The sequence below is a fragment of the Gilliamella sp. Choc6-1 genome, assembly GCF_001690385.1.
Classification (GTDB): Bacteria; Pseudomonadota; Gammaproteobacteria; order Enterobacterales; family Orbaceae; genus Gilliamella; species Gilliamella apicola_A.
In genome coordinates, this window is record NZ_LZHI01000013.1 from 1 (window position 1) to 56160 (window position 56160).

Below are 56160 nucleotides of genomic sequence, written 5' to 3' on the forward strand. Positions count from 1 at the left end.
AGCTCAGTTCGGCAAACATCTGCTTAAGCTTGCGATTTTCAGCCTCCAGCTCCTTTAAGCGTTTGATATCCGAAGTTTCCATTCCGCCGTATTTTTCTCGCCATTTATAGAAAGTTGAATTACCCATGCCATATTTACGGCACAGTTCTTTAACCGGAATACCCGCTTCAGCTTCTTTTAAAATAGCGACGATTTGATGTTCAGTCATTTTTTTCATAATTAAATCCCCTTTTACTTTTATCATAGAGAATTTTCTACTTTTTTGCTGTACTATTTTAGGGGGGTAGTTACAATAATAAGTTATAATATTGATATGTTTGCAAAAAAATAAATGAAATTTAATTCACAAAAAGTGAATAAAAATTCATTTTATGCTTGTAATAGCCTTATAAATAACCTACTATATGCACATTATTGCATAAAAAATAGATAAGGGTAGGGTATGTTAAAAGCAATTATTGTTGGTGCAAGTGGTTATGCTGGGGCAAAATTAGCTTATTATTTATACAAGCATTCGCATATACAACTTATTGCTTTAACTGTGTCTGAAAACAGCCAAGACGGTGGTAAGCTTATTTCTGATTATGATTTACACCCTCAGTTAAAAGGTGTTGTTGACTTACCACTTATTGCCACTGCTGATTATTCTTCCTATATCAATGATCTTGATATTGTTTTTTTAGCTACTGAACATGCTATCAGCCATAATATAGCTCCTTATTTTTTAGAACATGGTTGTACAGTTTTTGATTTGTCGGGTGCGTTTAGAGTTAATTCGGCTAGTTTTTATACCGACTATTATGGTTTTACCCATCAGTATCCAAAATGGTTAGATAAAGCAGTTTATGGTTTAGCAGAGTGGAATAGTGAACAAATTAAAAAGGCACAACTTATTGCTGTACCAGGATGTTACCCTACAGCATCACAATTACCACTAAAACCATTAATTGAGGAGGTGCTACTAGATAATTCACAATGGCCTGTTATTAATGCTGTAAGTGGGGTGAGTGGATCAGGTCGAAAACCTTCGTATAATAATATATTTTGTGAAGTAAGTTTACATGCTTATGGACTTTTTACGCATCGACACCAACCAGAAATTGCAACACATTTAGGTCAAGAAGTGATCTTTACACCTCATTTAGGCAGTTTTAAACAAGGTATCCACGCCACAATTACTTGTCGAGTAAAAGAAGGTGTAACATCACAAGATATCCTCAAAGCTTTAAATAAATATTACCAAAATAAACCTTTGATTAGAATTTATCAAAAAAATTGGCCAGCGTTAAAATCTGTCATTGGTCTGCCTTATTGTGATATTGGATTTGTATTGAAAGATCGTCATTTAATATTAATTTCTGTTGAAGATAATTTATTAAAAGGCGCAGCAGCACAAGCTGTGCAGTGTATGAACATTCGATATAATTTTGATGAAACCACATCACTATTATAAAAATGAGTAAATTATTTCTAAACTCTGTACAAAAATTTTTAATGAATTAAAAGTAGGTTAAATTAATAGGAAACTAAAATGAAACCATTAATTATAAAGCTTGGTGGTGTATTACTTGATAACAAAGATGCCTTAAGTAAATTATTTGACGTTATTAGTGAGTACAAAAAAAATTTTCAACGATCATTAATTATTGTTCATGGTGGTGGTACGGTAGTTGATTCGTTAATGGATAGGCTTTCTTTACCCGTAGTCCGTCGCAATGGATTACGTGTAACTCCTGCAGATCAAATTGACGTTATTGTTGGTAGCCTTGCTGGCAGTGCCAATACTACTTTATTGTCAGAAGCAAAAAAACAGCAAATAGCAAGTGTAGGACTCTGTTTAGCTGATGGTAATAGTGTAGAAGTTAAACAAATTTCAGAAGATTTAGGCTATGTTGGTGAAGCTAAAGCTGGCGATCCTACATTAATCAATCTACTTATTAATTCGGGTTACCTTCCCATTATTAGCTCGATTGGTATTACCCATGCGGGACAAATGATGAATGTTAATGCCGATCACGCAGCGGTAGCGCTAGCTAAGACCTTAAATGCTGATTTAATATTATTGTCTGATGTAGTTGGCGTACTTGACGAAAACAAACAACGCATTGAATCATTAACGCAATCGCAAGCGGATCAACTGATTGCTAAAGGTGTTATTACAGACGGTATGGTCGTTAAAGTGAATTCAGCTTTCGAAGCCGCCAAGGCCTTAGGGCGACCAATTGATATTGCTAGTTGGAAAGAATCCCACCAACTCATCGAATTATTTAACGGGCAATCAGGCTCTACAGGCACAAGAATCATTGCTTAGATATTGATCAGCTAGTATATTAAGCTAGTTATCTATATTTAATGATTAATAAAAAAGTTTTTAACTCATTTTTATCGTCAGTTAATTTAGAAAGGGTATAACATGAAAAAAAGTGGAACAAAAAAGGTTGTATTGGCTTATTCAGGTGGTTTGGATACATCAGCAATTATTCCTTGGTTGAAAGAAAATTATGGTGGATGTGAAGTTTATGCCTTTGTTGCTAATGTAGGTCAAGATCCAAAAGAACTAAAAGATGTAGAAAAAAAGGCTAAAGCATCGGGTGCAATTGCTTGTAAAGTTGTTGATTTAAGAGAAGAATTTGTTAAAGATTACGTATATCCGGTCTTAAAAACAGGGGCCTTATACGAAGGAACTTATTATCTTGGTACCTCCATGGCTCGTCCAATTATTGCAAAAGCGCAAGTTGAATATGCGTTAGAAGTCGGGGCTGATACACTCTGTCACGGAGCGACTGGTAAAGGCAATGACCAAGTGCGTTTTGAAACAACCTATACTGCACTTGCACCACAACTTAAAGTGATTGCTCCTTGGCGTGAATGGGATCTGCGTTCACGCGAAGCATTAATTGATTATTTAAAAGTTCGTAAAATTCCAACAACTGCAACCGTTGAAAAAATTTACAGCCGTGACGAAAACGCATGGCATATCTCCACTGAAGGTGGTGTGTTAGAAAGCACATGGAACCAAGCTAATACAGATTGCTGGGCTTGGACTGTTTCGCCAGAAGATGCTCCAAACCAACCAGAATTAGTAACCATTGGTATTGAAAAAGGTGAAGTGGTTTCAGTAAATGGGAAAAAATTATCACCATATAACTGTGTTGCAACATTAAATAAAATTGGTGCAAAACATGGTGTTGGTCGAGTTGATATTATTGAAAATCGCTTAGTCGGTATCAAATCGCGTGGTTGTTATGAAACGCCTGGCGGCACAATAATGATGACAGCATTACGTGGTTTAGAACAATTAATATTAGACCGTGACAGCTTTAAATGGCGTGAACAACTAGGTATTGAAATGGCTTATGTTGTTTATGATGGACGCTGGTTTGCACCATATCGTCGATCAATTCAAGCTGCGGCTGAAGTTTTGGCACAAGACATGACGGGGGAAGTAGTGGTTAAACTTTATAAAGGTAATGCAACTGCCGTGCAAAAGAAATCACCAAATAGTTTATATAATGAAGAATTTGCTACATTTGGTGAAGATGAAGTTTATGATCATAGTCATGCAGGTGGATTTATTCGTCTATTTTCATTGTCATCACGCATACGTGCTTTAAATGAGAAACAGCAAAAACAAACTGCTAAAAAAGCGAAAAACTAAACGCCAATTTGCAAATAAAATAGCGTTAATAATAAATATATACAGGCAACGTCCTGTATATATTATTTTTATTCTTGATTAAATTTAATTTTATTATAAAAATAAATATATAAAACAAAATTGAAATTGTATAGTTAATCATTAAGATAACATTCATTTAAGATAATATTGAGGTAATTATGGCATTATGGGGTGGGCGTTTTAGCCAAAAAGCAGATCAACGATTTAAGCATTTTAATGATTCATTGCGCTTTGATTATCGTCTTGCAGAGCAAGATATCATTGGCTCAATTGCTTGGTCAAAAGCATTGGTGACGGTTAACGTTATATCTTATGATGAACAAAAAAAATTAGAAAAAGCCTTAAATGAATTGTTGTTATTGGTTAAACAAGATCCTAACCAAATTTTACAAAGTGATGCCGAAGACATACACAGTTGGGTTGAACAAAAACTGATTGAAAAAATTGGCGACTTAGGTAAAAAATTACACACAGGACGAAGCCGTAATGACCAATCAACAACCGACTTAAAATTATGGTGTAAAGACCAAATTCCTCATTTAATTAATGCGATAAATCATTTACGCCAATTACTAGTTACAACCGCTGAACAGTACCAAAAAGCCATTATGCCTGGTTACACCCACTTGCAACGAGCACAACCAATTACATTTGCGCATTGGTGCTTGGCTTATTTTGAAATGTTAAGTCGTGATGTCAGCCGCTTAGAAGATACATTACAACGTTTAGATGTTAGTCCGTTAGGCTCTGGTGCCTTAGCTGGAACTGCCTATCCAATGGATCGTGAGCAATTGGCTCATTGGTTAGGGTTTGCTCAAGCAACGAATAATAGTCTGGATTCGGTGTCTGATCGTGATCACATCCTTGAACTATTAAATAATGCCTCAATAGGTATGGTACACCTATCGCGTTTTGCTGAAGATCTTATTATTTTCAATAGTGGTGAAGCCAATTTTGTTGAACTATCAGATCGAGTGACTTCAGGATCTTCACTCATGCCACAAAAAAAGAATCCAGATGCATTAGAACTGATTCGTGGCAAAATAGGGCGGGTTGCGGGTGCATTAACAGGAGCCTTAATGACCTTCAAAGGTTTACCGCTTGCTTATAATAAAGATTTACAAGAAGACAAAGAGCACCTATTTGACGCACTTGATACTTGGCAAGAATGCTTAGATATGGCCACACTAGTACTCGAGGATATTAAGATTAACTACACAAATTGCCAAGAAGCTGCCAAACAAGGTTATTCTAATGCAACTGAACTGGCTGATTATTTAGTTGCCAAAGGCATACCGTTTCGTGAGGCTCACCACATTGTTGGTGAAGCAATTGTTGAGGCTATTGCAAAGCAAAAAGCGCTCGAAGAACTTTCGCTTGAAGAACTACAAAAATTTAGCCCAGTTATTGATAATGATGTTTATCCAATATTATCGTTAGAATCATGCCTAGCTAAACGCTGTGCCAAAGGTGGGGTTTCACCACAACAGGTAAAATCAGCGATTGAAGTTGCCAAGCAACAACTTTCATAAATAGCTATATTATTCTAATAACAACTATACCGGCATTAGCCGGTATTTTTATACTGAAACACATAGTTACCTGAAACTTTTTAACAAAAAATATGATTGTATATCTATTCATACAGTGTAAAAATAGAGTTCTTTTTGAATGGATCAAAGTGAATTGCAATGAATAAAAGTTATAATTTTAGTGCCGGCCCAGCAAAATTGCCTGCAGATGTATTAAAACAAGTTCAAACTGAATTATTAAATTGGCATAATACAGGCGCTTCAGTCATGGAATTAAGCCATAGAGGTAAAGATTTTGACGCCTGTGCTATTGAAGCTACCAACGACCTACGAGAAATCTTAAACCTTCCTAACAATTACAAAATTCTCTATTGCCAAGGTGGTGCCAGAGCACAATTTGCTGCTGTTCCATTAAATATTTTAGGGAATAAAACCAGTGCCGACTATATTAATAGTGGTTATTGGAGCCAATGCGCAATCAAAGAAGCCAGCAAATATTGTCAAGTGAATGAACAAAATGTTGTTATCAAACAAAACGGACTAACGTTGGTTAAATCTATGTCAGAGTGGCAATTAAATGATGACACAGCTTATGTACACTATTGTCCAAATGAAACCATCGACGGTGTTCAGATTTTTGAAGAGCCTAATTTTGATAACAAAACTGTTGTTGCCGACTTATCTTCATGCATTTTATCACAACCTATTGACATAAGCAGATACGGTATCATTTATGCTGGCGCACAAAAAAACATTGGTCCATCAGGTATCACTATAGTTATTGTGCGTGAAGATCTAATTGGCTATGCACAAAAAATCTTACCATCAGTATTAGACTACAAAATTTTATTAGACAATGACTCTATGTTTAATACACCGCCTACATTTGCATGGTACATGTCTGGTTTGGTGTTTAAATGGATCAAAAAACTTGGTGGGCTAAAAGCAATGCAACAACGAAACCAAGCTAAAGCACAATTACTATATCAATTCATCGACCAATCTGATTTTTATCGAAATAATGTTGCAGCAGTTAATCGGTCAATTATGAATGTTACCTTCTTATCACCAAATGAAGAGTTGGATAAAAAATTTGTAAGCGAAGCAACTCAAGCTAACATTATCGGCATCAAAGGTCACAGAATTGCAGGTGGAATGCGTGCATCTATTTATAATGCGATGGATCAAGAAGGCGTCAATTATTTAATTGATTTTATGCAGCAATTTGAAAAACAACATGGTTAATTTAAGATCATACTAAGAATTATAAATAATAAAACAGGAGGTCAAACCTCCTGTTTTTTTGTTTAGTTACACATCATTTACAACGATAAACCTCACCAACCATAATTGCATCTGTTGGCGCAATATCTGAAATATACTTCATAGACGCATCTTGAGCATTATAAATTACATTGCCCCCCATAGCAGCTGCATTATTCATTAGTTCTGTTGCTGCATCGCGAATAAGTTCACTATGTGTTTTAAGACCAGAAAAGAAGCTACTACGGCGTCCTTCGGCTTTACCCAATAATTGACAAGAAGCAGCAGGTTTAGTATCGATGAATTGAACATGACTACCGGCAGAAGTAAGTTGATGATTAGAGTTGCTACAAGCACTTAAAAGCAAAGTTGTTGATATTGTAACACCAATAACTAGCGATTTTTTAATAAACATAAAATTTCCTCATCCAATATAACAAATAGCTTAACTTATTGTATCAGTTTAGTTAAACAAAGAATATCAGTAATTAAGTTTGCACAAAATCCAATAAAATGAAGGTTAATAAATAATCAAACCAACCTATTTTATTAATTAACTATAGCAAATTCGATTTAACTCTATTATAATCGCAAACCTACTAATTCAGTAGCACATCAAAATGGCCCCTTAGCTCAGTTGGTCAGAGCAGTCGACTCATAATCGATTGGTCACTGGTTCAAGTCCAGTAGGGGCCACCATTCTAAATTAATATAATCAAAAGTTTACATTTAAAAATCACATTATGAAAATCAGTCAACTTTACTAAGTGGCGGTAAAATGGCGGTTAGTTTTTATGTTAGTTACAGAAAATTGATTGGGTCGTATTTTATAATACAACCCATTTAAGCTTTATCTTGTATGTAGTTGGTAGTGGTTTTTTGGTGAAATAGGTATCTTTACTGCTGGATCAGGGCAAGCGCTGGGCACTATCGTTTCTGAGACAGATTGCAATACCGTAAATGAGTGACAGCAGTAAACATTTGTGCATTGTCGATATTGCTTGCGAGTTAGTTCGCTGAGTTCTTGGCTAGTTCGGATTACGGTTTTGGCTTTACAGTGTGGGCATTTCATCGATACTTTACCTCTTCTTTAATTTTTAGTTAATTTTATATTAACTTTTAATTAAATCCAGCATTATTCATTTTCTTCTTTGGGTTTTTCTTCATCTTCTAATTTAATTTCGAGTTCAACATAAGTGGTATAACCACTGTTTGTGTCTAAGCTGTGTGTGCAACGGGTTATTGTCCATAGTGTTGAGTCGATCTCCTTTTTGAATCCTTCGACTGAGGCGGGCATTTCTGGGTAAATGTCAGGGCGTCCTTCGGCAAGGTTGATGCTAAATTGTGATGCGCCGCGTTGTAATTTGTACCATTCATTACGAGCCGCTCGGTAAGCGCTTTGTTTGGATGCGTATGTGTGCCGTAATATTTTTACGTTTTCATCGGCGCCGACTAGCACGCCACTTTCATCTTTGCTTGTTTGGTTGTTTTTCGTTTTTCGAGTTGCTTTGGTTTGCTGCTTTTTCTGTTGGCGGTAGTCAATCCAATAAGCTTTTACGCCAGTGTAAGCATTTCTATCGGCAATAGCAAAGCGGTGCTGATCGCCAAGCTTCCGGGTGATTGTTGTTGTCGGGATGCCTTGACCATTTACTGTTTTTGCCAATCCTTTTTTGAAAATAATCAGCATGCCATTTTTTAATGTTACAGCGGCATTAAAATCGTTGTATAGGCGTGTTAAAAACGAGGCATCCGATTCATTGGTCTGGTCTATATGAGCAATGTGTTCATGCTCTATACTTTTATCTATTCTGAACAGCAGATCGTGCCGTTTTGCAATTTCTTCGGTTATTGCCCCAAGTGTTGTATCGGAGTAGCTTTTTTCACGTTTTTCGTTTAGTGAGTCACGCAAATTGGCGCTTTTGCCACGAATTGATAGTACGTCTGGTGTTCCGGAGTGCTCGCATTCGTCAATAGTGAATATGTTTTGTAATATAACATTATCATTAATCCAGCCTAGTGATACGCTAATTTGAACTCCTCGCTTTGGCAGTTCAAGTTTGCCGTCGCTATCATCTAGTTCAATCGATATGGTGTCAGCATCTAACCCTCGATTATCAGTAATCTGCATCGAGATAAGACGTTTATCAAAATTAGATGTAATATTTTTATCATCAATTGTGATTGTGTAGGTTGGTTGTTTCATATCATCCCTATAATATCAGCGAAAGGCAGTCGGTCTGCCGGGTCAGCTTTTGTTAGTGATATAGTGAATTCAATCTTGCGGGGTGCCCCATCTTTAAAAAATTCCGTTTTTGTTTTTTTTAAGTTGGTCATAACGAAGAAGCCAAGATGCATACCTGTACCTTCGATTAATGGCCATGAGTAACCAAGATCGGCCATTCTTTCTAAAACAGCCAAACTTAATCGACCGCCAGTTAATTCTGGATACAATACGCCAGACAATATTATTGTTTCGTTATCACGACCAATAAATTGTAATGCTGAACGTTGATTTACCCGTGAATTAGCTGGGAAACGCCAATCTTTATTTTCTTCGACAGTCTGATAGGGTATTGTTTTTAAACCAAAAACAAATAAGCCGTAACACATCATCATCATATTAATCGATATCCCTTAAACTTGAACGGTAGTGTGCTGATTGATTACGTTCACGTCGTTCTATCTCTTTAGCTACACAACGTGCCAATTCTTTTTCATTCATGCCAGGTGCGGCATTTATTGTTATGTAATATTGTGATATACCTGAGGTACCCCTAATAGGGCGGCGATTATCTACGACAACACCACTTGAAAGTTGTGATCCTGTGGTTATTATGTTGTTTGCAAGTTGGCCAACACTTTGTATTGCGTCATTTTGATTTCGTTCAATACCGTTAACATACCCATCAACCGCGTGTCCGCCAAATTTTGTAAATAAACGAGAAGGTGAGTAAATATCTAATGTATTTTTAAATCGGTTGCCAATGTTTTTTCCAAGTTGGCACATTGAGCGGAATGCATCACTTTGGTTATGTTCAATGCCATGTATATAACCATCAATTGTATAACCGCCGAATTTAGCAAAAACTCTGGATGGTGAGTGAATATCTAAAGTGCTTTTAAACCAGTTGCTAATATTTGTACCAAGATTTGATACTGCTTTCTTTGTTTCATCTTGTTTATTGATGATTCCTGTGATGATTCCATCAGAAATATAAGATCCTATTTTTGTAAATTTATCAAAGATGATTCCTTCTCCAGAAAGTATTCCTTCAATTTTTTGAAATGTTGCGTCTAAAAAGTCATTAAATTCTTTAAATTTTAAGTATAGTTTGTTTAACATACTTAAAGGCCATCGAATTGCCTCGCCGACACTTCTCCCAAAAGATTTGCCTGATTCTTTTGCGTTTTTGAATTCTTCTTTTGTTAACTTTACTGGTTCAAACAGTTCACAAAACCAATTTATTAAGCTACTTATTTTTTCTCCAAGCCATTTAAATCCATCACCGATTGTTGTAACAAACGGTTCAAGATATGAAAATTCTTCAGCTACGGGCGATAATGATTCTTTTAATCCTTCCCAAAAACCAATAAAAAAGGCGCTAACGGGTTGCCAGTATTTATAAAGCAAACTAGCTGCAGTAATAATCCAACCGATTGGGCCAAGAACAAAGCTAACTCCTCTGAGTGCAAAACCAAAAAATTGTAATATACGGGGAATTAATGTTGATTTGCCAAATAATGAGCTTATTCTTTTAAATGGTAATCCGGTAAATCCAATTCCTCCAAGTAGAAGTTTTTTAGGTGATTTACCAATAGCTAGTATTGATTTACCGATTGATTTTAATATTGAGCCAGTTTTTTTACCTGGCACAATAAATGATAATAATGTTTTGCTAAACGACGAAAACCCTTTTTTTGCAACATTCGTTTTTATAGATAAACCACCAAATGATAAACCAATTCTTGATAATATAAATCGGGTCATTAACATTGGACCAAAAACACTCATTAGCATTATTGCAAATGCACCAAATGCAGTAGTAATTGTTGCTAGCCCCGCACCAATAACAACCAATGCTTTACTTACCGCTGGATGTTTTTTGAGAAACTCACCAAAACCATGTAATAAATTAGTTAAACCTTGAACAGCTTTACGTAGCCAGTCATTATTTTTTTCGAATAGTTCAACGCTGATGTTTTCAAATGCAGCATGTAGCATTGTCATATCACCGGCTAAGTTGTCGAGTTTTATTTTTGCTACTTTTGCGGCTTCGCCTTTTGAATTATATAATTCTCGACGCATGGCTTGGAATTCCCCTGTTTCAACGGTTGCCATTAATTCGTTAAATCCAGTAACTCCGATTTGTCCTGCAATATCTTTATATATCGCCGCTCGTTGCACGTTGCCCATGTGAGATGTGGCTTTTTGTATTTCTTCAAATATATCTCCAAGATCTCTCATGTTGCCGTTTTTATCTGCAGTTTTTATTCCCAGTTTTTTAACCGTGTTACTATTACCAATTCTAATTAGAACTTGTCGAAGAGATGTACCTGCTTGGCTACCTTGAATACCAGCGTTACCTAGTAGCGCAGTAGCGGTAGTTAGTGTTTCCAAACTTTGACCGTATTGCTGAGAAATACCAGCAGTATACTTAAGGGATTCCCCCAACATTCGAATGTCAACATTATTGCGTGTGAATGCGGCAGTTAAGACATCAGATACTTTCCCCATTTCTTCTGCTGGAATGCGCATTGCTTTTTGTATGTTTGAAGATATATCGGCGGTAGTTGCTAAATCAAGATCACCAGCGGCGGCAAGGTTCAACACATGAGGCATTGCTTTTAATATTTGATCTGGATTATATCCCGTTCTGCCTAAAAAATATTGTCCTTGAGCTACCTCGCTATCAGTAAATTTAGAGACTAATGGCAATTCTCGTGCTTGTTTTCGTAGTGCTAACATACGAGGATCGTTTTTATCGTCAATTCTGGTTACCGCTTGCGTTGCGCTCATGCTGGCATCAAATTCGTAACCAGTATATAGCAAGTTTTTCATACCTCTGGCTACTGTTTTCCCAGTCGATAGGGCACCATAGCCGACTCCACCGAGCACCGCCATGCGTTGCATGCCGGTATCGTATTTTGCACGGATATTATTCAACTTTTGTAAATGAGCGTTGCGTTGACTCAATTTTGCATTTTGTTGTGCAAGTGCTTGTGTCGTTTCTAAAATTTTTGTTTTTAAGGTTTCTTGATGATTTACTATATTTTTAGTACTAATTCCTGCCCTTATGAATTCGGTATATTGCCGCCTTTGTTTGGAAGCCAATGAAATAAATGAATCTTTTAATTTATTAGCTTCTTTTTTTGCTTTTTCTAACTCTCGTCTCATTTTTTTTGTTGATGACGATGTATTAGTAAATTGTTCAGAAAGTAATTTTACTTTATCCCGAGCATCATTAAATGCTTTTCGTGAATCTTTAACTTGTTGCTTTAATTTGGCAAAACCATCAAGATTTTTTTGAAGATCATTTAGTTGTGATAGTTTTTCTTTTGTTTCTTTAATTTGTTGAGCAAGTCCTTTTGCACCGCCTTTTATATTGCGAAGCGGTCGGCTTGTTTTATCTATGCCGTTTAACGTAATTTTTAATTGTAAATCATTCATCAGTTGAACCGCTTCTTAGGCGGGCTTGTTCCCGCCATTCCATTAGTTCGGATAATGTAAACTCATACATAGCTGATGGTTGCCAATGAAATATTGAAGCAATATCCGCTATAGCATCTTCTACTCGGTTTGGGATCCCGTTGTTGCATTGTTCGATTTCTCTGACAAAAAACCAGCAATTACTTTTGTTATTTCGGAAAGGTCAATTAAATCTAAATTGAAAACTTCATGTTCAGCAATTGCTGGAGTTGCAATGCGTGGTAGTACTTTTGCTAGTGAATCAATATCTAGCTCGATAAAATCGACCAATTTTACTCCACGAAGATCACCCGTTAAAGGTTTGCGTATTGTTAATTCAGTAATAGTTGTTTTACCTGATTGTAAGCCTGATTTTAATTTAACTTGTTGTGTGTTTTGCATAACTTTTACCCTCATAATAATTTTATTGATAATTGTGATAGCCCTTGCGGGCTATGTTTTACGGTTTATTAGATACCAATTGCTTGGCGTGCTTGTGTTAATCGGTCTGTGCCACCAATTTTGTCAATCATATTAATAAAATCAATTTCGGCGCTTTCTTCGTTGTCGATAATTTCTTTATAGTAGGTGCAGTGTGTGGTAATCTTCGTTGAATTACTCTCACCTTGTTTGAGTTCACCGCGATCTTGTTCTTTGTGGCGACCTGTCATAATAATTTCGACTTTAGTATAGTCTTCACTATCATCTTTTTGATAAGCACCCGCAAAGCGCAATGTCACACCATTTAATAATCCGCCGTGTTGTTTTAATACTTCGTATGCAAGGCCGCCAATTGACCAGTCCACAACTAAAGCGTCATCGTCATAGCCAAGGTCAATAGGGGCAGAACCAGGCATACCACCACCGCGGAAATTTTCAAGTTTTCGGGTTAGCTTTGGCGGCGTGAATGATTCAACCTGACCGATGTAAGAAGTACCGTTAACATAAACGTTAAAGTATTTGAGTTTTTTAGGTAAAGCCATTTAGTTGATCTCCGCTTAATTAGCTGCTACTGAATTAGCCAGATCGACCAAATACTTGTCAGTAATGCGCTGGCGTAACATAAGGTTTTCTAATGGTGGTACCGGGGTGTAGTCATAATCGACATATAACTTTCCAGCTTTTAGAATGTCTGGCGTGTTCGCTTCTGGATCGAACCATGCTTTACCGTCGATGATGTAGCCATTCGATTTTAATTCACGGAATTTATTGTTAATTGATTCGATCAAATCTTTGATTAATGAGGCGTGCATTGGTAGATCAACCAAGGCAAATTGAGCTTCGGCAATGGTGTCTGCTAATACTTGTGCCGTGCGTGTGTAGTTTTCAAACGCAAATAAGCTATCTGCTGAGCAAGTGCGAGATCCCCAGAAGCGGTAACCTTGATTACAAATCAGTGTAGTGACTTCATTTTCGTTTAAGTAGTTGGAATCAGAGCTTTCTTCTTGCAAGTCCCAAAAAACATCATGAGAAATTCCCGTCACACCATTAATGGCCACATTTGATAATGTTTTATGCCAGCCGACCTGTTGGTCGATTTTGGCACGTAAGCCAATAGCCCGAGCTGTTGCGGCCAATGTGACGTTTTGTTTTTGTGTTGTATCAAACCCAATAAAGTTCGGCCAAATTACCATAGCTTCACGGGCGCCAAGTTGATTGCGGTAAAGTACTGCATCTTCTTTGGTTTTTGCTCCGTAAGCTGATAAGTAGCAAAATGCACGCAATTTTTGTGCTATTGATATTAATGCGGTTGCAACTGGTAACGAATCGTAACCCGGTACAGCCAAAATACGTGGCTTAACTTTAAGTTGGGTTTGTGCTGAAAGCAGGGCTTTCATGCCAGTATATTTGCCGTCGTTTGTTGTTGTACCAATGATATTTGCCGTTGTGTCGGCTTCTGTTGCACCAGTTTCAACACGGACAGCAACAATAACGGGTGAACACTGATCCGCAATGGCTTCAAGCGTTGGTTTTAGTGTGCCTTGTGAACCCGCTTTACCAATTACAGAGTTAACATTGGTAATTAAAATCGGTGTGTTAAGTGGAAAATGATTAGCGTCCGCATCATCGCTGGTACACACAATGCCAATGACAGCCGTTGATACTGTTCTGATTGCTCGTGCACCTTCATTAATTTCGATAACTCGGACGCCGTGATGGTAATCGTTGGCCATAAGATCTCCGTAGCAGTTTACATATGTAAGGTTGCAAAATAAATGTACGGAGATAGTTGCACATTAAAAAAATGGTGTTAGTTGTTCAGGTTGTAGATTTTGTTTTTACAAGTCGAACAGCTAACACCAATATCTTAAATATTGCGTGGTTGTTCTGGCCAATTGATATCAGACTGGTTAATATCGACACGCATTAACAATATTCGATATTTTTTCCATTGTTTAAGTTGCTCTTCTTCGTTTGCTTCTTGCATATCAAGATCGATAATATCTTGCAAAATAGCTATTTTTTCATTAGCTTCATTGATTAATTTTTGTTTTTTAGTGCTGTTTAGCTCTTTTTTATCATCAGATGTAATAATTGGCTCAATAGCTATTGGTTGTCCTCTTTTGTCTGATGTTATCACCAACCCGTTAGTTTGATTTTGTAATAATTTTGCGTGTAGCTCAGCACTGATTTCTATCGACCCCAACGGAACAGCGTTAATATCTGAATCGTAAAATGCGTTTTTTTTTGAATTGTAATAAATTGTCATAGTGTTTATCCTGTTTAATTGCCGATAGCGATAACCGAAAATCGCCCAGAAGCTCCGCCAACACCTCCACCGTTCAAAATAACTCGGGATGCGATAGCGATAGTTGAACGTGTTGAATGCTGCGCCGCATAACCATATGAGTACGCAGAGCGCAAATCCCATCCTGCAGAGTTTGCTTCTGTTATAATTACGTTAAACAAGTTGTTGGGAAACTCAATCGGCAACGTTAACAATAATGTACCTGCCGAGTTTGTCTGGGCTGAGCACCACTGGATAATCAAACCCGACGGTAATTTTTGATAGCCATTTGCGCCGATGCTGGCATCGAAATCGCTGAACGCAGCTATACCAACGCCATTGAACAGGGGGCGTTTTTTAAAACGGGTGTCAACGCTGACATCATAAATATTCACGTTTTTAACGGCTGGTAAAGAATTAATATCGTCAGCAATCAAGACGATGTCGTTATCGAGTTTTTTATTGTTAACCGATCGAGACATTGGAACGCAGTTACCTATCTGGTCATCAATATATTCACGCGTAGCCAACACGACAGACGGATCTATTTTTAATGCTACTGAATCAACATTATCAACAACAATAATCATTCTGATAACTTGAGTGCGCCCACTACCTTCAGCAAGTTTCGGTTTATAGGTTGATGGGCAGTTACCTACAGCTATTAAATGGCCGTTATCATCATACAGGCCGATTTCATGAATAAACCAACCGCCCTCATTTTCGGGTATCACTTGTTCAGCAATAATTTGATTAGGGTTGTTTTTATCCACTGATAGAGAATTTAAAGGCGCTCGGCGGACTTCGTTAACGAGTGCGATTTGTGTAGCGATAGGCTTTGGTATTGAACCATTACCATCGCCAACTGCCATGCTGGTTAATTTTAGCGGAACACCTAATGCGGTAGCATTAGCTAATAGTTCTGCGCCTAATTTGGTTAATATTGTGTAGTAAGTTTGACTCATGGTTGTATGCTCATTGTATCGATTAAGTTAATAATTGCGCCAATCAGACCTTTTGATGATGTTGTAATGGTTTTCGTAATATACGGGTAGATGTTTAATGTGTTTCCATCATAACAACTGGCTCCTGCTGTTGTGCTACCGCTTGTTACGAGTTGCAGTGATAAACCTGATAGATGCCTTGAAACGGGTTTAACATCATCAATGATACGGCTTAACTCTTGGTAAGATTCATCGGTAATACCCTTATCTGATATGCCAATTTCAATCGCAAATGTGCCGGGTGTTTTGTTGTTTTGCCACCATTCGATAACATTTATCAAATAACCAAATGGTTCAACTGCACGGCGAATGGCCTCCTTGGTACCTTTTAGTTTGTGAATTTCAAATGCCTCAGCAATAACTTTACGTTTTGTTTGTTCTGGCCATTTTTCGTCCCAACGATCAACGCTATATTGCCAAGCTAAATAAGGTAATAGCTCAAATGGGCATGTTTTTGGATCCCAAAGTGAACGTAAATGAATAGGTAGATCACAAATCATAGCTTGTGATAAATTTTTCTCAAATTGAGTGGCAGAGGGGGGTAATAGCGTCCTATTCGTCATAACCGGCAACCTCAACTTGATAATTTGTGCAATAACTGGCTTGTTCTCGATTGATTAATATATCTTGTGCAGGTTGTAGTAATTCGACACGTTGAACACCAGCAACATGTAATGCTGAAATAATGGCACTGCGATTAATTCTGCGCCCAATACGGTGCTTTTCGGTTATATATGCTTGTAAATTAGCAATTGCCGCTTTTTTGATGGGTTCTGATTCAGGACCTGAATATAAATAAAGTTTTGCGTTTATTTTATATTCAATCAATGTGACAGATTTCACAGTAACACGATCGGCAATGGGGCGGCGCCGATCTTGATTGACAGCGTCAGCAACAATGCTAATCAGATTATTACTGGCAATACCGTTATTTTCACGAGACAAAATGGCTAGCGTTACGCAAGCAGGTGCAGGACTTTCAGCGGCGGCATCTAGTACTCGACCATCCGCACTGCGGGCATAAAATTCATACGCGGCACGAGGACCCGCGACAGATAAGCCCTCAAATGCCGCTTGAATTCGTAGCCTAAAATCACTATCTGATTCTTTAATTTCAGGGATTGCAGGCGTGACAGTGTTATCTTCGTATTGAATGATTAAACGATAAACATGAAAGTTAGCCCCCAGATTGTCCAAGTCATTGCCTTTAGCGTGGGCAATCATTAATGCGTGCGATGCTTCGTTTATACGTTGGCGTATAATTAACTCATAATAAGTACTTTCTTGTAGTAGTTTAACGATTGGCTCACTTTCATATTGCAATGTTTTAGCGACTTCGCTTTGCTGTTCTGCTGGATATAGCGATATAAACTTTTCTTTACGTTGAGCAAATAAAGCTTCAAAGTTTAGTGATTCGATAATATCTGGTGCAGGTAATTTTGATAAATCAGTTAACGTGGCCATGTTGCAATCTCTATATCACTGGTAAAGGTTTGATTGGGCTTATCTGTGCGTGATCCGGTTAATTGCATGGTTAGCTTTTCGTTATCGGCAAAAATATCAACTGCATCCAGTTTTATGCGTGGCTCCCATTGATTTAGTGCCATTACTGTTGCTGAAATGATACGCAACCTTGTAGCTTCAGTATTTGGATTATCTAACAGCAAAAATAAAAAAGAACCATAATCGCGTCGTTCTATGCGTGAACCTATCGGGGTGGTTAAAATATCTTTAACGGATTGGTTAATGTGATCCATATCTGTGATGGTTCGGCCATTGCGGCTGTTCATTCCGATATAACTCATTTAGGACCTCCTGTATTCTCATCACCTGCGTGAACATCAGTGTGAACGTGCGAATCCAGAACAACGCCGTTCGACGATAAAATCCCATCAATATGAATCAAATTACCAGTTATGATGCTAGTGCTATCTGATGAACCGCTAGCACCGGAAGGCGAGCCGGTTGCACTAAATGTTCTAAACATTACGTGATCTGCACAATTAACCAGCGGAGCATCCAAATTAATTGTATTTGAGCTGTACGTAATAGTTGTTGTCATGAAGTTAATTCGTGTATCAGCTGAATATTCGAAAAATTGTGATTGAGCAGAAACTGTATTAGTCGCATGTATTGCCATTTTATCATCTGACTGCATTGTGATTTTTTTACCAGCATGTATCGCAATTTCTGTGCCAGCGTGCATTGTGATTTTTTTTCCAGAATTTAATGTTATTTCGTCACCGGCATCAATAAAAGCGGTTTTAATGCCGTTTATTGTCAAAGAACTATCTGCTGGCTCATATTTAAAAGTTGCACCGTCAGGAAACTCAACAAAACAACCGTGCTCAGAATCAGAAGGGGGAGCGTTATCATTACAATACAGGCTTGGTAATACGCAACCAAGTTCAAGGTTACCGTTAGGGCTTAAAATAAATACTTGTTCACCAATAGAAGGGCGCCACCAAGATCGGCTTTTGCCAGCACGATGAGTAAACCATGGCAACCAAGCAGTAACTAATTTTCCAGAACGGACTTTTACCCGATCGCCTTTGGTTTGATAAACAACGCCTTGGCGGATCAGGTTTTCAATTTTTCGTAATATATCGACTAGGTCGGCAGGGTGATAATTTTGCATAGCGTTATCATTATTATTTATAGGTAAACAATAAAGCTTATCGACTTGTAAAATTGATTTTTACAACTTACTAGCCAAGTGGGCGATAGTGATTTGCTCAATTATGTTATAGTCGTGTTGATTGAAGCCAAGCAACTTTCTGGACGGATATTTAATGGTCCAATCATCTTTTTTATTTACTCGTGCACGTAATCCGTAATGATGAATGTGTGTTATACGAGATACCGAATTAATAAATTTTACGGTAGCGCAGTTGCTGTTTGCTGATATGCGTAGATATTTAGTTGTTCGTAGCTTGGTAAACATTTTACGGCGAATCTTTCCCGTTTTTTTTCGAAACGCCTGTGGTCTTCTAGGTTCAAAAGAGGTGCCGTTTGGTTGTTTCTGGGCTGTAATACGTTTACGGTTACTTTCCCGTAGTTTTTTAGCAATTTCACGTGCTAATTTGGTGCGATTACTGTTATTTAGTTGAGTGAGTATGCCGTTTGCATACTCATGTAATTTATTTAATTCGTCGGCCATATTTCATTAACCCAATCAGGACGCATATCTATGGGTGGTTCGTCGGTAATGTGTTTGTATTCCAATCCGTTGCTTCCTTTTTTTACAATAACACGCTCTGTCAATTTCAGTTCAATACTGACATCGGTTGTATTATTGTTTAATTGCTCAATTTCAAATTTAATGGCACCTTTTCTTAGTTCAGGGTTTGCCATAAATTCTTGCTGATTGATATACATCCAACTCATTATTGGTACAATCAAATAATCAATGGGTTGTTCATAGTCAGTAATGATTAAATTAACTTTGTACTCATACTCAAAACTTAATGATTTGGCAGCCGTTGCTGTTATGTCACCGTCATCCACAAATATATGTAATTTATCGGGATTGTTTTTGATAAATAAATTATTGTCTTCAAGTACTTTTCGAAGTTGATTAATTTTTTTCATGCTGCTCCTGTTGGCATTGATAAATCATTTCGATTTGAACTGCACATTGATGCCATGCCGTTAAGATGGCTTGATTGTCGTCAATTAATGAGCGGTTCTGCTTTAAATTATTCATGGGAAGATAACAAGGCGTTACGGTTGGACATCCAGTTTTGATAATCTTCACTTCCTTTGATTTCTGGCCGTGTGTACAGCCGTTTAATAACATCAGGCAAATTAGTATCAGACCACATGCGTAATTGTTTATTTTCATTGATAAGTTGCTCCAATTGTTGTTGATATTGACGATTTAACGTATCAACTACTTGCAGTTGATTTTTTTGTTCTATTAGTTTTTGCTCGTTTGCTTGATACTGATCACTAAGGTCAAGCAATTCCTTGTTTTTATAATCAATGATTTCGATCAATTCTTGCTTGTCGTCTTGAAGTTGTAGATTGCTTGCCTGTAATTGTTTATTTTTGGTACTTAATAGCTGTTCTCGTAAATAGCTAAACGATAAGCAAAGCAGTAATAGCAACCAAGGTAACCATCTATTTTTTAGTAGATTTTGCATAGCTTTCGTACGCCTCTTTGAGTTTTGTGTCATAACTGTTTTTTTTGTAAGTTGGACCATTGTAGAGCTTGGCAAATGTTGAAAAATCGTTATTTTTCATAGCTTGTAATAGCTTGCAATTCGATCTATGAGAAATAAAGCGGTAAAATGCCTCTAACTGCATGGCCTCGCTTTCTGTCATATGTTGTTCAAATTGCTGAGCTGATTCATAGCCAAGTAGTTGCCAATGGAGCCCCATAATCTGAAATAAGCCCCAGCTAGCACTTTCAATTGCCGAATCCATATCAATTTGTTTGGCCAGAGTTAGCCGGTAGTTTTCACGAGCACCACCCAAGTAACCGCCAGCCTTGGGATTGATTAAATCTGGATAAGTGTGTGACAATTTTTCTACGTCAAAGCCATATTTTTTAAGTTGGCGATAAAAAACATGCCGCTCAAATAGAATTACGGGTAAGCCGTTTTTTATGCCTGATGAACGAGCTTCAACTTTGGTTACTGCTTGTACCATGGCTAATTCAATGCCAAGCTTATCGGCAACATTTTGTAATTGTTCTGTTGTTATCATTGTTTTACCTTGTTGTGTTGAGTCTTGTTAAAAAAATAGCAAAGTGCGGCAATGTTTCCCTTATTGATTAAAAAACAGAGAAGCAGTGCGGTATTCATAACAACTTGAGCATAATACGCACGTTCGAGTAACCCGAAAAATGAGAATAAAAATACTGCCGCACTGGATGTGATCATTAGCCATGCTAGCCAGCCATATCGGGCTTTATACTGGTAGTTTTCACGATCAAAGGTAAATAATCGAATAGCAATCAACAGGCAAATAAATGCATTAAAAATTATCATGATTTACCTCCTTTAAATTTGTCGAATAAAGCAGATGGGTCATCAAACTTTTTAATTAACCAAAGAAGTAGTTTGACACTTACCGCTGATGCCACTAATGCACCAAGACCAAGCGGTACCTTTGTTTGAATGTTGGACGGGAACAGTGGTATTAGTAAATATAGTGTTATTTCGGCTAACAATATTCCAAGCGCAAACGATATAAAAAATAGAATGGTACGACGAAGAACCGAGATATGTTCTTCACTAATTACCAGTAAGATTGATCCACACAGTGCACCTAAAATAATGCCGTTTTCAATATTGGGATAAATCATTGATATTGAAAATGCACTAATCACCGCGGTGAAGGTTGTTGTAGTTGGTTCTGTCATTCGGTTAATCCCATAAATTTAATCGTTTTTTTTCAGGCTCTGGCACCACTTCGGGCACATTTACAGCGGTACCCATAGGGAGCATTGCCGGCAGTTCACAGAGTGTTGGGTTTTGTTGGTAAATAATTTCAACAATCCCTTTAGTTTTGCCAAAAACTCGATACGCCAATGCGTCAACGGTTTCATTTTGCATTGCATAAACAATCATTAAATTAATTCCATGGTCGATCGTGATTTACCTAAAATGTCACGAATGGCATAACGAGCATTGCGATATAAATTGCCAATACTGTCGATGTTAGGCTCAATCTCGCCTTTGGCTTTGGCTTTTGCTGTTGCATCAAAATTGATGTACTGCTCATTCAATAATGCATTAGCCCACGAATAAACGGCGTGCTTGTACAAAAGTAAGTATTTTGATTCGCCATTAATTTGCTGGTCACTTAAATCATTAATTGATGTAATGCCAGCTGCTTGCTTTGTTATTCGCCAGCTATATAGATCATCATTAACAGCGATAATTGCACTGGTAATTGCGGCTTTTAGTCGCTCAGTTGTGACTGTACCGTCTAGCCGTTGAGTTTTTCGAACATCACTGATATTAATTGCTGGAAAAAACGAAATATTACTAATTTCGATATTGTCAGCTTCGTTAGCGCTTGCGATAGCCGTAAAGTCGTTCATAATTTACCTTTGTTAATCGGCGGTGGACAAAAGCGTTAACCTGCAGAATGCATTTATTGCTTTTGTGCCGCCGAGGTGTGAGGGTTCACTCGGTTAAGCATCGGTCTTATTTAAGGCCTTTTCTAATTCTTTGATGGCTGTTTTTACGCCACAACTTTCATCAAGTTCTAAAGCTCGTTTCAAATAACCTAACGCCTGATCTGGCTGTGTTTCTTTTAGTGCATAGCCAATGGCTTTATTTAGTTTTGCTCGAACCTGATCAAACATATCTTTATCAGCGACGAGTTCAGCAAATTTAAGCAAAATACCCGCATCAACAACTTGCTTGTTGCTAATCTGTGTTAGTGTGGTATTGGCTAGCTCTTCGGTGATGAGTGTGGCGGTTTGCCGTTTGTATTCATCAGGCGTAACCCAGTTATGTTTTAATGCATGTTCGGCCAGTGGGTATGCTTGTTCAAATTGTTTGGTATCAATCATCCAAACTAATAGGCGCATAAATACATCATCTTGCTGAGCATTATCAGACTCAAGCACGCCGTTAATCCAATCCATATATTCAGGAATAAGCACTTTTTTTAGCTCAATTTTTGCTTCTGTTGATTGAAATTTTTTCAAACGAAGGCGATCATTATTGAGCTTGGCCAGCATCATTTCATAAGCATTGGTTGTTTTTATATCGTTGGTATTACGCTCTTTTTGAGCGTAATGTTTCTGTAAAAATTTTTGAGCTGGTGATGCCATGTTATCGAACCTCGATGTTTTCAATTAAACAGCCTGCTTCGTAACGCTCTACGACAAACGCCTCGTTGGCAGATTGGTAATCTTCAATACGATCACGTTTCGGGTTGTCAATAATTTGACGGCGAGCGGTTCCATTTTGAATATAGATGGCCAAATTGCTAAATGTGGTAATAAGCATGGCACCTTTAGGGAAATACGGCACACGATACGCAGGTAATTCACCGATTGATTTTTTAGCCAGTAAAATTTGACCTGCTACTTTTTCGGTGTTTTTATCGGCGTCGTTAGCGATCGGGAAGTACTTATCATGAAGCAGTCCACGACCACAGATAACAACTAGACCGGTATCATCTGAAAAGACGGGATCAATTAAATTTTCAACCGCATCATAGACGAGTGCGTCCAAATTTTTATAATCACCACCGCTGTTAGCGACAATAATTTTACCCGGTTTTACTGTGCCTTCATTCATTACTCTTTCTGGCGCATCTTCACGGTAATGTTGCAACCAGCCTTTGTTGACATCTTGCAATAATGGGTTAGCGGTTCGATTGGATGTTACTGCACGGCTTGTGCCGTTAAAACCAATCATCATCCGATCTAATGCTTTTTGTTTAATTAGGGCATCACGTAAAATAGTTTGGAAGTTCTTTTTATGACGCCATGCGTCTAATTTTGCATAACGGATTGATGTATCGTAGTTAGTTTGTTCACAACGATAGTTAAACTTGTTAAGGTCGGAAATATCTACCGCTTCCCGATCTTGTGCTGTGGTATCGGTTGTGCTGGCTGTTGTGCCTGTTACACCAACGCCAACTTTTTCACCTTCTTGGGCATCAACAAATTCAAAATTGATTTTGCTTAAAAATTCGGATGATTGTTGTGTCCGTTTTTCTAATGTTTGGTTTACGGTTGGATCGACAGCAAAACTTTCACTGGCATTATCAATGCCGTTAAGCTGTGCAATGCGGTGTTTGAATCCGTTAAATAGCTTTCTTGTTTCATTTCTCATTATTGATTTCCCAATTTAGTTAATCTGTTTTGTTCTTTAATCAACTGTTTAGCAGTCTGTTTCAACGTCGATCGAGCCACCAGTAGAAAGAGGGCGATCAGGCGAATCTGGCAATTCACTTAATAGCTCGACAAGTTCGGTATTTTGTTTTTTGACATCACTTAGCTCGTTAGTTAGTTCAACAATTTTGGCTTCCATTTCCGTAAAGCGATCAGTTGTTGCTGTGGCGAACTGTTCGATAATCTCACCAAGTTGTACAAATTTGGTTGAGTCTTTTTCTGATTTGGTTTTGAATAAGCCAGTTAGACGATCCAACATGGCACTAAAAGCGGTATCACTTTGGGGATCCACCTCTTCAAAGTCGATCACTGTTTCTTCGGCAACGGTGAAAAGGTTATTGGGTGATTGTTTACGGCTAGCTAACGGGTTAACGCTTGCTTTTGCACTGAACTCTAAAAATTCGGTACCAAGGCTTGCAGGGTCGTCAGTGACAGCAAGACCAACAAGGTAAGCTTTGCCTGTGTCAGCAAATTCGGCATTAACTTCAATAGAGGTATAAACTTTTTGCTTAGCTTTATTAAGCTCAATGAGTTCATCAGTTGGTTCAATTTGTGCAAGTAATGCTAGCTTTCCTGCTAATGGACCGGTTTTGATTTCTTCGGCTCGTAATGCTAATACATCGCCATAGCGTTTAAATTGGCTATCAGGTGAATAACCTTTGATATGTTCTAAATTGATGCGTGCACCATAAACATCACGATCATAATTTTCTGCCATTTGCTCGATCCATTCTTTTTGGATCTTACGGCCGTCGGTGGTGGCACCTTCTACCGCAACACGAAACCATTTTGATTTAATTTTTTTTGACTTCTTAACGTCTGTCCCCATTGTTGTAATCCTTAGCTGATTGTTTTTGCCTTATGTTGAATTGACAAACGAAAGAGAGCAATTGGGGCAACTTGTAAATTAGAGTTTTACAACCTGAACAAACATAAAAAAATAAAAATGATAGGTAAATTGGCGTTACTAAAGGAGAACACATGGTAAACGTCAATTTATTAGATCATTTAATTAGTGATAATACCGACCCAAGAAAAGTTGCTAGATCGCTGTATTGGGCAGGGTATCGTATTAGTCGTATTTCTGAACTATTGAATGAAAATATTAATACTATTCATAGCTGGAAACGGCGTGATAAGTGGGATGAATCATCCGTATTGGGTAGGGTTAATGGCGTTCTTGAAGCGCAATTAATCCATCTTGTAATAAAACCAAATAAGGAAGGTAAAGATTTTAAAGAAATTGATTTACTTAGCCGTCAGTTAGAACGTACGGCCAGAATTGAAAAATATCAAAATGGCGGTAATGAAGTTGATTTAAACCCAAATATTGCCAATCGTAATGCCAAGCCGAAGAAAAAGCCTAAAACCAATCTTTTAACTGATGAGCAAATCGAAAAAATTAACGAACTATTTCATGATGGCTTATATGAGCATCAGAAAGTTTGGTATCGGGCTGGTTTACAAAACCGCATAAGAAACATTAACAAATCACGCCAAATTGGGGCAACTATGTTTTTTGCTCGTGAGGGTGCGGTTGATGCAGTGAATACTGGGCGTAATCAGATATTTTTATCCGCCTCAAAATCCCAAGCTTTTCAATTTCGGCAATATATTATCGATTTTTTCCACGGTATAGATATGGATCTGAAAGGCGAAGTTATCCACTTTCCACATAATGATGCCCGCCTTTACTTTTTAGGTACCAACTCTAAAACGGCACAAAGCTATCATGGTAATTTATATTTGGATGAGTATTTTTGGATTAATAAATTTTTAGAACTGCGTAAAGTTGCCTCTGGCATGTCGAGCCAAAAACGTTGGCGACAAACTTACTTCTCAACGCCGTCTAGCATTAATCATGAAGCATATAAGTTTTGGACTGGGGAGCTATTTAATAAAGGACGTAGAAAAGAGCAACGTATTAACGTTGATATTTCACATCAAGCATTAAAAGGTGGCAAATTATGTGCCGATGGGCAATGGCGGCAGATTGTTACGATTGAAGATGCCGAGCAATTGGGATTTGATTTATTTGATATTAATCAACTTAAGCTTGAATATAGTCCTGATGAGTTCGCTAATTTATTTTTATGTAATTTTATTGATGATTCATCATCAGTGTTTCCGTTATCCAGTTTACAACCGTGTATGGTCGATTCTTGGGATATTTGGGATGATTATAAACCATTTGCCGTGCGGCCACTTGGCGAGCGACCAGTATGGTTCGGCTATGATCCGTCACACACAGGGGATAGTGCGGGGTGTGCAGTTGTTTCACCGCCGATGGTTGAAGGTGGTAAATTCCGAGTCATTGAAAAGCATCAATGGACGGGGATGGACTTTGCCACACAAGCCGATGCTATTCGAAAAATGACTGAAAGATATAACGTCACCTACATCGGTATTGATGCTACTGGGTTAGGCGAGGGTGTTTATCAACTAGTTAAGCAATTTTATCCTGCTGTAGTGGCATTTAAATATTCAATTGAAGTCAAACAACGTTTAATCCTCAAAATGCAAGATGTCATCAGACGACAACGATTGGAATTTGATGCTGGATGGGCGGATTTGGCCCAATCGTTTATGGCTATTCGTAAAACATTAACAGCTAGCCAGCGTTATGTCACTTATGTGGCTGATCGCAATGATGAGGTTTCACATGCCGATATTGCTTGGGCAACCATGCACGCAATTTATAACGAGCCGCTAGAAAGTATTAGCGGAGCAAACAGCAACAGCGGATTTATGGGAGTATTTTAGTCATGACAGAATTTACACAACAAGATGAAAAGATAGAATGTTTTACGTTTGGCGATCGTGAGCCTTTAGCCGATGCAAAAGACTTATTAAATTATTTACAATGCACCCCGTGCGGCAATTGGTATGAGCCGCCAGTTAATTTAGATACGCTAGCCAATACCTTTAGTTCATCGTCATATCATAGCAGCCCGATTTATGTAAAACGAAATATCTTAACCAGTACATTTATTCCGCATAAATACTTATCACGTCAAGCATTTGAGCGAATCGCTAATGATTTTTTAATATTAGGTAATTGCTATCTCGAAAAACGGGCCAATATGCTAAGGCAAACCGACGGACTAAAGCCAACATTAGCAAAATATACCCGTCGTGGAATAGTCAAGAACGAATATTGGTATATTGATAAGTATTGGGAAGAGCATAAATTCAAAAAAGGGTCGGTGTGGCATATGCTTGCGCCCGATATTAACCAAGAAATTTACGGATTACCCGAATATTTAGCCGCCATTAATTCGGTTTGGCTTGATAACTCGGCTACCGTATTCCGTCAACGTTATTATAAAAATGGTTCGCATGCAGGGTTTATTTTATATTTATCTAATCCATCCCATAATGAAAAAGATATTGAAGAATTAAAGAAAGCATTGCAAAGCAGCCGTGGACCCGGCAACTTCCGCAATTTGCTCATGTACTCACCAAACGGTAAGCCAGATGGATTAAAACTGATACCCGTTGGAGAAGTGGCAGCTAAAGATAATTTTGCAGACATCAAATCAGTAAGCCAAGATGATATCTTAACAGCACACCGAGTGCCACCATCATTAATGGGCATAACACCAAAAAATACGGGTGGATTTGGTGATCCAGAAAAAGCCTCTAAAGTATTTGCTCGTAATGAAATCAAACCGTTACAAGATAGATTTTTACAGCTTAATGATTGGATGGGTGAGGAGGTAGTTAAATTTAATCCATACCTGCTTGAATAAAAATAAACAAAAATGTTTATTTCTAGATTGAAATAATAAACATTTTTGTTTATTATTTAACTGTCTTAAAACAGCACGGAGCAATAATGAAACAAAGTGAGTTTTTAAGATGGTTAGTTGCTCAAGGTGTTGAAGTAAAGCAAGGAAGTAATCACCTGAAACTTTATTACAACGGAAAGCAATCAACAATGCCAAGACATCCTAGCAAGGAGTTAAAAAACGGTACAATGATAGCAATCAAAAGGCAACTAAATCTAAAATAACTAAAGCCCTCGTGAGGGGGCTTTTCTTTAAAAGAGGTTATTATGTTTTATCCTGCAAAACTAACTAAAGAAGATGATGGCTATACAGTAACATTTAGGGATATTCCTGAAGCAATTACTTGTGGTGATGATTTGCAAGATGCGTTAGATATGGCTCAAGATGCATTAGTAACAAGTATGGATTTTTATTTTGAAGATCATCGTACCGTTCCATTACCAAGTAAGGCTAAAAAAGGAGAATATTTAATTGAATTACCCGTGAGTATTTTTGCCAAAGTGCTTTTACTTAATGAAATGGTTGAACAGAATATTTCTAACGTCGAGCTAGCAAAACGTATTCACGTAAAACCTCAAGAAGTGCAACGTATTGTTAATTTAGAGCATGCAACAAAAATCGATACGATCAGTAAAGCATTGTCTGCTTTGGGTAAACGTCTTGAATTAAATGTAGCTTGACTTAATCACATAATCAAATGAAAGTCCCGAAAGGGGCTTTTTTTGTTATTAGCATATATAAACATTCAGCTAACTAAATGTAATATTTGAAAATTTAATTTTAGCTGTAAAGCATATAGAGAAGCGATTTTTATTCTACACATAGCTGTTCACAGATTTTAAAATCTCTTCACTATGAGCGTTTTAGACAGGTTGTTGTTGATTTTTGATGATGATATAAAGGCTAAAAGTAAAATTGCGATATTTAAACCCCACGTCACCATCGCATTAAAAGTGTGTGAAATTGTGCAAAGTTGCAAACATCACAAAAGAAGCCCTAGTATAAGGGCTTTAGTGATCCGTGATCCTTTTTAGATCTTTCGTTTTCGTGCAGTGTAGACGTGCAGTAAAAAATTTTATAAATTTTCTTTTGATGTTGTTTTTAAAAAGCTCTCTTTTAAAGGTTCCAATAAATCACGAATCCAAAACAGTGTGATATCTTTATCACGCTCTGTTAGATGTTCAGACTCTGTTACAACACGGATAAGTAATTCAGCTCTCTCTACTTTTTTTGCTTTCTCTAATTCGTCCATTTCTAATACCTTACTGTTTTTATATACAGTATATTTATACAGTAATTTTTTAGCAAGGCGTGCGTGCCGCACGTTTTTTAAGGTCAAGGTCCTTGTTTGGTTTTTCTTTTTTAACTATTTTCCACTTAATCAGTCTGGTGCAAATAAACGAAGCTAGCCCTGACAGCGGTGAAAATACACCTTTTATTTTTTTAATAGTTTCTTCATATTGATTTAGTTCTTCTTCATAAGATAGCCTAACTTTTAAATCTTTACGCAAAACCATAGGACCACCTTGGTGGCTTGTATATGCTGCCCAGTCGCCAACATCTGCGGATGCTAAAACAGGATCAATAATTTTATCTTCTACTTTTTGATTTCTTAATCTGCGTAGCTCTCGCCAAACGGTAACAGGTGCACCGCCTAATTGTTGAAATTGGCGGATCTTCCAGCGGCTTGCCCAGGCAGTTACCGCTTTGGCTGTTTCTTTTAAGTTTTCGCCAGTTTCATCATCTACTTCATTATCCAACGCATAACCATCAATATTTTTAGAAATATATTTAGCGATATAACCCGTGGCCGAACCTGTCTTTTTATCAATCAGGGTAAATTCAAAGCGATTTTTGGCAGCTCCCTTTTCTTGCCCGTCTTCATCCATAGCATAGATCCACATTACTTTAAAAGCTGTTTGTAAATCTTCGGGACGCATAAAAACTAAAATATGCCAATGCGGTGTGCCGTCGTGATGAGGTTCTGCAACACGGAAGCCAAAAAACTTAATATCCTCACGATTAAGCTTTGCTCGAATCCTTGACCATACTTTACACAAATAGGCTTGGGTTTCACGTGGATTATTACCTTGCCAATTTTTGACAAATCCGCCTTTTGAGTAGGCACTATGGTATTTTGAAGGGGCGGTTAATGTAATAAATGCACCGGTATAACCCATTTCATCAGCCAAATCTTCAAAGCCCCTCATGCGGGTCATTAGCTCAGCACGACGAATAGCTGGATTGGAAATAGATTTATATACCTGCAAATCAAGTGCTATTTGTTCGCCAGTTTCTTCATTTTCAATTGCCATTTGTTCTAAATATTTTTTATTGCGTCGCTTTTGTTCTTTCCATTCTGATTGGCAAGATTGACTGGCATAGGCGGTAGCTTTCTTTTGTACTTGCCCAACGGCAATAGCCAAATGTTCATGCTGGAAATCTCGACGAATTTTTAACTTGTTATACCACCAATCCTCATTGGTTAATTTTGCCAACGCTCTGACAATATTTTCATTGGTTAACTTTCCATTTTTATAATCGGCAAAGTAGGGCGGTACGATATTGATGCCGTCTAGTTCATTTAAAACAGATTTATAAAGTTGATACTCAAGCCCAAGCTGATTAACCTCATTGGCAGATAAACAAAACTCATGATCAGCTAATAATTGTTGTATAAGTTTATCTATGTAACGGGCTATTTGGACACCAAGCTCAGCAATTCGCTCTCTGCCAAATGTAGGCAAGCTCTCAAACTCAGCAGAAAAGTTAATAGATAGTGCGCTTGGTTTAATAAATTCATATTGTTTATTAACCAAATCAAGCCTTGATTTAATATTACCGCCAAGTGTTTTACGCAAAAATGTATTGGCGGATTTTCGGCTTTTTGTTCGAAATAGTTTGATGTATTCATTTGCAAAATAGCTACTTAAAAAGTCTGGCAAACCAGAAAAATAATTAGCCCTAAAATTATGATCTTCGGTATCTACTTGCCATAATTTTATTTCATTATATGAAAGCCCATTAGGCATTTTTGGTGATAATTCATGTGGATTAACTGGCGTTCTGATAACTTCTTTATTAGGTAAGAATTTCCCAACTTTTTCATAATAATCACGCATATCAGAAAGCAAGGCATATTTAGCCTTGTTACTGATTGATGGTAGGTTTTGCGTGATTGATGTCATGTTATTATTCTTGTATCAGTATCAACTTATTGTCTTTAGCAAGGCTAAGCATTACATAGCCTTTCTGTAGATACGTTTCATCTTCTAATACGTGAGAAATATATCGAGTAATTTTGCGGCATGTATAATTACCATTAGCAAACTCATGTAAACATAACGCATCACCAACACTATAATTACGATCGTTGATACGTAATTCTGCCGTTTTCCTTCCCGCTAAAATCGCTTCAAAATGTTCTGTTTGAATTTTTAAGTTATGTAATTTCATTATCTAGCCTCTAAATCATATCTGGCGTTAACGCACCAATGATCTCTTTTGCAGACTTTCGATTGCCATTTGCCGCAACCGACCGCGGTGCGTCGATTTCGTAGATTTCGAAATCACTAAAAATACCTTTTACTATTGTGTTGTTACTGTTTGATACGATTGCAGTTGCTCCGCGCCTGACAGCGTGAACCAGTAAATCACGCAATAACTTCGTGACTGGGTAATTGAATTTGTGGGGGGTGTAGCCGGTGAAAATATCGTTTTTAGTGCCCGAAATGTATGGCGGATCGCAATAAATAACGTCGCCCGCTTCGGCCATTTCGATCGCAGCCCTAAAGTCTGCCGCCATTAATGTAACCGGGACAGAGTTCAGTTTGCTGCTGAATTCGATTAGTTCAGCTTTTGGGAAGCGAACCTTTTTATATTTGCCGTGCGGCACATTAAATTCGCCTTTTTGGTTATAACGGCAAACACCGTTAAAGCAATGACGATTTAAATAGATAAATTCAGCAGCACGTTCTAACGCAAATGGTTGCGTTATATTGCAATTAAAACGGTAGCGAACTTCATAAAAATCAACGTCACTATCAAATAGTGATTGAGCGGTATTTACTAATCTGACTAAGTCATCACGTAACCAACGATAAACGTTAATTAAATCACGGTTTTTATCAGCTAATATATAGCTATTATAATTTGTATTGATAAACACATTACCCGCCCCAACAAACGGCTCTATTAGCCGCTGGCCGTCTGGCAAGTGAGGTAATAATTGAGGGATAAGTCGACCCTTACCGCCGACCCATTTCAAAAAAGACTTTTCCACACACATTTTTTGAGCCTTAAAAGATTTGGGGCCAATTGCCCCGATTGATTATTGATTAATGGATTTATTCTGCTTCGTCTTCTTTGATTTCAAACTCAAGAACATCTGTGAAGTTATCAACCGCGGAATCATATAAACCGACTGCTTCACAAACAATCGCATCGCTACCGTGCGCTATAGCAAAGATTGTTGCACACTTTAATTCTTTTACTTGCTCTTTAGAGATGCTCATTACTCGCACGCCATAACCCACAATTAACTCAAACTGATAATCATCTACATTTATAACTTTAATTGTTTTGCAAGATTTATTTTCAAATTCACAAAGCATCTGTTTTTCTCCTTTATTTTTTGTTTTAAGTAGCGGTGTTTCACGCTGCAAACACCAAGATTTTTCAAAGTGATCCGCAAGTTTTTGCAGTTCCGCAAGTATGCGGACGTGCTGCGGGGTATAACCCATGGCGGATCGCAATTTATTTACTAACCCCATGCTTTACCTCGTGTTCTTCTTTTTGCTGACAATAAACACACAAACTACAACCCGGCACGGCGTCACGTCTTGCCTCCGGTATTGGTTCACCGCATTCACAGCAATAAAGTGATGATTTGCCGGTGTAAACCTTTGCACTTGCATTTTTCACAGCCGCGGCGGCAACTGTTTCAATGTGTGCTTGTGCTATATCTGCTAAATCTGCCATTAGATCTCCTCCCTCATTTGCTCACGTAAAAACTCCGCTTCATCACGTAGCAATTCAGCCGTTTCGGCAGCAGTTAGTTGTTCAGTTCGAATATGCGCCGCTAATCGCTCTAACTTTGTTGTAAAAACGTCACACAGTCCTTGGCGTAGATCACGTTTTGCGTTATTAATTGTTACGAGTAATTGACGTGTTAACTCCGGCGTCGCCTCTGTTTTCATGTCCATTTATGCCACCTTTTTAGTTTCTTTTTTAAAATCTTCTTCTTCACATAATGCGAATGCATCAATAATTGCTTGCAACCTGCGTAAACCTTTTTTCAGATCGTCAATTTCGTTATCTGTCAGGTTGTCGTAATTCATTTCCCACGCATGAGTAAATTGACTATCCACGTTATAAATCGTTGTAGTGCGTGGTTCGATGCCTGATGCGTTCAGCAGTAAACGCTTTTGCCCAGAATTTAAATTGTTAAAAGCAGAACGGGCTAAACTGCGCTGATTGCTTAATATTTGGTGAAACTCACGCAATAGACTGCGTGGTTCTATAGTTTGATTATTTTGCATTGTGTTCATGTAACCCCTCGCAATGTCTAGGATTAAGTGCGCCTAGACTCACTTAATTAGCCATTAACTTTTTATGCAACTTAATTACTTGCCCGTTCGACTTCTCAACCCAGCCTTTCTGGTTATGTTGATTGATTTTGATATAAATTGTTTTCGAAACGCCGGCGCATTTTGGGCTTAAATAGACTGCGTAGCTCATTGTTTATTCCTCTTTGATATTTAATTCAGGATTAAAGGCTTTAGCTCCCTCAAGGGTTAAAGCCACCATATTGATAAAAGTTGTAGAGCGGTCGTACTTGCCTGTGATTTGCTTTTTACGGATAGGAAGCTTGCCTTCACTAATATATTTTTTTACTGTGCGAGGATTCATGCCTGATACACGGGCAAATTCATCAACAGTGACATAAGGCGCTGAAATAGCTATTGATATTCTTGGCGTCATAGTGCATTATTCCTAGTTAGGTGTTTATATGTGTTTATATATAATAAAATTAGGATTTAGTTAATAATAAATTAACATTAAATAAATGTAAATAGGATTTTATTAATTTTTTGAGTTAAATACTAATTGGGTGATTAAGTTGTGAAAATCAATTTTGATACTGGTGGCGCAGATGTTTTAGACAGAGTTTTAAAAGCTTATGGTTTTAAAACTAAATTAATGTTGGCTAATCATTTGAATATATCTTCTGCAAGTCTTGTTCAACGCTATAAAAGGGATCAGTTCCCGTCAGATATAGTAGTGCGTTGCATGGCTGAAACAGGAGCTTCATTAGAATGGTTAGCTAATGGTGAAGGTGAATTTTTACCAACTGAACAACAATCAAAAGAAACAATTCTTTCTGATGATACGTTGGAAAAATTGGAACGACTAGCTGCGCTCAAAAAAGAAGGTGCAATCACTGAGCAAGAATTTAATGCATTAAAGGCTAAATTGATTTGATAGGAGATTAAAAGATGACAAACAATCATCTATGTTCAAATAAAGTATTATTTTTATTTATGATTGTTTGTTTTTTTGCATTTGTTTCTTCTATTTCATTGGCAACTAATTACGACGAAAAATCTATAATATTAGGTCTTTTTATTGTCGTTTTATTTTTCTTTTCAGCTTTAGGGTTTTTAGTATCTTTTCTGTTTTTGACCGTAAAAAAATTAATAACAAGCACCAACAAAGTAGTTTTAAAATTTAGTGGCATTAGTTTTTTAATTTTTTGCATATCAATTCTTTTGGCTGTATCTATTGATAAAGATCAGAATGAAGTGTTATTTTTGTCATCATCATTTGCAATTGTTATCTCTTTTTTTTCCTCAATAATATTTACTCTTTTCGTAGCAATACGTTTTATTTTATTCAAGTTAATATCATCCAAAAAAGAAGTTTCTCTTGTTAATGTTACAAATTCCAAACAAGTAGAAAAAGATAACAATCAAAAAGAAATAATAGAACAACATCTAGATTCTCATGTTAAACAAAAAAACAACAAGATGTCTAAAAGTTCACCTGAAAAAATTTTAAAAGCCAGAGCTAAAGCTAAAGCCAAAAAAGCAATTAAAGCAGAAGCAAAAAAAGAAAAAAAACAGAATCCAGTCAGAAGCATTTCTTACACACCTCCAACAGCAGAAGAAGAAAAAGAGAAAAAAGCTAAAGAACGTGATCGATATTTAAAAGATAATTTTGAATCTAAACTAAAAACAATAGGATGGGAAAGGATGAGCGGTAAATTAATATTTGCATATATCAATGTAAGAAAAGAATTTTTAATTCATGTTGTCCAATACATTCGGCAAGATGAAAAATATATTCAAGGTATAAATATAACAAACGGTGACAATGGGCAATTTAGAACGTATCGAAAAGATCGAATAATTGCAAAATTTGATAATGAACTGGATGCTAATTTATATGATCTTGCCGATAATTTAGATCATGCCATTGATGTTTTAGAATCAACTATTCCACGCTTGCAAAGTAAATCTGCTGCATTTAATACATTTAACATTCACTTCACAGGCTTTAGAAAAGCCGACAAAGAACGCTTAATTAAATTGGCAGAAGAAAAAAAATTAACTGTCCGACAAAGCGTAACCTTAAACCTGCAATTACTCTGTGTTGGCTATAACGCAAGCATCAAAAAAATTGAAAAAGCACAAGGAATGGGAATTAGCATCATGAATGAAAGCGACTTCTTAAACTTTTTAGAAACTGGTGAGATGTTATTGGGGGAGTGATTTAAAAAAGATTTATCTAACAATTTTTTGAAAAACAGGAATGTTTGGGAAACCTAAAAGAAAAAGGCGTAATAACCGATTAAGAATTTAGTGAGTTAAAGAGTAGATTAATTTGAGAAAAAAGAATGGGAAATAAATTGTATGAAGCTTTATTCTGATTGTTTGAAGAACGATATAGATAAATTATCTCCTCAAGAAATAGCCGAAAAAATTTATCTTATTTATAATTCTTATGTTTTTAGGGGTAAAGAGGATCTGCAATATGTCATTTATAAGCTTATAAGTGAGCATTTCAAGATTCCCATAACTTCTATTCAATTATGCGGTTCGGGTAAGACAGGCTATAGTTACTATAAGTCAAAAAAATTTGACGCAATAAGGTCTGATCTGGATATAGCTATAATTAGTTCGAGTTTGTTTAATTTCTATCTGGAAAAATCTTTACTAGATTCAGAAGGACTACAAAATACTTATTTTAAAAAACGTGATAATAAAAAATCATATATGTCTTATTTATCTAAGGGGTGGCTACGACCTGATTTTATGCCAGATATACCTTTGAAGACAGATTGGTTTACTTTCTTTGGTTCTATATCGAATAAATATACCATGCACTTTGCAAAAATAAATGCAGGTATTTTTTTATCTGAAATGATGTTTAATTATCAGCAGAAATCAATTGTTGATTTTTATAGGAAAACGGAGCAGTTTGCTTTGGATGCAGATTTACCAATAATTAGTGAGTGAGGAAAATATGAATAGCCTTCAATATAAAGTTAGGTCAGTTAGCCTGTTAAATTATATAAATGAAGTTATGGCGGGTAGATATATTTTAGATGCGTATTTTCAAAGAAATTTAGTTTGGCGAGATGTGCATAATAGAGATTTTATTGAAACAATTCTTTTAGGGTTTCCATTTCCCCAAATTTTTATATCTAAAGGGAAAATTGATGTTGAAAAAATGGCAACAATATCATGCATTGTAGATGGACAGCAAAGAACAAATGCCATTTTAAAATTCATTAGAAATGAATTCCCTGTTAAAAATAGATATTTTAGCGAATTATCTCCAGACGAAAAAAATGATTTTTTTAAATATGAAATAGCATTGATAGAGTTAGACCTAGAAAATGATGATCCTAAAGTTAAGGAAATTTTTCAGCGGATTAATAGAACATCAAATTCATTAACAACTATAGAAAAATTAGCCTCAGAATATTCTACATCAGAGTTTCTATTAGTTGCCAGATTGTTATGTAGTTCAATAGATATAAATAGAAAGCTAACTGACGATGAAGGAGGGGAATATTCCGATTTTAAAGAGGATCCGAATATACCTGAATCTTTTTATGTCTGGGCGAATACAAAAAAAGTAAAAGCATTTCAACGATTGATTAGCAATAAAAAGATATATACAGCTATGGACATACAAAGAAAAGTTCATTTGATGCATGTGCTTAATTTAATGTCTACTTATCTATTTTCATTTTTTAATCGTAATGAAAAAAGCTTCTTGGCATTGGATGAGCTTAGTATTAACTTTGATAAAAAAGATGAGCTTGTTGATGTATTTGAAGAAAGAGCGAACCTTATATTAAAAATGAAACTCGATAATTTTTGGTTTAAAAAAGCAAATATTTTTTCATTAATAATAGCATTAGCAACTGCTAATCTTGATGATATAGCTGTTGAGAAATTAGAAGAAAATTTAAATATATTTGCTTTAAATCCTGCTGATGAATATAAATTAGCAGCGGCTGAAGCTGTTAATAACAAAAAAGAAAGGTTGCTTAGGCATAATACAATTTTACGATTGGTAAATAACTCCAGGTAAATTATGTCAATTCGTAAAAATGGTAATAAATGGCTATTCGAAAAATACCTTGAGGGCGGTCGTAGAGTTCGTAAGACCTTTGCGACCAAAGGCGAGGCATTAGCTTACGAAAATTATTTAGAAGAGCAAACCAACGAAAAGCCTTGGTTAGGTGAAAAGATTGATAAACGCCATTTATCAGATTTAATTAACAGTTGGTATTCATTACATGGGCAAACGCTTAAAGACGGTCAAACACGCCTAAAAGCGATGTTATTTGCTTGTGAATGCATTGATAATCCATTAGCTACTCATTTTACAGCTAAACAGTTTACTAATTATCGTCAAAAGCGTATTGATGGTGAGATATTTCGAACAGATAGGATAAAGAATGTTACCCCACGTACAATGAATCTTGAATTAACTTATTTTAAAGCCATGTTTAATGAGTTAATTCGGCTAGGGGAGTGGCAACATAGCAATCCGCTTGAAAGAATACGCCCATTTAAAACAGATGAGCAAGAAATGGCTTATCTTACAAAAGAGCAAATTCATGAACTCCTGTCATCTTGTGAGCAAAGCACCGCTACCGATTTAACCATTATTGTTAAAATTTGCCTAGCAACAGGAGCAAGGTGGAGCGAAGCCGAAAGCCTAAAAGGTGCTCAAGTAAAAGATGGTAAAATCACCTACATTAACACCAAAGGCAAACGTAATCGAACCATTCCAATTAGTGATAAACTCTTTAACGAAATTCCCAAAAAGAATGGTAGCTTATTTACCCCCTGTTACTCGGCGTTCCGTTCAGCAATCGATCGTGCAGGAATAGAATTACCAGATCGACAACTAACTCATGTATTACGCCACACTTTTGCCAGCCATTTTATGATGAATGGTGGCAATATTTTAGTTTTACAAAAAATACTCGGCCACACCGATATCAAAATGACCATGCGCTACGCACACTTTGCACCTGATCACTTTGAAGATGCGGTAAGGTTGAATCCGTTAAATCTAAACCAATTTAAAAAACATGACTAGAAAAAAGAATAGAAAAATCAAAAAATTACAAACTACAAGCAATAATAAAAGTTGGTTGAATAGAGTGATAACAAATCCTGTTGTCATCATTATTTTTTTTATTACAATTATTACGAATACAGCTAATATTATTTCATCAATTGATACATTATTATCAAAATATAAGGATTTTTGGATATGGTTTGGCAGTTCAACACAATTTTCAGGAAAGTGGACTAATAGTAGTGAAGGTTATATCGATATTATCCCTAGGACAATTTTAAAAAATGAGTCTGATGTTACGATAAATGTTGAGTTAAGAGTAAAAGATCATCAGGTTACAGGTGTAATTAATAGTTCGGCGTTTCTTGATTTCTGTAATCATCTAGAACAACCAGAAAACTTAAGAGTAGATATAAAGCTAATTTGTAATATGCAAAGTAATATGTTATTAGCTGGAAATAAATCACCATTAAAAAGTAATTTTGATGCAGAAGTTTTTAATTATATATCTGGAAAAAAACTTATTTATGCAACGCTTCATTTTAAAGTCAATAATGAAGAATTAGAAATTACAAATAAAAATATAGGTGTATATTCATTATTTTTCCCTAATAAAGCTTTTCTTATAAAAGAACCTGAATTTGTTGATTAAAATAATTGGCGGCAAAATGGCGGTTGAAAATATTTTTATATAGTAAAATGTGTCTATATATGTATCCCTAACCGCTTGATTTAATTATAAGTTATTGATTTTAAATACAGCTTTAAAGAACTCATAATCGATTGGTCACTGGTTCAAGTCCAGTAGGGGCCACCAAAAAATCGCTAATAAAATCTTTCATAATCACCTTTATAGAGCAAAATAGTTATTATTTTCTATAGTGCTTTTTATTTTTGTATTAACTTGCACATTGAGATTAATCTAATGGTTCAACCTTTTTTATTGATTAAGTGGTTATGTAAAATGAAAGGCTTTTATTATTATATGGTTTTAGCTAGGTTAAAAGAATAAAATTAAAAGAATCTATAAATAGGTTTAATTTGTCATTTTTTAATTTTTTTATTAAGATAAGCGAAAGTTATTTTATAATATTATTCAATATGTTTAAATATATTTCTATTATCAAATTCTTGCTCACTCACGATTTAACAAATTTAAAAAATTACTGGGTAGTTGAATATATTCATAAAGATTTCACTTGGATAAGATTATTTCGAAAACTTTTAAGAAAAAATAGCTTTTTAGCTTGGTATCGTCTTGCTTATTTTATGTATAGGTTAGGTGATGAAAGCGAAAGAACATGTGCCAAAAAAATTATTAATAAATTAAATCAAAAGCATTGTCTTGATATTTCAATTAAAGCAGATATTGATATTGGATTACATATTTGGCATTTAGTCGGTATTGTTATTACGCCAAGAGTTAAGATTGGTAAAAACTGTAATATTTCAAGTAATGTTACCATTGGTTTTAAAAGCTATTATCACGATGGTTATTTACAAGTAGGAGATAATGTCACTTTTGGTACAAATAGTATGATGTTTGGGCAGAATACTAAAATTGGTAATAATGTCGTAATAGGGGCGATGACTTTTGTTAATAAAGATATTCCTGATAATTGTACCGTTTATACTCAAAAGACCAATATTGTTATTCAAAGTTAATCTTATTTACTTTGAAATTTGAATTTTTCATTTGGCTATTTTAAGATTTATCTTCTTAAAGTCAGTTTCATCATTAATAATTTTATACTATTCTTTTTGCTATAATTGTCTGCACAAATTATTCGAGCAAGAAATAGGTTAAGGGACCATCATTTAATCGCTCTTTCATTCTTTATTAAAAAGAAATATATGAAAATAATATTCTATTATTTTTTATATATTGTATTTATTTATTCTTTTATATGTTCTCATTTATGGTTTTAAAGACTAATATTTAATAGCTATGATAAATGCATTTAAAAAATAGGAAATTTGAAATAACGAAATCTTATTATTAATAAATTTGTTAGGTCAAGTGGCTTTACAACACCTATTATGTCAATATACACAAAAATGATTTATAAAGGTAAGGGGAAAATCAATAATATTGCTAGTTGTATTTTTGTAAAACTATAAGAAAAGTGATCTAGGGTTATAAAGTCTTTTTAAGATACTAAATGGTGCCCGGGGCGAGACTTGAACTCGCACGGCCAAAAAGGCCGAGGGATTTTAAATCCCTTGTGTCTACCGATTTCACCACCCGGGCTTGAAATTAATTACTAGAAAGTAATTGTGTTTTGAATGATAGCATTTTACCTATGCTATCTTTTCAGTCAATAAAAATTTGATATTAACTGTGTAATTGTTCAATGTTTAATTAAAATGAAAATTTCTCAAAGCATTTCATTGTACACTAGCTTGCTATTAAATCTGTTTAAAGCTTTTATTTGCTATCTAATAAATCGCTATGAGCAACGAACAAATATTGTAACATTGATATCAAAGTTAAAATGGTTGCAAGTATTAAAGCTGCAAGACCAGCATAAATAACCATATTACATGGTCTCCATAATAACCATGTCAATGCTGTCATTTGGGAAATAGTTTTTATTTTTCCTAGCGATGAAACAGCCACATTATTGCGTTTCCCTATTTCAGCCATCCATTCACGTAGAGCCGATATTATTATTTCACGTGAAATAATGATAATTGCAGGAATAGAGATCCACCAAGCTTGATAGTATTGAGTTATAAGAATAAGTGCTATAGTTACCATAATTTTATCTGCTACAGGATCAAGAAATGCACCAAATTTAGTAGTTTGTTTCAACCTGCGAGCAAGATAACCATCAAAGACGTCTGTAACAGCGGCTATTAGAAATAATAGTGCAGAAAAAAAACCTGACCATTCATAAGGTAAGAGATAGAACGCCAACACAAAAAAGGGGATTAAAATGACTCTAAATAATGTTAAAAATGTAGGAATATTGATTTTCATGTGACATCAGCTCTTTTTTGTTTTATTAATCAAATAATTAGTGATAATTAAAAAAAACAGGTTTTCTTAACGCTTATGTTGCCTCAAATATTTTAATTTTTCAATGCGTTATTGCTGTAAATTTAAATAAATTTTTTCGGCTAAAGATTTAGAAATACTTTGCACTTGTGCGATCTCATCAATACTAGCATTTTTTAGCTCTCTTAAGCCACCAAAATGCTTAAGTAATGCTTTTCTTCTTTTAGCTCCGATCCCTTGAATATGTTCTAATGCACTATCCGTTAACTGCTTTACACCTTTCTTGCGTTGCCCCATAATCGCATGATCATGTGAGGCATTTCGAATTTGTTGAATTAATAGTAGAGCTGGAGAATGATCATCAATATAATGGCCAGCTCCATGCGCTTCAAAGAAAAGTGTTTCAAGCCCTTCTTTTCGTTCTGCACCTTTAGCAACACCAATTAAAATAGGGTGATTTTTATTCCAGTTTACTTCTAAACATTCAAATACTTTTAAAGCTTGGTTTAGTTGCCCTTTACCTCCATCGATAAAGATTATATCAGGTACTTTTTCTTCTGGAAGATCCTTCTTACTATAACGACGAGTTAAAACTTGCTCCATAGCAGCGTAATCATCGCCAGGTGTTATGCCTGAAATATTATAACGGCGAAATTCCGATTTAACAGGACCTTTATCATCGAATACCACACAAGATGCTATTGTATTTTTGCCCATAAAATGACTGATATCAAAACATTCCATTCGGTTAATTTTATCGATCCCCAAAAAAGATTTTAACGCATCATATCGTTGTTTTATTGTGGAATTTTCTAATAGTTTATTTTTAACTTCAGTTTGAGCGTTTACGGTTGCGATATTCAATAATTTAAGATTATCTCCCTTAGGCTCATCAATTAGTTTAACTTGATGCTCTGCAATAAGTGACAGGGTCTCTTCCATTGGTTGTTTATCAGACAATGAAAAGTTAAGTAAAATCTTTTTAGGGATATTTCTGTTTTGATTGCCTTGTAAATAGAACTGCCCTAAAAAGGTTTCGATGACTTCTTCTAGTTCAGTATTTGATGGAACCTTAGGAAAATAAGAACGATGCCCAAATGTTTGCCCATTGCGAATAAACAGTACATATATACAAGCTAAACCTAACTCATAATGGAATCCAATAACATCAAGATTATCATTATTGTTATATATTGCCTGTTTTTCATTGATGTGTTTTATTGCTTGAAGTTGATCACGCAAAACTGCCGCTTTTTCAAAGCTGAGTTCGCTACTAGCTTTTTGCATATCTTCAGTTATTTTTTGTATTATCTGATCTGATTGACCTGATAAAAATAATCTAACATAGTTAACTTGCTCTAGGTAATCTTCATCGCTGACTAATCCTGGAACACAAGGACCCAAGCAACGTTTAATTTGATATTGTAAGCAGGGCCGAGTTCGGTTGCGATAGGTTGAATTTAAGCACTGTCTTATTGGAAACGTTTTTTGTAATAAAGCTAATATTTGCTTTACTGCATATCCACTAGGATAAGGACCAAAAAACTCATCTTTTTTTCGATTGACTGCTCCACGATAAAGGGACAGTTGAGGATGTCGTTCTTTACTTAGCTTTATAAACGGGTAGCTTTTATCATCTTTTAAAAGCACATTATATCGTGGTTGATGCTTTTTGATATATGTCTGTTCAAGTAGTAGAGCTTCGGTTTCAGTATTGGTAATTGTAAATTCAATGCGATGGATATGGCTAACAAGCATATCCGTTTTTAATGTTTTTTTGCTGTTATTAAAGTAGCTTTTTAATCGATTATTAAGATCTTTGGCCTTTCCCACATAAATAATCGTTTCTTTATCATTAAACATTTGATAAATACCCGGCTTATGTGGGACTTTTTTTAAAAAAGTAGTTGAATCAAATTGGCTCATATTAGTTTTCGAAGGTGAGGTTTTTTTTCTCTATAATCCTCATAATGGTGCTAAGTAAGCCATTTATCAAGAGGTAAACTAAGCCTGCAACAATAAAAATAGAAAAATCATAATAATCACTATTTAATTGATTGCTATATCCCATAATGTCCATTACTGGAATCATCGATGCTAATGCCGTACCTTTTACAACAAAAACGATCTCATTAGAGTAAGTTGAAAGAGCTCGTTTTAATGCATAAGGTAAAATAACTTTTAATGTTTGTTTTTTATCCATACCAAGTGCTTCACAAGCTTGCCATTGTCCTAGAGGTAACGATTTTAATGCACCGTAAAATATTTGTGTAGTATAAGCTGCACTATTAAGTGTTAAAGCTAAGTATGCGCAAAACCAAGGTGATGAAATAAGTTTATAAAGTGCAGGTACTTTGCTTAATGTATCACTAAATTGTGATGGTCCATAATAGATTAAAAATAATTGTACAAGTAGCGGAGAACCGGTAAATAAAATAATATAAGTACGAATCGCTTTAGTTAAAGCATACGAATTTAATGACAATAAACAAGATAAGATGATTGCTAGCAATCCTGCCGATAAAATTCCTAAAATTCCTAAGGTTAATGTATTAGGTAGACCTTGAAGTATGATTTTAAGATAATAAATAAAAGTATCAAACATAATAAGACCTTACTAATTTTTTGCTGATGTTGGTGTTGGATGTTCAAAATAGGTTGAACGCTTTTCAATTCGTGATATAACTTTTTGACTTAAAATTGAGATAATTAAATAGATAGTCATTGCAATGAAATACCATAAAAAAGGTTGGTTTGTTCTAGCTATAATTGCTTTTGTTTGCATCATCAAATCATTAATAGCAATAGCTGATACTAGTGCTGTATCTTTTAACAAAATTAACCATTGGTTACTTAATCCTGGTAATGCATGACGCCACATTTGTGGCATTATGATACGAAAAAACGTGCGTGATTTACTAAGTCCAAGTACTTGGGCTGCTTGCCGCTGCCCATTTGAAATTGTTTTAAATGCACCACGCAATGTTTGTGAAGCATAAACCGCATATAAAAGTGAAAGTGCAGCAACACCACATAAAAAAGGATTAATATTAAAATCTTGAATGTCTAGCTGTATTGTTAATGAAGCAAAGTAAAGGTTAATGGTAAAACCATCATTTAATAATATGAGTAATAACGGTAATCCGTTATAAATAGCGACAACAATTAATAGTTCAGGTAAAGCGCGAATCGTTAAATTAAAAAGTGACATTAACCACGCAACAGGTTTAATTGAAGACAATTCTAATAGTGTAAAAATAAAGGCAAAAAATATGCCTACCACTAATGATGCTAAAGCTAATGATAATGTAATTGATGTTGCTTGTGTTAGTGGCAATATATATCCATCCATCAAAGATAGAATCCAATTTATTTTATTCGTTAGAAAGTCTGACATAAGAAAACCGTTGTTAAATTAACATTGTTTAATAAAAAATAAACTCGCCACAAAATGTGTGGCGAGATCATAATGACGTCGATTTTTACTATTTAATGGCTATTTGTTAAACCATTTTTTATAAATGGCGTCTAATTCACCATTTGCTTTTAGTCTATCAAGAGCTTGGTTAAATTGATTTAATAATTGATCATTACCTTTACGTACTGCTATACCTAAACCTTCGCCAAAAAATTCGTGATCGGTGATTTTATCTGCTAGTGGTACAATATCAGCCTCCTTATCTAGCCATTCACCAGCAACAATTGAACTTGATACGATCGCATCAATTCGTTTTGCTTTTAAATCTAAAAAAGCAAATTGATAACTATCGTAACTGACTTGTTTAACATCAGGGTATTTTTCACTTAGATATTTTGGATAAGTTGTTCCTTTTTGAATACCAATGCGTTTACCTTTTATTTGTTCAAGATTAGTTAATGTATCTTTTAAGGTAATAAACTGGATCGAACTATCATCATAATAAATTTTAGTGAAATCAACTTGTTTTTGACGTTCAAGAGTCACATCAATTCCTGCTATTGCTGCATCGATTCGGCGTGTTTTTAAGCTTGGAATTAAGCCGTCAAAAGATTGATTAACAATTTTGCAAGAGGCTTTGATTTCGTCACAAATTTTATTAATCACATCAATATCGAATCCAACAATTTCATTTTTTTCATTCGTAAATTCAAAAGGAGCATAAGTTGCTTCTGTGCCGATGGTTAAAGTCTCTGTAGCTTGAGTAACAAAGGCTGTTCCTGCAAAAAAAATAGCAAGTAATATTTTTTTCATATATCCACCTAATTTTATTTTAATTAATGTGACAAATAAGATTTAAATTTTTCAGTTTTAGGATGAGCAAAACATTCAAGTTGTCCTTGCTCTATAATTTTACCTTGTTCCATATAAATTACTTGTGAAGCAACTTTACGAGCAAAATCAACTTCATGAGTAACTATAATTTGTGTAATACCTGTCTGTGACAGTTCATTAATAATTTCAGCAACTTGTGAAGTAATAGCTGGATCTAATGCCGCCGTTGGCTCATCAAATAATAAGATTTGAGGTTCCATCATTAATGCCCTAGCTATTGCAACACGTTGCTGTTGTCCACCAGATAGGTGAAGGGGATAACGATGGACCATATCATTAATTTGTAGTCTTTCTAATATAGCCATTGCTTTATCACTTGCTTCTTTTTTTGATAATTTTAATACTTGGCAAGGTGCTTCGATCAAATTTTCTAGCACGGTTAAGTGCGGCCACAAATTATAATTTTGAAAAACCATACCTACATGTTTTCTTAATAATCTAACCGTTGATTCATTAATTTTTTTAGAAAAATCAAAATATGAGTTAGCAATAGTCATGTTTCCTGATGTTGGAATTTCAAGTAAGTTAAATACTTTTAATAAAGAACTTTTGCCTGCTCCACTTTGGCCTAGTAATACAATTGTTTCACCCAGTGGATAGCAGAGTGAAACATCATTTAATGCCTGATGTTTACCATAAAAGCAGTTAATATGGTTTAATTCAATATTCATTGTTCATTTTACTTAAATTAAAAAAATTGACTAAATATTACTTTTTTTTGCATAAAAATGCAATCTAAAATATTAGACTAATTACTCTCAGTTTAATAAATATACTAAAAAGGTATCAGCTTAATTATATTAATCTAAATATAAAATTTATTAATGTTCATCTGAGATAATTGGAATAACCGGACCAAGATATTTGGGTTTTTTATTAAGAATATAGAGATCGATAAAAGCACTAACACGAGCAAACATTTCTCTTATTCGCACTAATTTCATACTTCTTGGTGCTGGTACAGCAAAACATTGAGCTTGGATATTTTGGGCGAGTGCAATAAATATGGCTCGTTCACAATGAAATTCCTGAGTAATAATCGTAAAATCATTTGCATCAAAAACTTTGTTTGCACGAACTACTGAATCAAAGGTCCTGAATCCTGCGTAATCTAATACTATTGCTTCACGGGGTATTCCTGCTTTAATTAAATCCTTTTGCATTGTAATAGGTTCATTATAGCTCAAAAGTGCATTATCACCACTTAATAATAGATAATCTACTTTACCTTGCCAATAGAGATCAATAGCCCCATCAATGCGATTGCGGTAAAAACCATTAATACCTCCACCCCGTACATATTTTGAGGTACCGAGAACAACTCCGACTGCTCGATAAGGTAACTTATTTTCATCATGATAAATTAAAGGCGCAGTTTTATAACTAATCCATAGATCAAGGCCAATAATTGAAGCTATAGAAATCAAACAAAAAATGACAAAATAAGTTATAAATCTTTTTAATTTCATGTTAAAACCAATCGAAAAGAAATACTATCATTGGAAATAAAAATGGTGCTGTCAATGAAGTCATGATACCGCATAAGACTAATGATAAAGAACTGTAAGCTCCTTCATTATAATCAATTTCAATACAACGAGCTGTGCCGACAGCATGCGATACCGCACCTATTGATAATCCTCTTGCTGGTGCTGATTTTATTTTTATTAAATTTAATATCTGGTGCCCAAATATAGCACCCAATGTTCCAACCAATATCACGCATAATGCAGCTATTGATGGAACTCCATCTTGGTTATTTGCAATTGTTACCGCAATAGCTGTAGTAACTGATTTTGGTAATACTGATGCGGCAATTTCTTTATTTCCACCAAGCCAAAATACAATGCAAACTCCCGTTATCATGGATGCAAGTGAAGCAGTGAAAGTAATAATCATTATTGATTTCCATCTAGCCTTAATTTGTGGAATAAGTTCATATAAAGGGTAGGCAAGGGCTACAACAGAATAAGGTAACAAATAATTAATAATTTGCACGTTATTAACATATTGAGTGTAATTTGTTTTGGTTATTAGTAATATTGGGATTAAAACAATAACAGTCACTACTAGCGGATTAAATAATGGATTTTTTATTTTAAACGATATTTTTCGAACAATGAGAAAAACACAAAGCGTTAATGGCAGCATCCATATCATGGCTAATTATCCTCATTTTTTAGTGATACAGTTGGATCTTGATTTACTGTTTTATGAAAATGTTCTGTTAAAAAAGCAGTAAAAAGCAGCACGATTAGAGTACTGCCAACACTGCCAAATATAATTGGTACCCAATTTTCTAATAAAAGTGAATAATTTTCCATAATACCCATTGCTGCAGGAACAAAAAGTAATGTCATATAGCGCATAAAAAGATTACAACTATTTTTTATCCAACAAGTGGGGATTAATTGAAAAGCCAGTAAAAAAAATAAAATTAACAATCCAATAATACTATCTGGAATTATTATTGGTAATAATTTAGAGATTATATTACCTATCCATAAACAAAGAGTTAAAACTAGAAGACCTCGACCATAACTAAAAATAGTATAGTATAAAGAATATAGTCGATGTTTAATTGTGGCATGCTTAGCTAAAAAATGTTTCATAATATAAATGCTAATCACCTTAATTTTTAATTATGATGATTATACCTATTATTAGGATGAAATATACTTATCTATATCATACGCCTGCTAAAATTAATTATCCAATTAAATAAAGACAATAATTATAAAGTTGTTTAATTATAGCTAGTTTTTTGGGGTGCTGAATATAGTTTTCAGCAAGTTGCTCTAATGTTAATAAATAATCTTGTATTTTTAATGTATTAAGCTTATCACGACAATAATCTAGCCAGATTATTTGTTCTTGTTCTGTTAGTGATTGTGGATAATTTCTAGCTTTGTATTTGAAAAATAAAGGGGCTAAACGAGAATCATCAAATGTTAATGATAAAGTATCTAACAAATTAGCAGGTGTTGTTCGTATAGTTTCGCAACGTAGGCTATCTTGTTTATTTAAAAAGCCATTATATATTTGGGCATCGACATCAGGATGAGTAGAATAATTTTCATTTATTGCAAATAATTCTGTCATTTTATTTTGTAGTATTTTTTGATACTGAAATAATTTTTGTTGCTTGATTAAACAGAGATTTACATCAATATTAAATCTTTTTGCATTTTGTGATAATAATGTTTTTATTGGGGCTACGATAGGGCATTTATTAATATGAATTAACTTTAAAGGAATGCGTGATTCATTAAGCTCAAGATCTTGTGTTTTTGTATAGAGCTTTTCTTTAATCTTTTCTACAGGTAAATCAATAATTGAATCAATATCACCCATTAAGTCACACACAATCACAGCGTTATTTTGTAATGGATGCCAAGCAATAGGGCAAACTAATGACATATTGCCACGATAGTTACCGAGCATGCCCGATATATGAATAATAGGTGTCATGTTAACGATATCAATAAGTTCTGCAACTTTATTTTTATTTCGTAATGTAAAAAAATAATTGAAAAGTTTAGGTTGTTTTTCTTTTATTAATTTAGCTATTGCAATAGTTGCATAGACATCTGACATTGCATCATGTGCATGTTCATGCTCAATGTTATTCACCTTTGATAAATGCTCTAAACGAAAGCTTGGTAGACCTTCATCATTTATTGGCCAATTAATTCCTTCTGGTCTAAGTGCATAACAAGCTCGAACCACATCGAGAAGATCCCATCTGGAATTTCCATTTTTCCAACTATAAGCATAAGGATCATAAAAATTACGATATAAAATATTTCTTGTTACTTCATCGTCAAAGCGAATATTGTTGTAACCTAAAATACACGTATTGGGCACACTAAATGCTTGATGGATTAAACGAGTAAATTCCGCTTCACAAAGACCTTTTGGGTTCACTTTCTGGGGAGTAATTCCTGTAATTAATACTGCTTCAGGATTTGGTAAGTAATCTTGAGCTTGTGAACAATATATAACCAACGGTTCTTCAATAATATTAAAATCTTCATCAGTCCGAACTCCAGCAAATTGAGCTGGCCTATCTAAAGCTGGATTGATGCCAAAGGTTTCATAATCATGGAAATAGAAAGTGAATTGCTTTGTGTTAATTTTCATTAATTCATTGTTTTTTTATTGAAATGTATAGATTTTGTCTTATTAAAGAACATTAAATACAATATCTATTTTAGATAATCTTTAAATAAATACCAATAATTTTGGGGAGCTATTATATCAGAATATAAATAATATATTAAATATTATATCAAATCAGACGCTGTAGTAATTATTTGTGGATGTAAACTCTAATTTGATGTAGCTAACATGAAAAAAACAATTATTGAGTTATCTTTATAAATTTGAATATAAGTATGTTGATTGCTCTTATGAAATCATTAACTAATGATATACCTATTATTTTTGGAGATTAGGAATATGGTCAAAGGTTGATTTACGTAATAAATACATATTAAAATTCGAAAAGCAAGCTTTCACTATATGGGAGCATCTAAAAAAATTGAAGATACATTCTAATGGAAAAATTAAATTTATTGGATAATAATACGGGGGACAAGTTGTGTAGTAAAGAAAAGGTAATTAAATAGGTGAATTGATTAAAACTATTTATTATCATTTTGATATAATTATTAAAAATGGATAATAATAAGAATTAAAGGGAACGTTGTTATCAATAACTGCTAAATTCCCTTACTTAAGAAGAGATATGAAAAATATGATTTTAGAAAATTTAATTTGTCGGTGTACTTTCAATGATATTAGCTAATTTTTCAAGTGTTATTCTTAAAATCTTAGGCATTGAATCAATTTCAATTGAGTCCATTAAATTTTTAACATAGAGACCTAGTTCAGTATCACCTTCAACAATTAAACGACGTTGAAAAAATAGTGTATCAGGGTCTTGTCGTCTCGTTGCAATCATTATCAAATCATTAGCATTACCAATAAAACTCACATCAGCGAGTTCTTCTCGACTTACGACCAGTTTATTATTAATCAAACTTACAAACCAAACAAGTTCTAGGTCGGTAACTTGAATTTTTAGCCATCGGTTTTCTAAAAAATCAAGCTCACCGTCTTGCAGTGAATTTTTAAATTGTAGTTGCAGTAATTGCTCTATTGCATATTTTTTTAAATTGAATGGAATACACTGTAAAGCTAGCCCCAAAACTTCAGGGGCTTTGTCAACAAACCGAGCATGGGCTTTAGCTAAAATGTGTTGTTTATTTGCTACCATTTATTAATCTCCAGATATCATTTTTTCGTAAATATCTAAATCATTATTTAAATGCTCAAAAGTTTCTTCGCTGACTTCGCTACGAATTTTCATTTGTAGTAATGCTGTACGTTCAGCGCCAATTGCAACTAAACGCATACGTCGTTCAAGATTTTCAGCTTCTAGCGATTTTTGTTCCAAATCTTTAAGGCCTGTTCGTCGTCTTAGTGATCCTATAACACGCGATCCAACCTCATGTATAATTTCTTGATCTAAGCCAGAATCTGTTGTTTCTTGAAGTAAATTACCTTGCATTTTTTCTAAACTGACAATTGCTTCTTCAGCCATCTGACCTTTGACCGTTAGAATTTCATTTTCTTGCGCAGAATTATCTAAAATAACACTACCACGTAATAATATAGGTAATACGATTACTGCTGTAACTAAAGAAATTAAAATAATACCGGTTGCAATAAAAACAAGCTGGTATCGCCCACTGATTGTCATCGGGATAGATAAAACACCCGCAAGTGTAATTGCTCCACGAACACCAGCAAAGGTCGAAATCCATAGATCTCTAGTTGAATAGGATCTAAAAGCAAGTGGTCGTTTAGTACCTAATGGCATGGTAGGCATATGTTTCATTGCCCATAACCAAGCAAATCTTGTGCCCATTAATACAATAAAAACAAATAAGACAATAAGACACAACTGCCAAACTTCAATCGATGAATCTGTTTGATTTTCAGCGAAAGTATTATTAAAAATACTTGGTAGCTGAATACCTAATAAAACAAATACAAATCCATTAAATACAAAGGTTAACATGGACCATGTGCTATCTGACTGTAAACGTGCAGTTAAAGGTGCATTTCTCATCATATTTGAATGGTTGACAGTCATACCAGCACTCACTGCGGCTAAAATACCAGAACAGTGGCATTCTTCAGCAATTATGTAAGTCGCAAATGGAAGTAAGAATAATAAGACAATTTGAATTGCAGGATCATTATGCGTAAGTTTATTTATTTTACGTAATATACGTGCATATAACCATGTAAACAAAACACCAATAGCAAGCCCCCCAATTGCAACTCCAAAGAATGTTAAACTAATTCTTAGTAAATCAAATTGTAACAATCCTGCCGCTATGGCAATTGCAAATTTTAATGATACTAAGCCAGAAGCATCATTCATTAAAGCTTCACCTTCAATAATTTCCATTTTTTCTTTTTCTATGCGTCCTTTTCCTACAATACCACTTAAGGCAACAGCATCGGTTGGAGATAATACTGCAGCGAGAGCTAAAGCTGCTGCTAATTGAACATTTGGCAATATCCAATGTAAAAAATAACCTAACGCAATAATCGAAATCACTACCAAAACAAGTGCTAATCCAACAATTTCTCTTACGTTATAAACAAAATCTTTTACTGATGTTTTGCGTCCATCGGCAAAAAGTAAAGGAGGTATAAATAAAACAAGAAATAATTCTGGATCAAATTTTACATATATGCCGAAAGCAGCTAACGTACAACCCAATAGTATTTGCATAAGTGGTAATGGAATTTGAAACGGTAGCATTTTTATAACGACACCAGAAAGTGATACAATTAAAACAAGGAGTAATATCGTTGAGAAAAGTTCCATAGTTTTCTTTTAGTTATCCTATAATCATATTAATAATTAGCCATTGATTATATCGGAAATTTAGGTTAATTTCAGAAGAAAATTTAAAAAATCATTCATTTTTTAATCAAGTAATCTTTTTATTAAAAATAATAATTTTGTAATCAAAAAGGCATCTAAAATGGAAAGCTGGAAAAGGGCATTTACATTACATACTCGAGCTTACAGTGAAAGCAGTTTATTAGTTGATCTATTTGTTGAAAATGCAGGAAAAATAACAGTTTTAGCCAAAGGAGCTAGACGAAAACGATCTGCATTAAAAGGGGTTTTACAACCTTTTACACCTCTTGTTGTGCAATATTCTGGTCAAGGTGAAATAAAAATATTACGCCAAGTTGAAGCGATGTCACTTGCTTTACCTCTTGCTTCTGTTTATTTATACAGTGCTTTTTATTTGAATGAATTGTTACATCGTGTTTTAATTGCCGAAACAGAGATGTCCACACTTTTTGATAATTATTTAGATAGCTTGCAAAAATTGGCTAGGCAAGTACCTGCTGAAAATGTATTACGCTGTTTTGAATTAACTTTATTAGAAAATTTGGGATATCACGTAGATTTTTTTCATTGTGGTTACACAGGCGAAGATATTGTTAGCACTATGAGTTATCAATATCAAATAGAAAAAGGGTTTATGAGTAGTTTACTACAAAATAGCTCTAGTTTTACTGGTGAACAAATTTTAGCTTTGGGAAAGCGTGACTTTAATAATAAAGACACACTTAAAGCTGCTAAACGATTTACTAGAATGGCTTTAAAGCCTTATGTAGGTTCAAAACCATTTAAAAGTAGGGAGTTATTTTTAAAGATATGAAATTTTTTAACTCGTAAATATTAAATTTAATTTCAGTATTGATCGAAATATTTATGATGTAATTAATAAGTAGAGTAATAATCGTATTTTAATTATGTGCATTAAAAGATTATGGTTAATATTTCTATTTATTTTAATTAAAAAGATAGAAAATAAAGAAGACGTAGCATGAGCATTATTTAAAATCCTTATAATAAGTGGTAATATACGCGATCTATTTTTTATGTGCGCATGTGCGCTTTCTTGTGGTGCACCACTGTTATAAGGATTTATTATGCCAATTATTACTCTTCCTGACGGAAGCCAACGTCAATTCGATAAACCAGTTACTGTTTTAGAAGTAGCTCAAAGTATTGGAGCTGGGCTTGCTAAGGCTTGTATAGCTGGGCGTGTAAATGGTGAACGTAAAGATGCCTGTGATGTCATTGAACAAGATGCAACATTAGCCATCATTACAGCCAAAGATGAAGATGGACTCGAAATTATTCGTCATTCTTGTGCACATTTATTGGGTCATGCAATTAAACAACTATGGCCTAATACACAAATGGCTATTGGTCCAACAATTGATAATGGCTTTTATTATGATGTTGATTTAGATCACTCTTTAACTCAGGAAGACATTGATGCACTAGAAAAACGCATGCATGAGTTGGCTAAAAAAGATTATGAAGTAAAAAAAGAAGTGGTTAGTTGGGAGCGTGCTAGAGAAGTCTTTTGGAAGCGGCATGAACCTTATAAAATTGCTATCTTAGATGAAAATATTCCAAAAGATTCAAAACCAGCACTTTATCATCACGAAGAATATATTGATATGTGTCGTGGACCACATGTACCTAATATGCGTTTTTGCCATCATTTTAAATTACAAAAAGTAGCTGGCGCTTATTGGCGTGGTAATAGTGATAATAAAATGTTACAACGTATTTATGGAACTGCATGGGCAGAAAAAAAACAACTTGATAGCTATTTACAATTTTTAGAAGAAGCGGCTAAACGAGATCATCGTAAAATTGGTAAACAACTTGATCTTTATCATATGCAAGAAGAAGCACCTGGTATGGTGTTTTGGCATAATGATGGTTGGATTATTTTCCGTGAACTTGAGGTTTTTGTTCGTACTAAATTAAAAGAATATAATTACCAAGAAGTAAAAGGTCCATTTATGATGGATCGTATTTTGTGGGAAAAAACAGGGCATTGGGGTAATTACAAAGAGTTAATGTTTGTAACATCCTCAGAAAACCGCGAATATTGTATTAAACCAATGAACTGCCCAGGACACGTACAGATTTTTAATCAAGGGTTAAAATCTTATCGTGATTTACCGTTACGTATGGCTGAGTTTGGTAGTTGCCACCGTAATGAACCATCAGGCTCTCTGCATGGTTTAATGCGTGTTCGTGGCTTCACACAAGATGATGCGCATATCTTTTGTACTGAAGAACAAATTCGCAGTGAAGTAAATAGCTGTATCAAAATGGTTTACGATACTTATAGTACTTTTGGATTTACCAACATTACCGTTAAATTATCAACTCGTCCAGAAAAACGTATTGGTAAAGATGAGACTTGGGATTTAGCTGAAAAAGATTTAGCTGAATGTTTAACTGAAAATGGTATTGAATTTGAATATCTACCCGGTGAAGGTGCCTTTTATGGACCAAAAATTGAGTTTACATTACATGACTGTTTAGGCCGTGCATGGCAATGTGGTACAGTCCAGCTCGACTTTATGCTACCAGAGCGTTTGGATGCGACTTATGTTGGCGAAGATAATGAACGTCATATTCCGGTTATGATTCACCGAGCTATTTTAGGGTCAATGGAACGTTTTATGGGTATATTAACTGAAAACTGTGCTGGTTTTTTCCCTACATGGCTTTCCCCGCTACAAGTTGTTGTGATCAATATTACTGATAATCAAGCCGAATATGCCAAACAATTATCCGAACAATTACAAAAAGTTGGTATTAGAGCAAAAGCGGACTTGAGAAATGAGAAAATTGGGTTTAAAATTCGTGAGCATACATTGAAACGTGTTCCATATATGTTTGTCTGTGGAGATAAAGAAATGGAATCGGACACTATTTCAGTTCGAACTCGCCAAGGTAAAGATCTTGGTAGCTTTGAAGTGAAACATGTTATAGAATTGTTGCTTAACGAAATTCATAGTCGTTCATTAGAACAAATGAATTAATGATAAATTAATTTGGAGGAATGAGATATTAAAGTCAGTAAACGAATTCAGTCAACACGCGCGCATAAAATTAACGATGAAATTACTGCACGCGAGGTGAGGTTAACCGGCGTCGATGGTGAGCAGCTCGGTATTGTAAGCTTAGACGAAGCTTTAAAACAAGCGGAAGAAGCAACTCTTGATTTAGTTGAAATAAGCCCTAATGCAGAGCCACCTGTTTGTCGAATTATGGATTATGGCAAATTCCTCTACGAAAAGAGTAAAGCAACAAAAGAGCAGAAGAAAAAGCAAAAGATTGTTCAGGTTAAGGAAATTAAATTCCGACCTGGTACAGACGAAGGCGATTATCAGGTAAAACTCCGCAGCCTGATTCGCTTTCTTGAAGATGGCGATAAAGCTAAAGTCACGTTACGTTTTCGTGGTCGTGAAATGGCTCACCAGCAGCTAGGTTCTGAAATGCTTGATCGCATTAAAGAGGACTTAGCAGATTTGGCTATCATTGAATCTTATCCAACTAAGATCGAAGGTCGTCAAATGATAATGGTTCTTGCGCCGAAGAAGAAATAATGGTTTTTACAAGCTAATTTTTAATTTACTAAAATTTACACCATTATTTTATTTTTATTAACAATGCGAAGTGGAAATTAATAAAATGCCTAAAATTAAAACTGTAAAAGGCGCAGCAAAGCGCTTTAAAAAAACAGCTTCTGGTGGCTTTAAGCATAAGCA

General features: G+C 35.1%; 69 protein-coding genes, 2 tRNA genes and 1 pseudogene (1 of these 72 only partly in view). 21 read left to right on the forward strand and 51 right to left on the reverse strand.

Features of this window, described 5'->3' with window-relative positions:
• On the reverse strand, nt 1–217 hold a 217-nt coding region (locus tag A9G36_RS01075; RefSeq protein WP_141670598.1), incomplete at its 3' end, for a transposase.
• A 225-nt stretch (nt 218–442) separates the two neighbouring features.
• On the opposite strand from A9G36_RS01075, the gene argC reads away from it, so the two are divergent.
• From argC to serC, 5 genes are all read left to right on the forward strand, one after another.
• Nucleotides 443–1453 carry an N-acetyl-gamma-glutamyl-phosphate reductase gene (gene argC, locus A9G36_RS01080; protein WP_065585276.1) on the forward strand — a complete coding sequence of 337 codons (1011 nt, stop codon included), beginning with the start codon at nt 443–445 and terminating at the stop codon, nt 1451–1453.
• Between the two features lie 78 nt (nt 1454–1531).
• On the forward strand, nt 1532–2311 hold the full coding sequence (gene argB / locus A9G36_RS01085) for an acetylglutamate kinase (RefSeq protein WP_065569260.1): 780 nt from the start codon (nt 1532–1534) through the stop codon (nt 2309–2311).
• A gap of 102 nt (nt 2312–2413) precedes the next feature.
• On the forward strand, nt 2414–3658 hold the full coding sequence (locus tag A9G36_RS01090; RefSeq protein WP_065585277.1) for an argininosuccinate synthase: 1245 nt from the start codon (nt 2414–2416) through the stop codon (nt 3656–3658).
• Between the two features lie 179 nt (nt 3659–3837).
• Nucleotides 3838–5211 carry an argininosuccinate lyase gene (gene argH, locus A9G36_RS01095; RefSeq protein ID WP_065585278.1) on the forward strand — a complete coding sequence of 458 codons (1374 nt, stop codon included), beginning with the start codon at nt 3838–3840 and terminating at the stop codon, nt 5209–5211.
• A 159-nt stretch (nt 5212–5370) separates the two neighbouring features.
• Nucleotides 5371–6456, forward strand: coding sequence for a 3-phosphoserine/phosphohydroxythreonine transaminase (serC, locus tag A9G36_RS01100; protein ID WP_065569263.1), 1086 nt, complete (start codon nt 5371–5373; stop codon nt 6454–6456).
• A gap of 73 nt (nt 6457–6529) precedes the next feature.
• Here the strand turns inward: serC and A9G36_RS01105 are convergent, their stop codons facing one another.
• Nucleotides 6530–6889 carry a DUF4156 domain-containing protein gene (locus A9G36_RS01105; RefSeq protein WP_141670369.1) on the reverse strand — a complete coding sequence of 120 codons (360 nt, stop codon included), beginning with the start codon at nt 6887–6889 and terminating at the stop codon, nt 6530–6532.
• A gap of 207 nt (nt 6890–7096) precedes the next feature.
• On the opposite strand from A9G36_RS01105, the gene A9G36_RS01110 reads away from it, so the two are divergent.
• Nucleotides 7097–7173: transfer RNA gene (locus tag A9G36_RS01110), tRNA-Ile, on the forward strand.
• Nucleotides 7174–7324: 151 nt separating this feature from the next.
• On the opposite strand, the gene A9G36_RS09810 is transcribed toward A9G36_RS01110, so the two are convergent.
• The 27 genes and pseudogenes from A9G36_RS09810 to A9G36_RS01225 all read right to left on the reverse strand — a co-directional run bounded on the left by A9G36_RS09810 (nt 7325) and on the right by A9G36_RS01225 (nt 24585).
• On the reverse strand, nt 7325–7546 hold the full coding sequence (locus tag A9G36_RS09810) for an ogr/Delta-like zinc finger family protein (protein WP_081296642.1): 222 nt from the start codon (nt 7544–7546) through the stop codon (nt 7325–7327).
• Nucleotides 7547–7609: 63 nt separating this feature from the next.
• Nucleotides 7610–8677: a phage late control D family protein gene (locus A9G36_RS01115; protein WP_065574045.1), complete on the reverse strand. Its 1068-nt coding sequence runs from the start codon at nt 8675–8677 to the stop codon at nt 7610–7612.
• Nucleotides 8674–9093 (reverse strand): phage tail protein, encoded by a 420-nt coding sequence (locus A9G36_RS01120; RefSeq protein WP_065585279.1) that lies wholly within the window; start codon nt 9091–9093, stop codon nt 8674–8676. The genes A9G36_RS01115 and A9G36_RS01120 overlap by 4 nt, the downstream gene beginning before the upstream one ends.
• Before the next feature lies 1 nt (nt 9094).
• Nucleotides 9095–12142: a phage tail tape measure protein gene (locus A9G36_RS01125; protein WP_065585280.1), complete on the reverse strand. Its 3048-nt coding sequence runs from the start codon at nt 12140–12142 to the stop codon at nt 9095–9097.
• Entirely contained in the window at nt 12135–12299 is a 165-nt protein-coding gene (locus A9G36_RS09815; RefSeq protein ID WP_442902644.1) for a GpE family phage tail protein, read from the reverse strand. The genes A9G36_RS01125 and A9G36_RS09815 overlap by 8 nt, the downstream gene beginning before the upstream one ends.
• The gene (locus A9G36_RS01130; protein WP_065574048.1) at nt 12263–12562 is read right to left on the reverse strand and encodes a phage tail assembly protein; all 300 of its coding nucleotides are present in this window, start codon (nt 12560–12562) and stop codon (nt 12263–12265) included. The genes A9G36_RS09815 and A9G36_RS01130 overlap by 37 nt, the downstream gene beginning before the upstream one ends.
• A gap of 68 nt (nt 12563–12630) precedes the next feature.
• The gene (locus A9G36_RS01135; protein WP_065574049.1) at nt 12631–13143 is read right to left on the reverse strand and encodes a phage major tail tube protein; all 513 of its coding nucleotides are present in this window, start codon (nt 13141–13143) and stop codon (nt 12631–12633) included.
• Between the two features lie 15 nt (nt 13144–13158).
• Complete coding sequence (locus A9G36_RS01140) at nt 13159–14334, reverse strand: phage tail sheath protein (RefSeq protein ID WP_065574050.1); 1176 nt, start codon at nt 14332–14334, stop codon at nt 13159–13161.
• 134 nt (nt 14335–14468) lie between these two features.
• Nucleotides 14469–14870 (reverse strand): tail fiber assembly protein, encoded by a 402-nt coding sequence (locus tag A9G36_RS01145; protein WP_065574051.1) that lies wholly within the window; start codon nt 14868–14870, stop codon nt 14469–14471.
• 14 nt (nt 14871–14884) lie between these two features.
• A complete protein-coding gene (locus A9G36_RS10450; protein ID WP_442902645.1) occupies nt 14885–15370 on the reverse strand; it encodes a gp53-like domain-containing protein in 486 nt (161 codons plus the stop codon).
• A 15-nt stretch (nt 15371–15385) separates the two neighbouring features.
• Nucleotides 15386–15853 (reverse strand): annotated as a pseudogene (locus tag A9G36_RS10455) (phage tail protein); the annotation flags it as partial.
• A complete protein-coding gene (locus A9G36_RS01155) occupies nt 15850–16455 on the reverse strand; it encodes a phage tail protein I (protein ID WP_065574052.1) in 606 nt (201 codons plus the stop codon). The gene A9G36_RS01155 and the pseudogene A9G36_RS10455, both read right to left, overlap by 4 nt.
• On the reverse strand, nt 16445–17356 hold the full coding sequence (locus A9G36_RS01160) for a baseplate J/gp47 family protein (RefSeq protein WP_034945493.1): 912 nt from the start codon (nt 17354–17356) through the stop codon (nt 16445–16447). The genes A9G36_RS01155 and A9G36_RS01160 overlap by 11 nt, the downstream gene beginning before the upstream one ends.
• On the reverse strand, nt 17344–17697 hold the full coding sequence (locus tag A9G36_RS01165; protein WP_065574053.1) for a GPW/gp25 family protein: 354 nt from the start codon (nt 17695–17697) through the stop codon (nt 17344–17346). The genes A9G36_RS01160 and A9G36_RS01165 overlap by 13 nt, the downstream gene beginning before the upstream one ends.
• Nucleotides 17694–18530 (reverse strand): phage baseplate assembly protein V, encoded by an 837-nt coding sequence (locus A9G36_RS01170; RefSeq protein ID WP_065574054.1) that lies wholly within the window; start codon nt 18528–18530, stop codon nt 17694–17696. The genes A9G36_RS01165 and A9G36_RS01170 overlap by 4 nt, the downstream gene beginning before the upstream one ends.
• Before the next feature lie 60 nt (nt 18531–18590).
• Nucleotides 18591–19052 carry a phage virion morphogenesis protein gene (locus tag A9G36_RS01175; RefSeq protein WP_065574055.1) on the reverse strand — a complete coding sequence of 154 codons (462 nt, stop codon included), beginning with the start codon at nt 19050–19052 and terminating at the stop codon, nt 18591–18593.
• Complete coding sequence (locus tag A9G36_RS01180) at nt 19037–19483, reverse strand: phage tail protein (RefSeq protein WP_065574056.1); 447 nt, start codon at nt 19481–19483, stop codon at nt 19037–19039. The genes A9G36_RS01175 and A9G36_RS01180 overlap by 16 nt, the downstream gene beginning before the upstream one ends.
• The gene (gene lysC / locus A9G36_RS10250) at nt 19470–19691 is read right to left on the reverse strand and encodes an Rz1-like lysis system protein LysC (RefSeq protein ID WP_218055740.1); all 222 of its coding nucleotides are present in this window, start codon (nt 19689–19691) and stop codon (nt 19470–19472) included. Before lysC ends, A9G36_RS01180 begins: the two co-directional genes overlap by 14 nt.
• On the reverse strand, nt 19591–20037 hold the full coding sequence (locus A9G36_RS01185) for a hypothetical protein (protein ID WP_065585281.1): 447 nt from the start codon (nt 20035–20037) through the stop codon (nt 19591–19593). Before A9G36_RS01185 ends, lysC begins: the two co-directional genes overlap by 101 nt.
• Nucleotides 20015–20602: an N-acetylmuramidase family protein gene (locus A9G36_RS01190; RefSeq protein ID WP_065585282.1), complete on the reverse strand. Its 588-nt coding sequence runs from the start codon at nt 20600–20602 to the stop codon at nt 20015–20017. Before A9G36_RS01190 ends, A9G36_RS01185 begins: the two co-directional genes overlap by 23 nt.
• Entirely contained in the window at nt 20599–20886 is a 288-nt protein-coding gene (locus A9G36_RS01195) for a phage holin family protein (RefSeq protein ID WP_065585283.1), read from the reverse strand. The genes A9G36_RS01190 and A9G36_RS01195 overlap by 4 nt, the downstream gene beginning before the upstream one ends.
• Entirely contained in the window at nt 20883–21260 is a 378-nt protein-coding gene (locus tag A9G36_RS01200; protein ID WP_065585284.1) for a putative holin, read from the reverse strand. The genes A9G36_RS01195 and A9G36_RS01200 overlap by 4 nt, the downstream gene beginning before the upstream one ends.
• A gap of 4 nt (nt 21261–21264) precedes the next feature.
• Nucleotides 21265–21468 (reverse strand): tail protein X, encoded by a 204-nt coding sequence (locus A9G36_RS01205; RefSeq protein ID WP_065585285.1) that lies wholly within the window; start codon nt 21466–21468, stop codon nt 21265–21267.
• Complete coding sequence (locus tag A9G36_RS01210) at nt 21468–21944, reverse strand: head completion/stabilization protein (protein WP_065585286.1); 477 nt, start codon at nt 21942–21944, stop codon at nt 21468–21470. The genes A9G36_RS01205 and A9G36_RS01210 overlap by 1 nt, the downstream gene beginning before the upstream one ends.
• A gap of 93 nt (nt 21945–22037) precedes the next feature.
• Nucleotides 22038–22685: a phage terminase small subunit gene (gene gpM, locus A9G36_RS01215; protein WP_065585287.1), complete on the reverse strand. Its 648-nt coding sequence runs from the start codon at nt 22683–22685 to the stop codon at nt 22038–22040.
• Between the two features lies 1 nt (nt 22686).
• Nucleotides 22687–23697, reverse strand: coding sequence for a phage major capsid protein, P2 family (locus A9G36_RS01220; protein ID WP_065585288.1), 1011 nt, complete (start codon nt 23695–23697; stop codon nt 22687–22689).
• A 48-nt stretch (nt 23698–23745) separates the two neighbouring features.
• Entirely contained in the window at nt 23746–24585 is an 840-nt protein-coding gene (locus A9G36_RS01225) for a GPO family capsid scaffolding protein (RefSeq protein ID WP_065585289.1), read from the reverse strand.
• Nucleotides 24586–24737: 152 nt separating this feature from the next.
• On the opposite strand from A9G36_RS01225, the gene A9G36_RS01230 reads away from it, so the two are divergent.
• The 4 genes from A9G36_RS01230 to A9G36_RS01245 all read left to right on the forward strand — a co-directional run bounded on the left by A9G36_RS01230 (nt 24738) and on the right by A9G36_RS01245 (nt 28227).
• Complete coding sequence (locus A9G36_RS01230; protein WP_065585290.1) at nt 24738–26519, forward strand: terminase large subunit domain-containing protein; 1782 nt, start codon at nt 24738–24740, stop codon at nt 26517–26519.
• 2 nt (nt 26520–26521) lie between these two features.
• Nucleotides 26522–27508, forward strand: a complete 987-nt coding sequence (locus A9G36_RS01235; protein ID WP_065585291.1) for a phage portal protein — start codon at nt 26522–26524, stop codon at nt 27506–27508.
• A gap of 86 nt (nt 27509–27594) precedes the next feature.
• Complete coding sequence (locus A9G36_RS01240) at nt 27595–27771, forward strand: type II toxin-antitoxin system HicA family toxin (RefSeq protein ID WP_065585292.1); 177 nt, start codon at nt 27595–27597, stop codon at nt 27769–27771.
• A 42-nt stretch (nt 27772–27813) separates the two neighbouring features.
• Nucleotides 27814–28227 carry a type II toxin-antitoxin system HicB family antitoxin gene (locus A9G36_RS01245; RefSeq protein WP_034945528.1) on the forward strand — a complete coding sequence of 138 codons (414 nt, stop codon included), beginning with the start codon at nt 27814–27816 and terminating at the stop codon, nt 28225–28227.
• A gap of 395 nt (nt 28228–28622) precedes the next feature.
• On the opposite strand, the gene A9G36_RS10085 is transcribed toward A9G36_RS01245, so the two are convergent.
• From A9G36_RS10085 to A9G36_RS01285, 9 genes are all read right to left on the reverse strand, one after another.
• Nucleotides 28623–28799 carry a hypothetical protein gene (locus A9G36_RS10085; protein ID WP_155268321.1) on the reverse strand — a complete coding sequence of 59 codons (177 nt, stop codon included), beginning with the start codon at nt 28797–28799 and terminating at the stop codon, nt 28623–28625.
• A 49-nt stretch (nt 28800–28848) separates the two neighbouring features.
• Nucleotides 28849–30735: a replication endonuclease gene (locus A9G36_RS01250; protein WP_081296645.1), complete on the reverse strand. Its 1887-nt coding sequence runs from the start codon at nt 30733–30735 to the stop codon at nt 28849–28851.
• A 4-nt stretch (nt 30736–30739) separates the two neighbouring features.
• Nucleotides 30740–31003, reverse strand: coding sequence for a DUF3850 domain-containing protein (locus A9G36_RS01255; RefSeq protein WP_065585293.1), 264 nt, complete (start codon nt 31001–31003; stop codon nt 30740–30742).
• A gap of 10 nt (nt 31004–31013) precedes the next feature.
• Nucleotides 31014–31835, reverse strand: coding sequence for a DNA adenine methylase (locus A9G36_RS01260; protein WP_081296646.1), 822 nt, complete (start codon nt 31833–31835; stop codon nt 31014–31016).
• Nucleotides 31836–31893: 58 nt separating this feature from the next.
• A complete protein-coding gene (locus tag A9G36_RS01265; protein ID WP_065585294.1) occupies nt 31894–32319 on the reverse strand; it encodes a hypothetical protein in 426 nt (141 codons plus the stop codon).
• A complete protein-coding gene (locus A9G36_RS01270) occupies nt 32303–32527 on the reverse strand; it encodes a TraR/DksA C4-type zinc finger protein (protein ID WP_065585295.1) in 225 nt (74 codons plus the stop codon). Before A9G36_RS01270 ends, A9G36_RS01265 begins: the two co-directional genes overlap by 17 nt.
• Nucleotides 32527–32751, reverse strand: a complete 225-nt coding sequence (locus tag A9G36_RS01275) for a DUF2732 family protein (RefSeq protein WP_065585296.1) — start codon at nt 32749–32751, stop codon at nt 32527–32529. The genes A9G36_RS01270 and A9G36_RS01275 overlap by 1 nt, the downstream gene beginning before the upstream one ends.
• Nucleotides 32752–33096, reverse strand: a complete 345-nt coding sequence (locus A9G36_RS01280; RefSeq protein ID WP_065585297.1) for a hypothetical protein — start codon at nt 33094–33096, stop codon at nt 32752–32754.
• Between the two features lie 193 nt (nt 33097–33289).
• Complete coding sequence (locus tag A9G36_RS01285; RefSeq protein WP_065585298.1) at nt 33290–33529, reverse strand: MerR family transcriptional regulator; 240 nt, start codon at nt 33527–33529, stop codon at nt 33290–33292.
• Nucleotides 33530–33670: 141 nt separating this feature from the next.
• On the opposite strand from A9G36_RS01285, the gene A9G36_RS09820 reads away from it, so the two are divergent.
• The 7 genes from A9G36_RS09820 (at nt 33671) to A9G36_RS01320 (ending at nt 39820) form a co-directional block, all read left to right on the forward strand.
• A complete protein-coding gene (locus tag A9G36_RS09820; protein ID WP_081296647.1) occupies nt 33671–34030 on the forward strand; it encodes a helix-turn-helix domain-containing protein in 360 nt (119 codons plus the stop codon).
• A gap of 14 nt (nt 34031–34044) precedes the next feature.
• On the forward strand, nt 34045–35319 hold the full coding sequence (locus tag A9G36_RS09825) for a BRCT domain-containing protein (protein ID WP_081296648.1): 1275 nt from the start codon (nt 34045–34047) through the stop codon (nt 35317–35319).
• Between the two features lie 141 nt (nt 35320–35460).
• A complete protein-coding gene (locus A9G36_RS01300; protein WP_065585299.1) occupies nt 35461–36066 on the forward strand; it encodes a hypothetical protein in 606 nt (201 codons plus the stop codon).
• A 7-nt stretch (nt 36067–36073) separates the two neighbouring features.
• Nucleotides 36074–37153: a DUF262 domain-containing protein gene (locus A9G36_RS01305; RefSeq protein WP_065585300.1), complete on the forward strand. Its 1080-nt coding sequence runs from the start codon at nt 36074–36076 to the stop codon at nt 37151–37153.
• 3 nt (nt 37154–37156) lie between these two features.
• Nucleotides 37157–38173: a phage integrase gene (locus A9G36_RS01310; RefSeq protein ID WP_065585301.1), complete on the forward strand. Its 1017-nt coding sequence runs from the start codon at nt 37157–37159 to the stop codon at nt 38171–38173.
• Nucleotides 38166–38807: a hypothetical protein gene (locus tag A9G36_RS01315; RefSeq protein ID WP_034945560.1), complete on the forward strand. Its 642-nt coding sequence runs from the start codon at nt 38166–38168 to the stop codon at nt 38805–38807. Before A9G36_RS01310 ends, A9G36_RS01315 begins: the two co-directional genes overlap by 8 nt.
• A 449-nt stretch (nt 38808–39256) precedes the next feature.
• The gene (locus A9G36_RS01320; protein ID WP_051825205.1) at nt 39257–39820 is read left to right on the forward strand and encodes a DapH/DapD/GlmU-related protein; all 564 of its coding nucleotides are present in this window, start codon (nt 39257–39259) and stop codon (nt 39818–39820) included.
• Between the two features lie 498 nt (nt 39821–40318).
• Here the strand turns inward: A9G36_RS01320 and A9G36_RS01325 are convergent.
• From A9G36_RS01325 to A9G36_RS01385, 13 genes are all read right to left on the reverse strand, one after another.
• Nucleotides 40319–40406: transfer RNA gene (locus A9G36_RS01325), tRNA-Leu, on the reverse strand.
• Nucleotides 40407–40583: 177 nt separating this feature from the next.
• The gene (pgsA, locus tag A9G36_RS01330) at nt 40584–41138 is read right to left on the reverse strand and encodes a CDP-diacylglycerol--glycerol-3-phosphate 3-phosphatidyltransferase (protein ID WP_034945562.1); all 555 of its coding nucleotides are present in this window, start codon (nt 41136–41138) and stop codon (nt 40584–40586) included.
• 108 nt (nt 41139–41246) lie between these two features.
• Nucleotides 41247–43082 (reverse strand): excinuclease ABC subunit UvrC, encoded by a 1836-nt coding sequence (uvrC, locus tag A9G36_RS01335; RefSeq protein ID WP_065585302.1) that lies wholly within the window; start codon nt 43080–43082, stop codon nt 41247–41249.
• A 1-nt stretch (nt 43083) separates the two neighbouring features.
• Complete coding sequence (gene artM / locus A9G36_RS01340; protein WP_065569275.1) at nt 43084–43761, reverse strand: arginine ABC transporter permease ArtM; 678 nt, start codon at nt 43759–43761, stop codon at nt 43084–43086.
• A gap of 12 nt (nt 43762–43773) precedes the next feature.
• Nucleotides 43774–44508: an arginine ABC transporter permease ArtQ gene (gene artQ, locus A9G36_RS01345; RefSeq protein ID WP_034945570.1), complete on the reverse strand. Its 735-nt coding sequence runs from the start codon at nt 44506–44508 to the stop codon at nt 43774–43776.
• Between the two features lie 144 nt (nt 44509–44652).
• The gene (locus A9G36_RS01350) at nt 44653–45387 is read right to left on the reverse strand and encodes a transporter substrate-binding domain-containing protein (RefSeq protein ID WP_065569276.1); all 735 of its coding nucleotides are present in this window, start codon (nt 45385–45387) and stop codon (nt 44653–44655) included.
• A gap of 23 nt (nt 45388–45410) precedes the next feature.
• Nucleotides 45411–46139, reverse strand: coding sequence for an arginine ABC transporter ATP-binding protein ArtP (artP, locus tag A9G36_RS01355; protein ID WP_034945578.1), 729 nt, complete (start codon nt 46137–46139; stop codon nt 45411–45413).
• A 150-nt stretch (nt 46140–46289) separates the two neighbouring features.
• Nucleotides 46290–46937, reverse strand: a complete 648-nt coding sequence (locus tag A9G36_RS01360; RefSeq protein WP_051825207.1) for an ElyC/SanA/YdcF family protein — start codon at nt 46935–46937, stop codon at nt 46290–46292.
• A gap of 1 nt (nt 46938) precedes the next feature.
• On the reverse strand, nt 46939–47628 hold the full coding sequence (locus A9G36_RS01365) for a CidB/LrgB family autolysis modulator (RefSeq protein WP_034945582.1): 690 nt from the start codon (nt 47626–47628) through the stop codon (nt 46939–46941).
• A 2-nt stretch (nt 47629–47630) separates the two neighbouring features.
• Nucleotides 47631–48080, reverse strand: coding sequence for a CidA/LrgA family protein (locus tag A9G36_RS01370; RefSeq protein WP_051825209.1), 450 nt, complete (start codon nt 48078–48080; stop codon nt 47631–47633).
• A 97-nt stretch (nt 48081–48177) separates the two neighbouring features.
• A complete protein-coding gene (gene sbcB, locus A9G36_RS01375; protein WP_065585303.1) occupies nt 48178–49611 on the reverse strand; it encodes an exodeoxyribonuclease I in 1434 nt (477 codons plus the stop codon).
• 631 nt (nt 49612–50242) lie between these two features.
• On the reverse strand, nt 50243–50728 hold the full coding sequence (gene ubiT / locus A9G36_RS01380; protein WP_442902646.1) for a ubiquinone anaerobic biosynthesis accessory factor UbiT: 486 nt from the start codon (nt 50726–50728) through the stop codon (nt 50243–50245).
• 24 nt (nt 50729–50752) lie between these two features.
• Complete coding sequence (locus A9G36_RS01385; protein WP_065569279.1) at nt 50753–52378, reverse strand: Na+/H+ antiporter; 1626 nt, start codon at nt 52376–52378, stop codon at nt 50753–50755.
• 160 nt (nt 52379–52538) lie between these two features.
• On the opposite strand from A9G36_RS01385, the gene recO reads away from it, so the two are divergent.
• The 4 genes from recO to rpmI form a co-directional block, all read left to right on the forward strand.
• Nucleotides 52539–53231 (forward strand): DNA repair protein RecO, encoded by a 693-nt coding sequence (gene recO / locus A9G36_RS01390; protein ID WP_051825214.1) that lies wholly within the window; start codon nt 52539–52541, stop codon nt 53229–53231.
• A 274-nt stretch (nt 53232–53505) separates the two neighbouring features.
• Nucleotides 53506–55431 carry a threonine--tRNA ligase gene (gene thrS / locus A9G36_RS01395; protein ID WP_034945591.1) on the forward strand — a complete coding sequence of 642 codons (1926 nt, stop codon included), beginning with the start codon at nt 53506–53508 and terminating at the stop codon, nt 55429–55431.
• A 27-nt stretch (nt 55432–55458) separates the two neighbouring features.
• Nucleotides 55459–55998 carry a translation initiation factor IF-3 gene (infC, locus tag A9G36_RS01400; RefSeq protein WP_034945599.1) on the forward strand — a complete coding sequence of 180 codons (540 nt, stop codon included), beginning with the start codon at nt 55459–55461 and terminating at the stop codon, nt 55996–55998.
• A gap of 85 nt (nt 55999–56083) precedes the next feature.
• Nucleotides 56084–56160 carry the beginning of a 50S ribosomal protein L35 gene (rpmI, locus tag A9G36_RS01405; protein ID WP_034945602.1) on the forward strand. It continues 121 nt past the right edge of the window, so the window shows 77 of its 198 coding nt (coding positions 1–77); its start codon is at nt 56084–56086; the stop codon falls past the right edge of the window.

Coding starts and splice junctions, on each gene's coding strand:
- argC (WP_065585276.1), top strand. CDS start 443: ATGTTAAAAGCAATTATTGTTGGTGCAAGTGGTTATGCTGGGGCAAAA.
- argB (WP_065569260.1), top strand. CDS start 1,532: ATGAAACCATTAATTATAAAGCTTGGTGGTGTATTACTTGATAACAAA.
- A9G36_RS01090 (WP_065585277.1), top strand. CDS start 2,414: ATGAAAAAAAGTGGAACAAAAAAGGTTGTATTGGCTTATTCAGGTGGT.
- argH (WP_065585278.1), top strand. CDS start 3,838: ATGGCATTATGGGGTGGGCGTTTTAGCCAAAAAGCAGATCAACGATTT.
- serC (WP_065569263.1), top strand. CDS start 5,371: ATGAATAAAAGTTATAATTTTAGTGCCGGCCCAGCAAAATTGCCTGCA.
- A9G36_RS01105 (WP_141670369.1), bottom strand. CDS start 6,889: ATGTTTATTAAAAAATCGCTAGTTATTGGTGTTACAATATCAACAACT.
- A9G36_RS09810 (WP_081296642.1), bottom strand. CDS start 7,546: ATGAAATGCCCACACTGTAAAGCCAAAACCGTAATCCGAACTAGCCAA.
- A9G36_RS01115 (WP_065574045.1), bottom strand. CDS start 8,677: ATGAAACAACCAACCTACACAATCACAATTGATGATAAAAATATTACA.
- A9G36_RS01120 (WP_065585279.1), bottom strand. CDS start 9,093: ATGATGATGATGTGTTACGGCTTATTTGTTTTTGGTTTAAAAACAATA.
- A9G36_RS01125 (WP_065585280.1), bottom strand. CDS start 12,142: ATGAATGATTTACAATTAAAAATTACGTTAAACGGCATAGATAAAACA.
- A9G36_RS01130 (WP_065574048.1), bottom strand. CDS start 12,562: ATGCAAAACACACAACAAGTTAAATTAAAATCAGGCTTACAATCAGGT.
- A9G36_RS01135 (WP_065574049.1), bottom strand. CDS start 13,143: ATGGCTTTACCTAAAAAACTCAAATACTTTAACGTTTATGTTAACGGT.
- A9G36_RS01140 (WP_065574050.1), bottom strand. CDS start 14,334: ATGGCCAACGATTACCATCACGGCGTCCGAGTTATCGAAATTAATGAA.
- A9G36_RS01145 (WP_065574051.1), bottom strand. CDS start 14,870: ATGACAATTTATTACAATTCAAAAAAAAACGCATTTTACGATTCAGAT.
- A9G36_RS10450 (WP_442902645.1), bottom strand. CDS start 15,370: ATGTCTCGATCGGTTAACAATAAAAAACTCGATAACGACATCGTCTTG.
- A9G36_RS01155 (WP_065574052.1), bottom strand. CDS start 16,455: ATGACGAATAGGACGCTATTACCCCCCTCTGCCACTCAATTTGAGAAA.
- A9G36_RS01160 (WP_034945493.1), bottom strand. CDS start 17,356: ATGGCCACGTTAACTGATTTATCAAAATTACCTGCACCAGATATTATC.
- A9G36_RS01165 (WP_065574053.1), bottom strand. CDS start 17,697: ATGAGTTATATCGGAATGAACAGCCGCAATGGCCGAACCATCACAGAT.
- A9G36_RS01170 (WP_065574054.1), bottom strand. CDS start 18,530: ATGCAAAATTATCACCCTGCCGACCTAGTCGATATATTACGAAAAATT.
- A9G36_RS01175 (WP_065574055.1), bottom strand. CDS start 19,052: ATGGCCGACGAATTAAATAAATTACATGAGTATGCAAACGGCATACTC.
- A9G36_RS01180 (WP_065574056.1), bottom strand. CDS start 19,483: ATGAAAAAAATTAATCAACTTCGAAAAGTACTTGAAGACAATAATTTA.
- lysC (WP_218055740.1), bottom strand. CDS start 19,691: ATGTTATTAAACGGCTGTACACACGGCCAGAAATCAAAGGAAGTGAAG.
- A9G36_RS01185 (WP_065585281.1), bottom strand. CDS start 20,037: ATGCAAAATCTACTAAAAAATAGATGGTTACCTTGGTTGCTATTACTG.
- A9G36_RS01190 (WP_065585282.1), bottom strand. CDS start 20,602: ATGATAACAACAGAACAATTACAAAATGTTGCCGATAAGCTTGGCATT.
- A9G36_RS01195 (WP_065585283.1), bottom strand. CDS start 20,886: ATGATAATTTTTAATGCATTTATTTGCCTGTTGATTGCTATTCGATTA.
- A9G36_RS01200 (WP_065585284.1), bottom strand. CDS start 21,260: ATGACAGAACCAACTACAACAACCTTCACCGCGGTGATTAGTGCATTT.
- A9G36_RS01205 (WP_065585285.1), bottom strand. CDS start 21,468: ATGATTGTTTATGCAATGCAAAATGAAACCGTTGACGCATTGGCGTAT.
- A9G36_RS01210 (WP_065585286.1), bottom strand. CDS start 21,944: ATGAACGACTTTACGGCTATCGCAAGCGCTAACGAAGCTGACAATATC.
- gpM (WP_065585287.1), bottom strand. CDS start 22,685: ATGGCATCACCAGCTCAAAAATTTTTACAGAAACATTACGCTCAAAAA.
- A9G36_RS01220 (WP_065585288.1), bottom strand. CDS start 23,697: ATGAGAAATGAAACAAGAAAGCTATTTAACGGATTCAAACACCGCATT.
- A9G36_RS01225 (WP_065585289.1), bottom strand. CDS start 24,585: ATGGGGACAGACGTTAAGAAGTCAAAAAAAATTAAATCAAAATGGTTT.
- A9G36_RS01230 (WP_065585290.1), top strand. CDS start 24,738: ATGGTAAACGTCAATTTATTAGATCATTTAATTAGTGATAATACCGAC.
- A9G36_RS01235 (WP_065585291.1), top strand. CDS start 26,522: ATGACAGAATTTACACAACAAGATGAAAAGATAGAATGTTTTACGTTT.
- A9G36_RS01240 (WP_065585292.1), top strand. CDS start 27,595: ATGAAACAAAGTGAGTTTTTAAGATGGTTAGTTGCTCAAGGTGTTGAA.
- A9G36_RS01245 (WP_034945528.1), top strand. CDS start 27,814: ATGTTTTATCCTGCAAAACTAACTAAAGAAGATGATGGCTATACAGTA.
- A9G36_RS10085 (WP_155268321.1), bottom strand. CDS start 28,799: ATGGACGAATTAGAGAAAGCAAAAAAAGTAGAGAGAGCTGAATTACTT.
- A9G36_RS01250 (WP_081296645.1), bottom strand. CDS start 30,735: ATGACATCAATCACGCAAAACCTACCATCAATCAGTAACAAGGCTAAA.
- A9G36_RS01255 (WP_065585293.1), bottom strand. CDS start 31,003: ATGAAATTACATAACTTAAAAATTCAAACAGAACATTTTGAAGCGATT.
- A9G36_RS01260 (WP_081296646.1), bottom strand. CDS start 31,835: ATGTGTGTGGAAAAGTCTTTTTTGAAATGGGTCGGCGGTAAGGGTCGA.
- A9G36_RS01265 (WP_065585294.1), bottom strand. CDS start 32,319: ATGGGGTTAGTAAATAAATTGCGATCCGCCATGGGTTATACCCCGCAG.
- A9G36_RS01270 (WP_065585295.1), bottom strand. CDS start 32,527: ATGGCAGATTTAGCAGATATAGCACAAGCACACATTGAAACAGTTGCC.
- A9G36_RS01275 (WP_065585296.1), bottom strand. CDS start 32,751: ATGGACATGAAAACAGAGGCGACGCCGGAGTTAACACGTCAATTACTC.
- A9G36_RS01280 (WP_065585297.1), bottom strand. CDS start 33,096: ATGAACACAATGCAAAATAATCAAACTATAGAACCACGCAGTCTATTG.
- A9G36_RS01285 (WP_065585298.1), bottom strand. CDS start 33,529: ATGACGCCAAGAATATCAATAGCTATTTCAGCGCCTTATGTCACTGTT.
- A9G36_RS09825 (WP_081296648.1), top strand. CDS start 34,045: ATGACAAACAATCATCTATGTTCAAATAAAGTATTATTTTTATTTATG.
- A9G36_RS01300 (WP_065585299.1), top strand. CDS start 35,461: ATGAAGCTTTATTCTGATTGTTTGAAGAACGATATAGATAAATTATCT.
- A9G36_RS01305 (WP_065585300.1), top strand. CDS start 36,074: ATGAATAGCCTTCAATATAAAGTTAGGTCAGTTAGCCTGTTAAATTAT.
- A9G36_RS01310 (WP_065585301.1), top strand. CDS start 37,157: ATGTCAATTCGTAAAAATGGTAATAAATGGCTATTCGAAAAATACCTT.
- A9G36_RS01315 (WP_034945560.1), top strand. CDS start 38,166: ATGACTAGAAAAAAGAATAGAAAAATCAAAAAATTACAAACTACAAGC.
- A9G36_RS01320 (WP_051825205.1), top strand. CDS start 39,257: ATGTTTAAATATATTTCTATTATCAAATTCTTGCTCACTCACGATTTA.
- pgsA (WP_034945562.1), bottom strand. CDS start 41,138: ATGAAAATCAATATTCCTACATTTTTAACATTATTTAGAGTCATTTTA.
- uvrC (WP_065585302.1), bottom strand. CDS start 43,082: ATGAGCCAATTTGATTCAACTACTTTTTTAAAAAAAGTCCCACATAAG.
- artM (WP_065569275.1), bottom strand. CDS start 43,761: ATGTTTGATACTTTTATTTATTATCTTAAAATCATACTTCAAGGTCTA.
- artQ (WP_034945570.1), bottom strand. CDS start 44,508: ATGGATGGATATATATTGCCACTAACACAAGCAACATCAATTACATTA.
- A9G36_RS01350 (WP_065569276.1), bottom strand. CDS start 45,387: ATGAAAAAAATATTACTTGCTATTTTTTTTGCAGGAACAGCCTTTGTT.
- artP (WP_034945578.1), bottom strand. CDS start 46,139: ATGAATATTGAATTAAACCATATTAACTGCTTTTATGGTAAACATCAG.
- A9G36_RS01360 (WP_051825207.1), bottom strand. CDS start 46,937: ATGAAATTAAAAAGATTTATAACTTATTTTGTCATTTTTTGTTTGATT.
- A9G36_RS01365 (WP_034945582.1), bottom strand. CDS start 47,628: ATGATATGGATGCTGCCATTAACGCTTTGTGTTTTTCTCATTGTTCGA.
- A9G36_RS01370 (WP_051825209.1), bottom strand. CDS start 48,080: ATGAAACATTTTTTAGCTAAGCATGCCACAATTAAACATCGACTATAT.
- sbcB (WP_065585303.1), bottom strand. CDS start 49,611: ATGAAAATTAACACAAAGCAATTCACTTTCTATTTCCATGATTATGAA.
- A9G36_RS01385 (WP_065569279.1), bottom strand. CDS start 52,378: ATGGAACTTTTCTCAACGATATTACTCCTTGTTTTAATTGTATCACTT.
- recO (WP_051825214.1), top strand. CDS start 52,539: ATGGAAAGCTGGAAAAGGGCATTTACATTACATACTCGAGCTTACAGT.
- thrS (WP_034945591.1), top strand. CDS start 53,506: ATGCCAATTATTACTCTTCCTGACGGAAGCCAACGTCAATTCGATAAA.